The organism is Parahaliea mediterranea (genome assembly GCF_017255185.1).
Classification (GTDB): Bacteria; Pseudomonadota; Gammaproteobacteria; order Pseudomonadales; family Halieaceae; genus JAFKCZ01.
Window position 1 is genome coordinate 170577 of sequence record NZ_JAFKCZ010000001.1, and the last position, 57671, is coordinate 228247.

A 57671-nucleotide genomic window follows, 5' to 3' on the forward strand; every position below is an offset into this window, starting at 1 on the left:
ATGCCTTCAGCGAGATCATGCGCTGGTCGCCCACCTCGAAGATGGGCTTTGCACGCTACGCGCCGCAGGACATGGAGTTGCTGGGCCAGCAGCTGCGCAAAGGGCAAATGGTGCTGCTGATGCCGCACCTCAAGGACCGCGACCCGGATTACTACCCCGAGCCCGAGCGCTTCGACGTCCAGCGCACATTCGACCCGGACGTGCTGTTCGGCTACGGCCCGCGCTACTGCATCGGCGCGGCGATGGCCAAGCGTCAGCTCTACCTGACCATGGTGGAGTTGTTCAAGCGCTTCCCCGACCTGCGGCTGGACGGCGAGCCCGAGAAAGACAATTCCGACCACAATGCGGTGGTGTTCAAGTCCCTGCGCGTGCGCACGGGCAAAGGTGCCTGAGAGGGGGCGAGCATGAACAAACGCTACGACAAACCGATACCCTACGGCTGGTACGCGCTGGAATACAGCCATGCGCTGGCGCCCGGCGATGTGCGCCCGTTGAGCTACTTCGGCCGTGAACTGGTGTTGTTTCGCACCGAGGCGGGCCAGCCGGCGCTGCTGAACGCCTACTGCCCGCACCTGGGGGCGCACCTGGGGCATGGCGGCCTGGTCAAGGGCGAGTCGATCAGCTGTCCCTTTCACGCCTGGGAGTTCAACGGCGAGGGCCGCTGTACCGCGGTCCCCTATGCCAAGCGCATGCCGCCCCGGGTGGACGGGCAACAGGCCATCGGCAGTTACCCGGTGGTGGAGCGCAACCAGATGATCTGGGCCTGGTACCACCCCAGGGGCTTGGCGCCGAGTTTCGAGATCGATGAAATTCCAGAGCTGGTGTCGACGGAGTGGTCGCCACTGGAGACCTTTGACTGGACGATCAACACCATCGCGCAGGAGACCGGTGAAAACGCCGCCGATCTCGCCCACTTCATCACCGTACACGGCAATCCGGCCATGCCCGAGGGGGATGTGCGCTGGGAGGGGCCGCGCCGGATCACCGAGTTTGATTCCGAGACCCATGTGATCGACGGGGAGGGCAAGGTCGATTTGAGCGGGGAGCAGCACGAGCCGATTCACCTGGTGTCGTCCAGCGTGGGCCCCGGCTTCACCTTCCAGCGCTTTTCGCGCACCTTCGACGTGGTGATGATGGGGACTGTCACGCCCATCGACGAGCAGCGTATTCACCTGCGTTTCAATTTTTCCGTGCCGCGGGCGCAAAGCGAGATCAACGCCATGTACACCGACGGCGTGGTACAGGAGATCGTTCGCCAGGTCGAGCAGGATATCCCGATCTGGGAGAACAAGGTGTACGTGGAGAGCCCGGTGCTGTGCGACGGCGACGGGCCGATTGCCAAATACCGCAAGTGGTTTGGCCAGTTCTACGCCGGGGAGGCGGCCTAGCCTTCCACCGTTTTCGAGCATCCAAATAGCAATAAGGAGAACAAGATGGATCTAGAGCAGCAATTGCACTCCACCCCGGGCGACCACGGCAACTGGCCGATGTTGAAGCTGCGCTACCGGGCCGCCGAGGGGGATGTCGCGGCGGTTTTGCCGCCGGGTTTCGAGCCGGGCGCGGCGCCGGAGGTGACCCTTACGGTCTACAACGTACCGGTGAATGGCGAGCCGGAGCACGGCCTGCTCACGACGGTGCGCTGTGCCCACCGGGGGCGCGAGGGCGAATTTGCCCTGGGCTACGCCATCGACAAGGAAGCCGAAATCTTCATCAGCCAGGAAAAGTTCGGCCAGCCGAAATACCCCGCCGAGATCAAGTACTACCGGCTGGGCGACGAGTTGGGCGCCCGGGTGACCCACCAGAACTACACCTTCCTCGAATACTACGGCAGGGTTTCCGACGTGCTGGACCCGGGACCGGATTTCGATGAGTACGAGTTCTGGGTGAAGTATTCGCGCCGCGCGTCCTATACCGAAACCGGCTTCGACTTCCCGCCCCACGTGGTCAACGTGGTGAGCAACTACGGCACCGCCCAGAAGCTCAAGGTGGACGGCGAGCTGATCCTGCGCGACAGCCCCTGGGACCCGATCGCCGCGCGCCTGCCCCGGCAGTCGGAGGTCGAGGCCTGGCTGTGGACGCCGGTGTTCCGCGGGCGCGAGGTCGCCCTGGGCGAGCCCCTGGACGCCCAGGCCTACGAGCCCTGGGCCTCGACCATCGGCAACTCCCGCTGGCGCGGCAGTCATGGTGGCCCTGCCCGCTAGACGGGCCAACGGTTTACCGTACGGAAGCCGTATAAGCAAGAACATATAAATCGATCCTATTGGAGTGGGACATGATTGCTCGAGTCAAGACATTGGCCGGGCCGCTGCTGCGCGTAAGTCTTGCCGCCGGCCTGCTGGTTGAAACTGTATTGCCGCAATGGGCGCTGGCCCAGGGGGCGGTGCTGGAAGAGGTGGTGGTCACCGCCCGCAAGCGGGAGGAGGCGATCCAGGATGTGCCGGTGTCCATCACCGCACTGACGGACAGCCAGCTGCGGGACGCCGGTATCACCAGTATCAAGAACCTGGGTTACCAGGTGCCCGGCCTGCAAATCGACCAGGCCAGCACCGCGCAGATCTGGATTCGGGGCATCGGCCAGCGCGATGACGGAGCCCGGGTCGACGGGCCGGTGGGCGTGTATTTCGACGGCCTGTACCTGCCGCGCAAGGACGGCCAGCTGCTGGACCTGGTGGACGTGCAGAGCGTGCAGGTTTTGCGGGGGCCGCAGGGCACCCTGTTTGGCAAAAACACCACCGGTGGCGCCCTGCTGGTTACCAGCCAGCCGCCCACCGAGGTGCTGGAGGGCTTTGTCGAGACGCGGCTGGGTAATTATGGGCGCAGCGACGCCCGCGCCGCGCTCAACGTGCCCCTGCTCGATGGCGATCTGCTGAGTCGCCTCACCGTGGGGTCGCAGCGCCGCGACGGCTATTTGACCAATGTCGTGACCGGGCAGGAGGCGGCCTCGGAGGATCGCCAGTCCGCGCTGTTGCAGTTGCGCTGGGCCGGCAGTGAGCGCTGGAGCGCCGATGCGCTGGCCTACTACGGCGAGACCCGCGAAGTGCAGCCGGCCACCAACTGCGGGCCGATGGCCAACAGCAGCTACAACGGGGAAGACTCGCTATTTGGCAACCGCATCAACGCCGGCGACACGGTGGGTGTGGATGCCTTCAACGACGACGACACGCCGGTGATGCCCGGCTTTGTCGGCCAGAGTCCGGTCGGAATGGCGGCCTGCATGGAGTCGTATGAACTGATCGACGACCGCAAGTTCGCCTCGGAGGTACCCAAGCTGGCCTTCAACGTGGACAACCTGCTGCTGGGATTGACCCTCGAATGGATGCTCAATGACCAGCTAACCCTGAAGAGCATCACCGGCTACGGTGACCAGAAGGTGTTTGGCCAGCCGGGCAACCCGGACAACGACGCCACCCGCCGGCCCCTGTCCGGCCGCTACCGCGCGTCACCCAGCGAGCGGCAGCACTGGTCGCAGGAGCTGCAGCTGGTGGGCTCGGCCTGGGACGAGCGCCTGAACTATACCCTGGGCCTGTTTGCGATGAACGAGGATATCGACGATGGCACCGACACCAATGCCGGCCTGGTCACCGGCAGTTTCATACCGGGTGTCAATGTCATGGTCATCAACAGCCCCACGGCCGAGGACCAGACCTACCAGCTGGAAAATACCACCTACGCGGCGTTCTTCCAGGGCAGTTACAGCATCACCAACAACCTGGAGCTGACCGCGGGGCTGCGCTGGACCAGCGAGAAGCGCGAGCAGCGCGTGGACGTGGAGCTGCTGGACGAGGCGGCATTCCGCGAACGCGCGTTTGCGGCCCTGGAGGGGATGCCCGGCGTGCTGCTGCCGATCGAGTCCCAGGGGGTCGCGCTGGTGGATCCCGCGGTGATTTTCCAGCAGGACATGTTCACCGCGATCAACGCGCAGTTCGGCGCCAATCCGGCCAACGGCCTGCCGCACTACGCCTTGCTGCCGGCCACGCGCTACGACGCGCAAAACACCTGGGAAGAGCTGACACCCATGCTCAGCCTGGCCTATCACCTGCCGGACAGCCTGCTGGGTGACGGGCCGCTGACCCGGGGCATGGTCTATGCGACCTATTCCGAGGGCTTTAAGTCGGGGACCTTCGAGCCGGTGGGCAGCGACGGCCTGGCGACCGTCGACCCGGAGCTGGTGGACAGCGTTGAGTTCGGTTTCAAGCTGGATATGTTCGATGCCACCATGCGCCTGAACGGCGCCCTGTTCAGCACGGATTTCGACGGCATGCAGTTGCGGCAGGTGCAGGCCGACTCGGCCGGTTTGCCCCGCGTGGTGCTGCGCAATGCATCGAGTACCCGCATCCAGGGGGTGGAGCTGGAATGGAGCTGGGCGCCGCTTGATGGGCTGCTGCTGTCGGCGGGAGGCAGCCTGAACGACTACGACTACCTGGAGTTCGACGAGTACCAGTTCAGCACGCGCGCGCTGCTCAGCCAGCAGCCCCTGCCCCTGGTGGATCGCAGCAGTGAGCCCTTTGCCGAGGTCCCGGCGCTCAGCTACAACCTGTCGGTGCAGTACCGCTTCGACACCGAATGGGGATCGCTAACGCCCCGCATTGACTACAGTTATGTCGACGACGTTTTCATGGGGCTCGACGCGGGCGCTGGCCAGAATCGCGACCAGTCGACTTTCGACGATTACGGCCTGGTCAATGCCCGGCTCGGCTGGGTAAGCCGCAATGGGGCCATTGAGGCCGCCGCCTACGTCACCAACCTGACCGACGAGCTGTACTTTTTTGGTGCCGCCGCGGTGGCCGACAGCAGCGGCCTGTTCCAGATTACCGCGGGGCCGCCGCGGATGTACGGTTTCGAGTTGCGCTATAACTACTAGCGTCGCGGTACCCGCTCACCTTCATCAACAGGGAGTCATCAAGTGGAAGATTTCAATAACAAAGTGGTGGTTATCACCGGCGGCGCCAGCGGCATCGGCAAGGCACTGGCGCGTTCCTTCCTCAAGCAGGGGGCCCGGGTGGTGATCGCCGATGTGGAAGTGGGGGCGCTGGAAGCCGCGCGCGAGGACCTGGCCAGCGATGGCGGCACGGTGCGCGCGGTGGTCACCGACGTCTCCAAGCCCGAGTCGGTGAACGCCCTGGCGGACGCGGTGTTCGATGAGTTCGGCGGCTGCCATGTGCTGTGTAACAACGCCGGGGTCAGCGTGACCAACGCCAATGTCTGGGATACCACGCCCAACGACTGGCTGTGGGTACACGGCGTCAACGTGCGCGGCGTGGCCCACGGTATTCAGGCCTTTGTACCGCGCATGCTGGCCGCGGGCGAGGAGGGCGTTGTGATGAACACCAGCTCCGGCGACGGCGGCATATCCCCCCTGGCCGATCAGTCGGTGTACGCCTCGAGCAAGGCCGGCGTGTCGATCATGACCGAGTGCCTCCAGGCCCAGCTCGCGGGGCAGGGCTCGCGCCTGAGCGCCTGTATTTTTTACCCGTCAGGCGGCATCCTGCCCACCGGCATCTGGACCACCCGGCGCAACCGTCCCGCGGAGCTGGCGCGGGAGAAGCCGGTGCCCGAGGGCGGCGAAATGACCTTCGATGAGTTCATGGCCGGGATGAAGGAGATCGGTGTCGATCTGCCGGTCCAGGATCTGGACGAGCTGGCTGACTTTGCCCTCGACGGCCTGCGCAAGCGCGACTTTGTGATCATGATCGGCCGCGAGGACATGGAGGCGACGCTGGTGGAGCGGGCGCGCAAGCTGGCCAGGGGTGAGTGCCCGATTGCCCACGGTTTGCACGGTTAGTCGGAGCGCTTGGTGTGGGTGAGCGCGACGGCTCCGCGGATCAGTCGCCGCGCACCATGCTTTGCAGCAGGAAATCGCGCAATTCATTGTAGCGCGTGCTGCTGTCGTAGTCGGCCTGGTGGATGGCGTTGAGGATGACCGAATTCACCATGCCGACGGTCATCTCCGCGCAAAAGTCGGCGCAGAGCCCGGGGCGGATTTCCGGCTGATGTTCCCGGAACAGGCGCAGGAAGTAGTCGTTCATGAGTGACAGCAGGGTGCCGCCACTGCTCAGGCTGTGGCCGATGCTGGTGATGGAGTAGCGGGCGAACTCCATCTCGACCTCCGAGCTATCGCGCAGGTGATCGCGCATGCTGTTCAGTACATGACCGAGACGCGCCGCCAGGCCCTGGTGAGCGGCCATGGCCTCGTCGATGCTGCCTTCGATCAGCTCCACCAGGCGGGCGACGCAGATGTCGAACAGCAGCTCGTCCTTGGTGCCGTAGTAGTTGTAGAAAGTCTTGCGCGAGATGTCCACCGCTTCGCAGATGGCGTCGATGGTAACCTCTTCAGTGCCCTTTGCGGCGATCAGCTCCTGCGTCTCGGCTTTGATTTTGTCGCGCAGTTCACGCTTCTTGCGTTCTCGGCGCGAGAGGCTGGGCGCAATCGCATTCAAAACTGGGCTCGCTTTGCTGTCATGGGTAGCACTTTACATGATATGCCGCGGGGCGGCTATTCGCGCCCACTAGGCTGGTTCCCGGGCCGCTTCCTCCAGCATCTCGCGCGCGTGGGCCAGGGTTTGCTCGGTCAGTTTCACGCCGCCGAGCATGCGCGCCACTTCCCGGGTGCGGTCATCGCCGCCCAGTTGCGACAGCGTGGTGTGGGCGGACTTCTTGTCGCTGACCTTGGTGACTTGCAGGTGTTGCTGGCCCTGGGCCGCGACCTGGGGCAGGTGGGTCACGCACAGCACCTGGGTGTTCGCCGCCAGCTTGCGCAGCAGGCGCCCCACCACCTCCGCCACGGCGCCGCCGATGCCCACATCCACCTCGTCGAAGACCATGCAGGGCAGGGCGCTGCCGTGCGCCGTTACCACCTGGATCGCCAGGCTGATGCGCGACAGTTCGCCGCCCGAGGCAATCTTGGCCAGCGCTTGTGGCGCGCCGCCGGGGTTGGTGCTGATCAGCAGCTCGACGTCCTCCCGCCCCTGGGGGTGGGGATTGGCGCTGTCCCGCCGTGGCAGGGCGACCTCGAAGCGGCAGTGCTCCATGGCCAGGGTGGCGAGCACGGCGCTGGCCTCTTTTTCCAGCTTGCGCGCGGCCTTCGCGCGCTGTTTGGATAGTTTCTGCGCGCCTCTTTCGTAGTGCGCAAAGAGCTCGTCGAGGCTGGCTTGCAAGGCCTCGATGCGTTGGTCGCCGCCGGCGAGCCCCTGGGCCTCCTCCAGCAGCTCGGCGTGGGTTTGCGCCAGCGCCTCCGGCTTGACCCGGTGCTTGCGGGCAATGTCGTAGATCGCCTCCAGGCGCTGTTCCACGTCCCGCAGTCGCTCGGGATTGATGTCCACCCCGTCGATATGCTGCTGAATCTCCTGGCGCGCCTCCTGCAGCTGGATGGCGGCGGACTCCAGCAGCTCGCGGGCACTGTTGGCGGCGCGGGTGCTGTGGGTGTCGTCTTCCATTAATTGCAGCGCGCGGCGGCTGCCGCTTTCGTGTTCCTCGCACAATTCCAGCGCCTGGTGGGCGCTGCGCAGGATATCCTCGGCGTTGGCCAGCTGCTTGAGCTCGGCTTCCAGGGCCTCCAGCTCGCCCTCGCCCAGGGCCAGTTGGTCCAGCTCCTCCAGCTGGTAGTTGAGCAGCTGGGCGCGGGCGGTCTGCTCGTCCCGCGCGCTGGCCAGCAGTTCCAGTTCCCGCTGCTGGCGCAGCCAGTCGGAAGCGGTTTGCTCCAGGGAGCGGGCCAGGTCGCGGTGGCCGGCAAAAGCGTCCAGCAGCTGCCGCTGCACGCCCCGTCGCAGCAGCGACTGGTGGGCGTGCTGGCTGTGGATGTCGATCAACAGACCGCCCAGCTCGGCGCAGTCCTGCACCGTGCAGGCGCTGCCGTTGATGTAGGCCCGGCTGCGGCCCTCGGTGGTCACCACCCTGCGCAGCAGGCACTCGTCGCCCTGTAGCAGGTCGCGGGACTTGAGCCACTCGCTGGCCACGGTATTGCCGGCGAGATCGAAGCAGGCGGTGATCTCCGCCCGCCCCGCCCCGTGGCGCACCGCCTTGGGGTCGGCGCGGTCACCCAGGCACAGGCCCAGGGCGTCCAGCATGATCGATTTGCCGGCGCCGGTTTCACCGGTGATTACCGTCATGCCGGCGCCGAATTCCATCTCCAGCGATTCGACGATGGTGTAGTTCTGGATGTTGATGTGGGTGAGCATAGGCGTGCGCGTTGGGGTTTTTCCCATTTATACCGCAGTTGCCCCGGCGGCGGAAACCGCCGCGCGCAGGTGTGTCTATTTTTTTGGCGGGTGGGGCGTTTTGTATTTTACGGGCGGTGTGATACAAAACGCCCAAAAGGACTCATATCAGTGGCAATGGCAACACCCGAACTTTCCGAGCGTGCGCGAGCGGTCCTCAAGGCCCTGGTGGAGCGGCATATCCGCGACGGACAGCCGGTCGGCTCCCGCAGCCTGCTGGAGGAGGCCGGGTTGCCGGTCAGCGCCGCCACCATTCGCAACGTTATGTCGGACCTGGAGGAGCGGGGTTTCCTGCACTCTCCGCACACCTCCGCCGGCCGCGTGCCCACGGCCCTTGGCTACCGCCTGTTTGTTGACCAGCTGCTGCAGGTGCAGCCGCTGGAGTCCGAGGCGGTGCGGGTGCTGCGGGCCGAGCTCAACCCTGATCGGTCCGCCGGCGAGCTGGTGCAGTCCACCTCCAACCTGCTGTCCGCCATTACCGCCCACGCCGGCTTGATCACCGTGCCGCGGGCGGAGTCTAGCCAGTTGCGCCAGGTGGAGTTCTTGCCGCTGTCCGGCGATCGCGTGCTGGTGATCCTGGTGGTCAACGAGCGCGAGGTCCAGAACCGCATCATTCACACCCAGCGGCCGTTTTCCGAGAGCGAGCTGCGCCAGGCGGCGCAGCTGGTCAACCAGCGCTTCGCGGGCCAGCCCCTGGTGTCGGTGCAGGAGCAGATACTGCGTGAAATGGAGGAGGCCCGCAGCCGCATCGACAACTACCTGCAGGCCACCCTGGATCTCGCCTCCCGGGCCCTGGACCAGGACGAGAACGAGGAGGATTACCTGGTGGCGGGAGAGTCCCGGCTGCTGGACAACGCTTCCGCCGAGGAGCTCAGCCGGCTGCGCGAGCTGTTCGACGCCTTCGAGCAGAAAAAAGACGTGCTGCACCTGTTGGAGCGCTGCGCCAGGGCCCAGGGGGTGCAGATTTTCATCGGCGAGGAGGCCGGTTACGAGGCCTTCGGAGACTACAGCGTGGTCACCGCGCCCTACACCGACGGCGCCCGTACCCTGGGGGTGCTGGGGGTGATCGGCCCCACCCGGATGGCCTACGAGCGGGTCATCCCCATCGTGGATGTCACCGCGCGGATGTTGAGCGCGGCGCTGTCTCACTAGCGGTCCCGCCCCGCGGCGGGTCGCTCGTCACGGCAAATCCGCCGGCGCTCTTGAATTCCCCGCCACTGGCCCCACATCCGCTGAATGAGAAGGTACGCAGGGGCATCTGCGCTCCCGCCTATTTGTCGTAAAAAGCCAGGAATGGAGTGAGATCGTGGCCGATCAAGACCAGAAAAAGCCAGATATTGACCCCGCCCCCGAGACCGGGGAGCAGGCAGGCGCCGCCGCGGAGCAGGTGGCGGGCGCCGCCACTGAACAGCCGGCAGCGGCCAACGGCGACAGCGCCCCCGAGGGTGTCGAGGCCGAGGTGGACCAATACGCCCAGCTCGAAGAAGAGCTGGCGCAGATGAAGGATATGGCGCTGCGCGCCCAGGCGGATGCCCAGAACATCAAGCGCCGGGCGGAAATGGACGTCGAAAAAGCGCGCAAGTTCGCCCTGGAGTCCTTCACCCGCGAGCTGTTGCCGGTGGTGGATAACCTGGAGCGCGCGCTGGAAGCGGCCGAGGGCGGCGACGAGCAGGCCAAGCCGATCGTCGAGGGCGTGGAACTCACCCTCAAGAGCCTGATGGACGCCTTGAAGAAGTTCAACATCGAGCCGGTGGACCCCCAGGGCGAGCCCTTCGACCCCCAGCTGCACCAGGCCATGAGCATGGTCGAGAACCCCGAGGTGGAGCCCAACACGGTGATCGCCGTGATGCAAAAGGGCTACACCCTGAACGACAGGCTGGTGCGCCCGGCCATGGTCATGGTCAGCAAGGCGGCCAACTAAAAGGGGTCAGATCCCTTTTTGGTGGCAAACAAAGGGCTCTGACCCCTTTTTGGCCTTGAAAAGCTGTGATCCGGGCCAATATACAGAGCAACGCATAGAACATGGCCGGCGCTGCCGGTCATAAGAAGGAGGCAATACAATGGGAAAGATTATCGGTATCGACCTGGGTACCACCAACTCCTGTGTCGCGGTGTTGGACGGCACCCAGTCGAAAGTGATTGAAAACTCCGAGGGTGATCGCACGACCCCCTCCATCGTCGCCTATACCGAGGACGGCGAGATTCTGGTGGGTCAGAGCGCCAAGCGTCAGGCTGTCACCAACCCGAGCAACACCCTGTTCGCGGTCAAGCGCCTGATCGGTCGCAAGTTCAAGGACGATGTGGTGCAAAAAGACATCAGCATGGTCCCCTACAAGATCATCGAGGCCGAGAACGGCGATGCCTGGGTCCAGGTGAAGGACAACAAGATGGCGCCGCCCCAGGTGTCAGCCGAAGTCCTGCGCAAAATGAAGAAAACCGCCGAGGAGTACCTGGGCGAGAAGGTCGATGCCGCGGTGATCACCGTGCCGGCCTACTTCAACGATTCCCAGCGCCAGGCCACCAAGGACGCCGGCAAGATCGCCGGCCTGGAAGTGAAGCGCATCATCAACGAGCCCACCGCGGCGGCGCTGGCCTATGGCATGGACAAGTCCAAGGGCGACCGCACCGTGGCGGTCTACGACCTGGGCGGCGGTACCTTCGACATCTCCATCATCGAGATTGCCGAAGTGGACGGCGAGCACCAGTTCGAGGTGCTGTCCACCAATGGTGACACCTTCCTCGGTGGCGAGGACTTTGACCTGCGCCTGATCGAGTACCTGGCGGCTGAGTTCAAGAAGGAAAGCGGCATCGACCTGCACAACGATCCGCTGGCCCTGCAGCGCCTGAAAGAGGCGGCCGAAAAGGCCAAGATCGAGCTGTCCAGCTCCCAGCAGACCGAGGTCAACCTGCCCTACATCACCGCGGACGCCTCCGGGCCCAAGCACCTGGTGGTCAAGCTGTCCCGCTCCAAGCTGGAGTCCCTGGTGGAAGAGCTGGTCAAGCGCTCCATGGAGCCGGTGAAGGTTGCCCTGAAGGACGCCGACCTCAGCCCCAGCGAGATCGACGAGGTGATCCTGGTGGGCGGCCAGACCCGCATGCCGCTGGTGCAGAAGGTGGTGACCGACTACTTCGGCAAGGACCCGCGCAAGGACGTGAACCCGGACGAAGCCGTGGCCATGGGCGCCGCCATCCAGGGCGCTGTGCTGGGCGGTGACGTCAAGGACGTGCTGCTGCTGGACGTGACTCCGCTGACCCTGGGTATCGAGACCATGGGCGGCGTGGCCACCCCGGTGATCGAGAAGAACACCACGATTCCGACCAAGAAGTCGCAGACCTTCTCGACCGCGGAAGACAACCAGACCGCGGTGACCATCCACGTGGTGCAGGGCGAGCGCAAGCAGGCGAGCCAGAACAAGTCGCTGGGCCGTTTCGACCTGGCGGACATCCCGCCGGCGCCGCGCGGCATGCCGCAGATCGAGGTGACCTTCGACCTGGACGCCAACGGTATCCTGCACGTGTACGCCAAGGACAAGGCCACCAACAAGGAGCAGTCGATCCGCATCACTGCCTCCGGCGGTCTGTCCGAGGAGGATATCGAGAAGATGGTGGCGGACGCCGAGGCCAACGCCGAGGCGGACAAGAAGTTCGAGGAGCTGATCACCGCCCGCAACACCTGCGAGGGCCTGATTCACGCCGCGAAGAAGACCATCGAGGAAGCCGGCGAACACGCCACGGGCGAAGAGAAGGCGGCTATTGAAGCCGCGGTTTCCGAGGCCGAGGAGGCGATCAAGGGCGACGACAAGGACGCCATCGACGCCGCCGCCAACAAGCTCACCGAAGCCACGGGTCCGGTCGCCCAGAAGATGTACCAGGCCCAGGCCGCCGCCGGTGAAGGCGCGGCTGGCGCGGGCGAGGCCGGCGGTGAATCGGCTTCCAAGTCCGCCGACGACGACGTGGTTGACGCCGAGTTCGAGGAAGTCAACGACGACAAGAAGTAAGCACGTAGTTGGTGCTCGCCCGCCGCCCTCCCGGCATTGCCGGGGGGGCGTCGAGGCGGAATCGAGAAGCGATTTAACGCGGGACACAAGGGCCCGCGTAGTTGTTTGTAAAAGGGATTAACCAGGGCCACGGCCGTCTATGTCAAAACGCGATTATTACGAGGTGCTCGGGGTAGAGCGCGGCACCGACGAAAAAGAGATCAAGAAGGCCTACCGCCGGGTGGCGATGAAGTACCACCCGGACCGCAACCCAGACGATCCGGACGCGGACCACAAGTTCAAGGAGGCCACCGAGGCCTACGATGTGCTGATGGACCGCGAGAAGCGGGCGGCCTACGACCAGTTCGGCCACGCCGGTGTCGATCCCAGCATGGGCGGTGGTGCCGGCGGTTTCGGTGGCGGCGGCTTCAGCGATATTTTCGGCGACGTCTTCGGCGATATCTTCGGCGGCGGCGGCCGGGGCCGGGGTGGCCCCCAGCGCGGCTCCGACCTGCGCTACACGCTGGACGTCTCCCTGGAGGACGCGGTGCGCGGAACCACTGTGGAAATCCGCGTGCCCACCCTGGCGAATTGCGAGGAGTGTGACGGCTCGGGCGCCCGCAAGGGCAGCTCGCCCACGACTTGCGGCACCTGCGGTGGCATGGGCCAGGTGCGCATGCAGCAGGGCCTGTTCGCGGTGCAGCAGACCTGCCCCACCTGCCGTGGCCGTGGCAAGACCATTACCGATCCCTGCCGCAAGTGCCACGGCCAGGGCCGCGTCGAACAGAGCAAGACCCTGTCGGTGAAAGTGCCCCCGGGTGTCGACACCGGCGATCGCATCCGCCTGTCCGGCGAAGGCGAGGCGGGGCCCGAGGGCGGACCGCCCGGGGATCTGTTCGTGCAGATCTCGGTGCGCCAGCACCCCATTTTCGAGCGCGACGGCAAGCACCTCTACTGTGAGGTGCCCATTACCTTTGTCGACGCCGCGCTGGGCGGCGAGTTGGAGGTGCCCACCCTGGACGGCCGGGTCAAATTGAAGATCCCGGCGGAGACCCAGACCGGCAAGCTGTTCCGGCTGCGCGGCAAGGGTGTCAAACCGGTGCGCGGCGGCAGCGTGGGCGATTTGCTGTGCCGCGCCGTGGTGGAAACCCCGGTCAACCTCAGCAAGAAGCAAAAGGAACTGCTGCGGGAGTTCCAGGAGAGCCTGGGCCAGGGCGGCAACGCACAGTCGCCGCGCCAGACCAGCTGGTTCGAGGGCGTGAAGAACTTTTTTGAAGATATGAAGCCATGACAGTACGCGTAGGAATTACCGGTGCCGCCGGCCGCATGGGCCGGACCCTGGTGGAGGCGGTGGCCGCCGCCGAGGGTTTACAGCTTGCCGCGGCCCTGGAGCGGCCCGACAGCAGCCTGGTGGGGGCCGACGCCGGCGAACTGGCCGGGCAGGGCAAGAACGGCATCGCCGTGGCGGGAGATCTCGCCGATGTGGTTGGCGATATCGATGTGTTGATCGATTTCAGCGTGCCCGACGCCACCCTTGCCAACGTGGCCCTGTGCGCCGAGCACGGCGTGGCGGTGGTGATTGGCACCACCGGATTCACCCCGAAACAGCAGGCGCGGATCGATGCCGCTGCGTCGCGGGTGGGGGTGTGCAAGGCCTCCAATTTCAGCACCGGCGTCAACCTGTGTTTCAAACTGCTGGATATGGCCGCGCGGGTGCTGGGTGACGATGTCGACGTGGAGATCGTCGAGGCCCACCACCGCCACAAGATCGACGCCCCCTCGGGTACCGCCCTGAGCATGGGCGGCGTGGTGGCCAACGCCCTCGGCCGCGACCTCGCCGAAGTGGCGGTCTACGGCCGCGAGGGGCAGACCGGCGCCCGGGACCGGGATACCATCGGCTTCGCCACCGTGCGCGCCGGCGATATCGTGGGTGACCACACAGTGCTGTTCGCCGCCGAGGGCGAGCGGATCGAGATTACCCACAAGGCTTCCAGCCGGATGTCCTTCGCTCGCGGCGCGGTGCGCGCGGCGCGCTGGCTGGCCGGCCGCGATGCGGGCCTGTACGACATGCAGGATGTGCTCGGTTTTAAAGAGATGGCTGGGGAGGAGCGCCAATGAACGCTGCCACGGACTACATTGTCGATATCGACGAAAGCAATGCCGCCCAGCTACTGATCGAGGAATCCCACCAACGCCCGGTGGTGGTCGATTTCTGGGCCGACTGGTGCGAGCCCTGCAAGGTGCTGATGCCGGTACTGGAGAAGATCGCCCACGATTACCAGGGCGCCTTCCTGCTGGCCAAGGTCAACGCCGACCAGCAGCAGATGATTACCCAGCAGTTTGGCGTGCGCAGCCTGCCCACGGTAATGGTGATCCAGGGCGGCCAGCCGGTAGACGGCTTCGCCGGCGCCCAGTCGGAAGCGCAGGTGCGCGAGCTGCTGCAGAAATACCTGCCCAAGCCCTGGGACGGCCTGCTGCAGCTGGCCCAGGAGGCCATGGCCCGCGGCGATTTCGCCGCCGCATTGACCCCCCTGCGCCAGGCCTGGGAGGAATCCGGCCACCAGCACGAGATCACCCTGGCCTACGCCCAGGCCCTGATCGAGGCCATGCGCCTGGACGAGGCCGAGCAGGTGCTGGGCACCGTGCGCATGGCGGACCAGGACGCAACCTGGGAGCAGCTCACCGCGCAACTCAAGCTCAAGCGCGAGGCCGCCAAGTCTCCGGAAATCGAGGCCCTGGAAGCGCAACTGGAGCAGGACCCGGACAATCACGACATCCGCGCCCAGCTCGCCGTGGCCTACTCCGACGCGGGTTACGCCAAGGACGCGCTGGAGAACCTCTTCTCCATTCTGCGCACCGACCTCAACCACGCTGATGGCGCCACCAAAAAAGCTTTATTGGACGCCATTACCAGCCTAGGCAAGGGCGACCCCCTGGCCGCCGAGTACCAGCGCAAGCTTTACAGCCTGTTGTATTGATCGAGGGCCTGGCCGAATGAATTCGGCCCTACACGCGAGGCAATCACTCCCCCTGTAGGGCCGAATTCATTCGGCCAACCCCCGGCACGTTCGCCCAGCCCCCGTCACATTCGACCCTCCGCCATGCCGCTTTACCCCGAGCGGGCTGTCATCTCCAGCTTGTCTCGCGCCCCCAATCCGGCTATCGTACATGCCCGCTCAATAAAAAACATACCGAAAGGTCAAATCCAGCACCCAGGAGGTTTTCATGGATACCCGTTTCGCCCCCGAGGACATCGCCTTTCGCGACGAAGTCCGGGCTTTTTTCGACAAGGCCTATGACGAGGAATTGCAGGCCCGCCTCGCCAACCTGGATACCTTCAAGGACGCGGTGATCGACTGGCAGAAGCGCCTGTACGAGCAGGGCTGGGTGGCGCCCAATTGGCCGAAGGAATACGGCGGGCCGGGCTGGAACCACACCCAGAAGTTCATCTTCGACAGCGAGCGCGCCGCGCGCGGCATTCGCGATGTGATCCCCTTCGGCCTGCAGATGGTGGCCCCGGTCATCTATACCTTCGGCAACGACGAGCAGAAGGCGCGCTTCCTGCCGCGCATCCTGAGCAGCGACGACTGGTGGTGCCAGGGCTACTCCGAGACGGGCGCGGGCTCCGACCTGGCCTCCCTCAAAACCAAGGCCGAGCTGGACGGCGACGAATACGTGGTCAATGGCGCCAAGATCTGGACCAGCTATGCCCAGTATGCCGACTGGATTTTCTGCCTGGTGCGCACCAACAGCGAGGGCCGGAAGCAGGAGGGCATCAGCTTCCTGCTGATTGACATGCACTCACCGGGCATCAAGGTCAACCCCATCGTCTCGATCGATAACCACCACAGCCTGAACGAGGTGGAATTCAACGATGTGCGGGTGCCGGTGGCCAACCGCATCGGCGAGCAGGACAAGGGCTGGACCTACGCCAAGGCCCTGCTGGCCCACGAACGCACCACCATCGCCGGCGTGGCCGATAGCAAGCGCAACTTCAACGAGGTGCGCGAACTGGCGGCGGCGGAGGTCAACGGCGGCAAGCGCCTGATTGACGACCCGCTGTTCCGCAAGCGCCTGTCGGATATCGAGATCGAGCTGATGGCGCTGGAGTTCACCGAACTGCGGGTGCTGGCCACGGTGGCGGCGGGGGGCGCGCCGGGCGCGGAGTCTTCCCTGCTCAAGATCAAGGGCACCGAGATGCAGCAGGCGGTGCAGGAGCTGCGCATGGACCTGGCGGCCTACTACCAGGGCGTGCTGCCCACCGACCTGTCGCCGGAGCAGCTCGGCCACGCCTTCGGCAGCGCCGCGCGCCAGTCCTACATGTACGGTCGCGCCGCCACCATCTACGGTGGCTCCAACGAGGTGCAGAAGAACATCATCGCCAAGGCCGTGCTCGGCCTGTAATCGCGTAACCGGAGATCCAGTCCATGAATTTCGATTTCACTGAAGAACAGACCATGCTCCGGGACAGCGTGGCGCGCTATGTCCAGGACAGCTACGATTTTGAAACCCGGCGTAAAATCGCCGATTCCGACGCCGGGATCAGCCGCGAGCACTGGCGGACCTTCGCCGAGCTCGGCTGGTTGTCGGTGCCCTTCGCCGAGGAGTTCGGCGGTTTCGGCGGCAACCATGTCGACACCATGGTGGTGATGGAGGAGCTGGGCAAGGGCCTGGTGCTCGAACCCTATCTTGCCTCCGTGCTGCTCTTTGGCGGCCTGCTGCAGCGCAGCGACAACGGCCCCTTGCAGGGCGAGTACATTCCCCGCGTCATCGAGGGTAGCTGCTTGGGGGCTTTCGCCTACCTGGAGCGCCAGAGCCGCTTCGAGCTCACCGATATCAAAACGCGCGCCGAATCGGCGGGCGATGCCTACACCCTCAACGGCGAAAAGGTCGCGGTGTTCAACGGCGCCAACGCCGACACCCTGATCGTGTCCGCGCGGACTGCCGGCGGGCAGTCCGATCGCGAGGGCATCAGCTTGTTCCTGTTGCCGGCGGATGCCGCGGGGGTCACGGTGACCCCCTACGGGATGATGGATGGCCAGCGAGTGGCCAACATCGTGTTGGAGAATGTCAGCGTGCCCGCGGGCAACCGGCTCGGTGCCGAGGGTGACGGCATGGCCCTGATGGAACCGGTGGTGCGGGACGCGATCCTGGCCCTGTGCGCCGAGGCGCTCGGCATTATGGCGCAGCTCAACGCCAAGACCCTGGAATACACCAAGACGCGCAAGCAGTTCGGGGTGGCGATCGGCAGCTTCCAGGCCCTGCAGCACCGCATGGTCGATACCTTCATGGCCTACGAGCAGACCAAATCCCTGTTGTATCGCGCGGTGTGCGAGGTGGAGGAGGGCGCCGATACCGCGGCGAGCACGGTCCACGCCCTCAAGGTCCAGGTGGACAAGGCGGGACGGCAGGTTTTCGGCGAGGCAATCCAGCTTCACGGGGGCATGGGGCTCACCGACGAGCTGGATATCGGGCACTTCGCTAAGCGCCTGATGATGATCAATACCACCTTTGGCAATGCCGACCATCACCAGGCGGCCTTTAACGCAGCGCGCTATGGTTAATGAACGTTCCGCGCCCGGTTTGTTTTGCGCTGCGGCCGGGCGTGGCGTAAGTTAGGAAGCATACCGCCAACCATTCAATTCCGCGGCCGCCCCCTCCGGGGAGGTGGCGTCACCTGGAGACCTACTATGAAACTCGGCTTTTTGCTCGGCTACTCCGGCAAGCAGATTCACATCCCACTGGACCTCATCCGGCAGGCGGAATCCATGGGCTTCGATTCGGTATGGACCGCCGAGGCCTACGGCAATGACGCGGTGACGGCGGCCTCCTGGGTGTTGGCCCAGACCGAGAAGATCCGCGTGGGCACCGCGATCATGCAGATGCCGGCGCGGACGCCGGCGATGTGCGCGATGACCGCGATGTCCCTCGACCAGCTGTCCGGCGGCCGTTTTATCGTGGGCCTGGGCGCTTCCGGGCCGCAGGTGGTGGAGGGCTGGCACGGCGTGCCCTACGGCAAGCCGGTGACCCGCACCAAGGAGTACATCCAGATACTGCGCAAGATCTTCGCCCGCGAGGGGCCGGTGTCGTTCGACGGCGACATGTACCAGCTGCCCAACACGGGTCCTGGCACCACTGGCCTCGGCAAGCCGCTGAAGTCCATCCTGGAGGGCAACCCCGACATTCCCATCTACACCGCGTCGATCACCCCCGCGGGCCTGCGCTGCGCCGGCGAGGTCGCCGACGGCGTGTTCCCGGTGTGGATGGACCCGAACAAGTTCGATGTCCTGGGCGAGCATATCGAGAAGGGATTCGCCAAGGCGGGCAACGGTAAGAGCCTGAAAGACTTTGATATCGCCCCCTTCGTGTCGGTGGCGATGAACGACGATCTCGACGCCGCCTATGACTCCCTGCGCCCCTGGCTGGCGCTGTATATCGGTGGCATGGGCGCCAGGGACAAGAACTTCTACAACGATTACGCCACGCGTCTGGGTTACGGCGACGCGGCAAAACAGATCCAGGAGCTTTACCTGTCCGGCAAGAAAGCCGAAGCGGAAGCCCAGGTGCCCAAGGAGCTGCTGGATGACGTGGCGCTGGTGGGTCCCAGGGAGCGCATCATTGAACGCCTCGCCCCGTGGAAGGAGGCCGGCAAGCGCGGTGAGGTGGGCACCATGCTGTTGGGCGTGCACGACCCCGAGGTACTGGAGCTGTTCGCCCGGGAGCTGCTCTGATGCAGCTGGCGGGCAAGGTTGCCGTGGTCACCGGCGGTGCCAATGGCATCGGCAAGGCCCTGTGCGAGCGTTTTCATGCCGAAGGCGCCGCCAAGGTAGTGGTCGTTGACCTCGAGGAGGACAACGCCCGGCGGGTCGCGGAGGCCATCGACGGCGACGCCTACGGTGTGGATGTGCGCGACGAAGCGCAGGTCGCGGCGATGGTGAAAGACGTCGAGCAGCGCCTCGGCCGCATCGACCTGTTTTGCAGCAATGCCGGCATCATCGCCGGGGACGGCGAGCCCTGGTGGGCCACCTCCGCCCCCAACAGCACCTGGCAGGCGATGTGGGACATTCATGTGATGTCCCATGTCTACGCGGCGCGGGCTTGCCTGCCGGCCATGATCGAATGCGGCGAAGGCTATTTCCTCAATACCGCCTCCGCCGCCGGCCTGTTGAACCAGGTTGGCGACGCGGCCTATTCCACCACCAAGCACGCCGCCATCGGCTTTGCCGAGGCGCTGGCCATTACCCATGGCGATGATGGCATCAAGGTATCGGTGCTGTGTCCCCAGGCGGTGGCCACGCGCATGATCGGCGATAATAAAGACGGTGGCACAGCGGGCGTGGACGGCGTGATCAGCGCCGAGGACGTGGCCCAGGCGGTGATCGAGGGGCTCGACACGGAACAATTCCTGATTTTGCCGCACCGCGAGGTGGCCGACTACCGGGCCAACAAGGCGGAGAGTTACGATCGCTGGTTGGGCGGTATGCGTAAGCTGCGCCGTAAATACGGCAACCCCAAGCTGTCATGAACAAGGGAGACGCCACCGCGAGTTGGGGAGTGGAAAAGCAGGAACGCTTTGCCCGCTGCATCCTCAACGGCTTTGAATCCTATTTCGCCGAGTTCCAGAACATTACCCTCGCTGCGCGCACGCGCTTCGAAAATGCCGACTGGCAGGGCATGCACCGCGCCTCCATCGAGCGCATCGACCTGTACAAGTCGAAAACCACCGCGGTGCTCGACGTGGTGCAGTTGATTGCCGGTGACCAGCTGCGCGATTTCGAGTTCTGGACCGAGACCAAGGCGGTCTATGCCGAACTGATTCGCGGCCACGACAATTTCGAGATGGCCGAGACCTTCTTCAACTCGGTGTACTGCGCGGTGTTCAAGCACCTCAAGATACGCGATGAGCACGCTTTTGTGTTCTCCCCCCAGGGCGATATGCCGCCATCTGATTTCACCCGCGTGGTGCGGCGCTACCCGCTTGAGGGTTCGCTGCCGTCGGTTTTGCAGCGCCTGTTTGACGATTACGCCTTCAGCTTGCCCTACGAGGATATCCAGCGCGATATCGGTCACATCGTCGAGGCCATGAACAACTACCTGCCCGGGCGCTTCGACCTGTCGCGCGACGAGGTGGAGTTCCAGATCCTCGAGCACTACTTCTTCCGCAACAAGGGTGCATATATCGTCGGCCGGATAGTCTCCGGATCCGATTCGATGCCCATTGTATTTCCCATCCAGCAGAGCGAGACGGGAGAAGTCTTCGTGGACACGGTGCTGTTTGGCGCCGACAAGTGCAGTGTGCTGTTCAGTTTTACCCGCTCCTACTTCATGGTGGATGCAAGTATCCCCTCCCAGTATGTGTTGTTCCTGCAGCAACTCATGCCCGCCAAGCCCATCTCGGAGATCTACAGCGCGATGGGTTACAACAAGCACGGCAAAACCTACTACTACCGCTGCGCGCATCGGCACATGACGCGCACCACGGACAAGTTCATCATCGCCCCGGGGATCAAGGGCATGGTGATGAGCGTATTTACCATGCCGTCCTATGAGTTCGTGTTCAAGATCATCAAGGACCGCTTCACTCCGCCCAAGGAGATGACCCACGAGCAGGTGAAGGAGAAGTACCGCCTGGTGAAGCGCTGGGACCGGGCGGGGCGTATGGCCGATACCCAGGAGTTCACCAACCTGGCCTTTGCCCGGGAGCGCTTCTCCGAGGAGTTGATGGAGGAACTGCACAAGGTGGCGCCATCGGTGATCGAGGAACACGGCAAGGCCTTGATCATCAAGCACGTCTATGTGGAGCGGCGCATGACGCCGCTCAACCTCTACTTGCAGGACGCCGATGAAGAGCAGGTGGCGGCGGTAATGGATGAGTACGGCAACGCCATCAAGCAGCTCGCCGCGGCGAATATTTTCCCGGGCGACATGCTGTTGAAGAATTTTGGCGTCACCCGCCACGGTCGGGTGGTGTTTTACGACTACGACGAGATCCAGCCCCTGACCGACTGCAACTTTCGCCGGATCCCAGAGCCCCGTACCGAGGCCGAGGAAATGGCCAGCAAACCCTGGTACACGGTGGGGCCCAACGACATTTTTCCCGAGGAATTCCGCCTGTTCTTCTCGGGCAATCAGCGCGCGAGAAAGGTGTTTGACGCCATGCACAGCGATATCTACGAAGCGGAGTTCTGGCAGGGACTGCAATCGCGCATTCGCGATGGCCATATCGAGGACTTCTTCCCCTATCGCCGGAAACTGCGGTTCCCGCGCGAGCCCCGGTCAATGCGGGAGGTGGGTTGATGGCCACGTTATACCTGATCCGTCACGGCCAGGCGTCCTTCGGCGCCGAGGACTATGACAAACTGTCGGAACTTGGCTGTCGGCAGGCAAGCGCGGTGGGCCGCTACCTTGCCGCCCACGGCATTTACCTGGACGCCGCCTACAGTGGCAACTTGTTGCGCCAGCGGGAGACGACTGAGCTCGCCCTCGCGTCGCAGCCGCAAGCCGTGCCCCATCAAATCGACTCGCGATTCAACGAGGTGCGCAACGACGAGCAAATAGAGCACCTCGTGCCGCGGATTGTCGAAAGCAACCCCGCAATCCGCGCGTTGATGGAAAAGGGCTTGAGCCAGAGCAAGGACTACCAGAAAGTCATCGAGGCTGTGTTCAATTACTGGGTTTCGCCGCAGTGCGACGCGGCGGGCATCCAGAGCTGGGAGGATTACGCCGGCGGGGTTCGCGATGCGCTCGGGGACCTGGTGCGCGAGCAGGGCTCGGGCAAGACGGTGGCGGTGTTCACCTCTGGCGGCACCATTGCCACGGCAGTGTCGCAGGTACTCGGGCTCGGCGGCGAGCACGCCTACAAGTTCTACGAGCCGGTATTCAACTGCTCCATTACCCAGCTGTTTTACAGTGGCGACAAAATTTCCCTGTCCTACTTCAACGACCGCTCCTTCCTGCAGCTGATGGGGCGCGAGACTGACGAGAACCTGGTCACCTACCGTTGATGGACATTATGCTGGTGCGTCACGGGGAAGCGTCCGCCGAGTGGGGGCAGCACGAAGACCCCGGTCTCAGCGCCCTGGGGCGGCAGCAGGCCGCGGAAGCCGCCGAGGCCCTGCGGGTGACGGTGAATCCCGATTGGGGCTTGTACAGCAGTCCCCAGGCCCGGGCGATGGAAACCGCGGAGCCGCTCGCCCGCTCGCTTGGCGTAGCGGCGCGAATCGAGGAGGCATTCCGCGAAATTCCCGCGCCAGTGCCGTTGGCCGGCCGCAAGGCGTGGCTGCGCCAGTTCATGCGGGAATCGTGGCGGACTCAACCCGATTCCCTGTGGCAGTGGCGTGAAGGTATCCTCGGGCGCTTGCGCGAACTGGGCGCCCCCGCAGTGGTTTATACCCACTTCCTGGTCATCAATACCGTGGTGGTTGCCGCCGAGGAGCGGGACGATACCCTGTGTTTCTGGCCGGATAACGGCTCCATTACGCACCTGCGCCTGGAAGGGGGACGCCTGTCCGTGGTGACGCTTGGCCGGGCAATGAAAACCGTGGTGAACTGAGCCCGTCACACCGTCACACCGTCACACCGTCACACCGTCACACCGTCACACCGTCACACCGTCACACCGTCGCATCGTCGCATCGTCGCATCGTCGCACCACCGCACCACCGCACCACCGCTCCGTGGCGCCTGGAATGTAGGGTCGAATTCATTCGACCAATACCACCCAAAACCACTAAAAAACCGCCCCGCAAACCCCCTGCCTCCTCAACGCGGTGTACGCATCAGCGACTCCTGCGCGGTGGACGCCACCAACTCGCCCTCCCGAGTGAAGAAGGTGCCGCGACTCAGGCCGCGGCTGCCGTGGGCCGTAGGGCTGTCCATGCTGTAGAGAAGGTGGTCGTCCGTCCGCGCCGGTCGGTGGAACCAGATGGCGTGATCGAGGCTGGCGACTTGCATCCCCGGGGTATGGTCGCTGTAGGGGTGGGGCAGCATGGCAGTAGCCAGCAGCGCGAAATCGGACATGTAGGCCAGTAGTATCTGATGCCGCACCGGGTCGTCGCCCACTTCTCCCCTGGCGCGGAACCAGCAGTGATGCACGGGTTCCTGGGGCTCCGGGGCGTCGTAGTTACGGCGTTTTACCGGCCAGCGGTCCAGGGGGTTTAGCAAGAATGCGTTGGGCTCCTCGTCCGGTCGTTCCGCACTGCGCCGGCCCCAGTACTGTGCATCCGATTCAAGTTCTTCCGGTGGTGTGACCGCGGGGGGCGTCAGCTGGTGCTCCAACCCGTCTTCCAGCGTATGAAAGGATATCGCGGCATTGAAAATCGCGGCGCCGTCCTGCTTGGCGACGACGCGGCGGGTGGTAAAACTGCGTCCGTCCCGTATCGGGTCCACTTCGTAGACAATCCGTTTGTCTGGGTTTCCGGGCCTCAGGAAGTATGCGTGCATCGAGTGGGCGGGGCGGCTGGCTTCCACGGTTTGACTAGCCGCGTACAGGGCCTGCGCCAGAACCTGGCCTCCAAACACACGCTGTGGAAAACGCGGACTGTCGCCGATAAACAGGTATTTATCTATTCGCTCGACTTCGAGAAGCTCAATCAGTTCGGCCAGGCGGTCGGTCACAAGGTTACTCCGTCGCTGTTGTGCACCACCGGGATTACTCGCGCGGTAGTACACCGTTGTAGAAGATATCAAAGTAGTCGTTGGCGGCGCTCTCCAGGTCGTCGACGCGGCGCCAGAGGCCGATGTCCATGGATGCGTTGATGGCGCCGGCAATCAGGTTCTGCGCAATCACAGTGTCGATCTGCCGTACGCTACCGTCATCAATCCCCTCGCGGATAAAATCCCCGAAGCGGGCGTTGGAGGCTTCGGTGCGCTTGAGGATTTCCCGGCGTCTGTCTATCGGGAGTGCGGTGATGGTGTTGTAGCGGATCAGCGGGCCTTCGTCCGAATTCTGTACGCGGAAAATGCCGCGACAGACCTGGGCGACTTTTTCCAGGCCGCTGCCGTCGATCTTCTTCGCCTCGGCGTGAATGCGGGCGGTGGCGTCCTGTGAATAGGTGTAGCAGTTGTACAGCAGGTCTTCCTTGTTCTTGATGTGGTAGTAGAACGCGCCCTTGGAGACGTTGAGGTGCTCGGCAATCTCGTCCAGTGAGGTGCCGTTGAACCCCTGCTTGTTGAAGAACCAGGTGCCAGCCTTGTAGAAGGCCTGCTGCTTCAGGCGGTTTTGTTCCTCCCGGTCGAAGCCCTGCACGAAACTGGCGGGCGCGCGCGGAATGCCGCCCCGGGTCGGAGTGTACTGCCCCCTGCCCGCATACAGGCCGTGGGAGAGTATGTCGGCGGCGCTATTGGCGGCGTCCATCACCTTGTCCCGCGGTATGCTGTGGAGCCAGGAAAACGTCCAGTCCACCGAGCCGATGATGGCGCGGGTCGCGGAAGTTGTGTCGAGCTTGCGAAACTTGCCCTCGGCAATGCCATCGCGCAGGTATTGTCGCAATCGCTTGAACATGGTGATATAGACCGCCTCGACCTCTTTGCGGTGTGGCTCTTTGAGAGAGGCGATTTCGAGCAGGGCGGCGATGTATGGGCCTCGCCCTTCCTGGGCGGCCAGCCAGTTTTCAAAATGTCGGAGGAAAAAAGCCCGGGCGCGCAGGAGGGGGTCGTCGGTCTGGGCTTCTATCTCATCCATCTGCCGCAAATGGTGTTGCAAGGCAGCCATGTAGCATTGGTAGATCAGCTCTTCCTTGGTTTTGACATAGTAGTAGAGGCTGGTCTTGGTGAGCCCCAGAGTAGCCGCGATGTCTTGTAGAGTCGTGGCGCGAGAACCCTTGGAATTGAAGAGCTTGGCTGCCTGGGAGAGGATGGCGGCCCGCTTGGCGTCGTGCTGCGCGGAGCGATTGAAGGGCGAAGATGTCGGTTTGTCGTTACTCATGCCAACCCCCGCCCCGGTCTTGGCGGAGGGGCGAGCATACTCGTTCGTCTAAAATTCAAACTTTAAGTATTTTTTTTGGTACTGTCCAGTCCCGCGCATGCGCTATGGCGGAAACAATTCACCGTGTGATCATTCACCATACCGGTCGCCTGCATATGGGCGTAGATGATGGTCGAGCCGACGAAGGTGAAGCCGCGAGCCTTCATGTCCTTGCTGATTTTGTCGGAAAGCGGGGTGGTGGCGGGCACCTTGGACAGGGATTTCCAGCGGTTCTGGATTGGCCGGCCATCGACGAAACCCCAGATATAGTCGCTAAACGAGCCGTACTCCTCGCGGACGGCCAGGAATGCGCGGGCATTGGTGCGCGCGCCGAAGACCTTGAGACGGTTGCGGACAATGCCAGGGTCCTGCAGCCGTTTTTCCAACTGCTTGTCGGTAAAGCGCGCCACGCGCTCCGGATCGAATCCAGCGAACTGCTTCCGGTAACCTTCGCGCTTGCGCAGCACGGTTATCCAAGACAAGCCGGCTTGCGCTCCCTCGAGAATCAGGAATTCGAACAGGGTGGTGTCATCATAGACCGGCACGCCCCATTCCTCATCGTGATACTGTACGTAGAGCGGGTCCTCGCCACACCAGCCGCAGCGTTGTTCCATGGTTATTCTCCGGTGATTTCTGCCGCAGTATGTGTGCGGCGATGGCGGGTGTCCAGCAGTGACTGGCAGCCTCCGTCACGCTGTGGGAAAATCGCAGGCTTTTCGGGGCTCGAACAACATGACCGATACAATCAAGTACTCCAGTGATGGCCGCATTGGGCGTTTGCTGCTCAACAACCCGGGCCGCCATAATTCCCTGGGCGAGGAGCAGCTATCGGCGATGCAGCAGCATCTGCGAATGCTTACTCGTACAAGCGGGCCCCGTGTACTGGTCATTACAGGGGCAGGTGATCGTACGTTTTGCTCCGGGGCCTCGTTACAGGAGATGAACAGCGGCAAGATTAGTGGTGAATTGTTCCAGGATACCACCGATCTGATAGCGGCCTTGCCCATCCCCACCATCGCCGCGTTGAATGGCAATGTGTTCGGCGGCGGCGTGGAATTGGCGTTGAGTTGCGATTTTCGTATTGGCCTGGAAGGTACGCGCATGCGGGTGCCCGCGGCGGCTATTGGCCTGTGTTATCCGACGAGTGGTATCGAACGTTTCGTGCAGCGCCTAGGCGTGTCCGCTGCCAAACGCCTGCTCATGGCGGCCGAGGAAATCAGCGGTCGTGACATGGTTGATATCGGTTTCCTTGATTACCTGAGCGACCGGGAAGGTTTTCAAGCCGCTGTGGAAAACATCGCCAACAACCTGTCGGATCTCGCCCCTCTTGCCGTTTGTGCGATGAAGGAGATCATTCAGGGAGCCTCGGCCGGCGCACTGGATCCGGAGCGTGTCCGTGTACTTGCTCAACGCTGCCTGGAATCCGAAGATCTACAGGAAGGTTTCGCGGCGCAGCGCGAGAAGAGAAAACCCGACTTTAGCGGGCGCTAGACAATCCCGCACTCCGTGCCAGCGGGCCGTGGCACCCCCTTGATCTATCGATACTCAGCCAAGGCAAGTTCAGGGCGGAGAGCCAGTCCAGGGCTTCCTGTTCTGCCCGAAAACGGGCGACCGTGGCGGCGGCACATGCTTCCAGGGCTTGGGGGGCGGCTACAGCCACCGACAGCGGACCCGGTATGGGGTAGCCATCTGCTGGGCTGAAAGCCTGGCCGAAGTGCTCGCCATTGATCATTAGTCGACGCTCGAAGTTTCCGCGCTGGGAATAACACGCATTGTTTAGCTTCATGCGGTGAATGGCCGTGCGCGAGCCGTGCGGATAGCGAATGCCCACCAGCCAGTTGGCGCCGTCGGGCTGGCGACCGATGGTGCCGACATCCCTGTCCAGGTCGATGAGCGCGGAAGTTACCCCTTCTCTGAGCAGCAGTCTTCTCAAACTGTCGACCACATATGGACAGATGCAGCTGTCGAGATTGAGCATCAACTCACTGGTGTCGCTGCGAAGTGAGTTGCCGTCGTGCCGAACATGGTGCCAACCAGTCATGGTCAGTGCGGTTTGGATTGCCTGGTCCGTCGGGGGCAAAGGGGCTGTTGACCGCCAAAGCTTGTCTACACAGACGATACTTGGATCGAACACATTATTGGTTTTTTCCCGTATGGCGGAGATGTATTCCAGCAGTTGGCGAACCTCGCCATCAATCGCTGCGCTGGTTGACGGACTCAGTGAATGGTTAAAGGCGTGAACCAGGCTGCCTTGCCTATGTGCCCCGAGACGGCCCTCAATGCGTCGTAGTTCACCAATGGCAAGCTCTAGCAGCGCAGGACCGCGCCCGTTGAGATCGCCGACGACAATATGGCAAGCCCTTCCGAGAGCGTGAAACCTTTTTTCGACCAACCTGTTCAACTGCGTACTCGGATGGCGGTATCAGGGTGATGGAAGCCCTGCTGACGGTAATCTGACCTGTACCTCGGTGCCTTGTCGGACGTTGACAGATATCGCCCCACCAAGAACGGCGACTGTTTCAGCCACCGTGGCAATACCGGCAGAGCGCGGTGACTGGAAATCGACTCCCTCGGGTAGTCCGAGCCCGTTGTCGGAAACGGAGAGAAACAGAAAATCACTGTCATCGGAGGGATCGCCTTTCCGCTTGACTTCTATCCTAATAAAGCAGGAATGTGAGCCTGGGTCAAAAGCATGGTCTACGGCGTTGCTGAAAAGCTCGTAGAGTACAATGGAAAGTGGCAAAGCAAACTCAGCGCTAAACAGTTCATCACATACGTCATTGATAACCGTAATGCGCGAATTGCCCTGCAGATCCCTGGCGGAAACCAGCTCGCCAGCAAGTATGTCGGTGAACTTATGCAAATCAGCTAGTAGAGTGTCGTGCTTGTAGAACAATGACTTTTCCAGGCAGGCCAGCGCGACAAGCCGTCGTTCCTGATTGGCGGCGTAAGTTGCGTTGACCGAAGACGGGAGGTGCTCTGCATGCCTTGCAAAGCATTCATTGACCAGTGTCAGCTTGTCCAGGTTAAAGCGGTGTATGCTTTCCACGAGCCGAGACTGATGATCCAGTTGCTCTTGTACATCGTCCATGGCCCTGTCCGCGGTTTCCTGCATCTCCTGGGCCAGTTGAATGGCTCGACGCCGAATAACCGCATTGTCATAAGTTTTCTTCGCGTGCCAGGCGATAAGTATCGCGGAAACTGCGTACAGGCAATACGCCCACCAGCTATTCCATGGGGCGGGATTGACTTTGAGCGATGTTGAGATCCCATCTCGATTCCAAACACCCGCCGAACTCGCTCCCTGAACAAGAAACTGATAGCTACCGGCTGGTAGGTTAGTGTACGTCGCGGTATTGCGATTTCCAACATCGATCCAATCGGGATCGAATCCTTCTAGTTTGTAACGGTATTGATTGTTGGCGGTATCTAGATAGTCGAGAATGCTGAATTCGAAGGTTATGTAGTAGTCTAGGTAGTCCAGTTCAAGAGACTGTAGATATTTAATCGGCTTTGAAAGAGTAGCGCTCGAGCCGGCGATTGTTACGTCGGTTAGAACAAGAGGAGGTGGATTGGTATTAACTACAATATTTGAAGGATTGAATCGGTTGTAGCCGTTGCTGCCGCCGAAATATATACGACCCGACGTATCTTTATATGAAGCTCCATACTCGAACTCCATACTCTGAAGTCCGTGTGTTTTTCTAAAATAACGAATTTCTTCTAGCTCCCTCACCCAGGCCAGGCCAGAATTTGTCGCCAGCCAAACACCTCCTTCTCGATCTGATTGAATCGCATATATAGGTGTATCGGCGAATTCATTAAATCCATATGGGGTGATTTGAGCTGTACTAACATTACGTTTTTTCGAAGCGGGTGAAAAAAGCAACCCATTTCTTAACGTTCCGAACCAAATGTTTCCATCGTTATCTTCAGTAGCGCACAAAATGATAGATTTTTCCAGGTTCTGATGCTGCGCGTTACGAAATGAGGCCGAAAGAAAAGTTTCAGATTCAAGATCAAAAATCTGAAGTCCTCCTTCTGTCCCAACCCAAACTCTTCCTGCGCTGTCTTGAAAAAGTAAAATTACTCTATCGTTGGCGATAGACATACTATCGGCAGTTGTAAGGTAACTACTAATAGAGTTATTTTGACGGATTATGTTCAAGCCTCCACCGTAGGTTCCGACAAGAAGTTCTCCAGAGCTTAAGCGTAGCAAAGCACTAATACTGTTTGCTGATAACTTTGGAAAAGTTGTTGCTGAATAATTTGTTGTTGAACGGGTTGATAGATCAACATTTAGTAGTCCTCTATTCCTGCTACCAAGCCAAATCGAATTCTCCTCAACGAGAAGTGTCATTAAGCGATCGGTTTCTAGTTCAAGGTCGGGGTAGAGGTCTCGAAATTCCACGTGAGTATTGTTTGTTTCGGAAAAGCTAAACAAGCCGTTGTAAGTTGCTACCCAAAGGCCGATCTCTTTGGATCCACCTATTGCCGTAATAGAGTGCATTTTAGAATTATCTTTTATGTCATACAGATCAAAAAGTGGCTCAGTTAAAACATTTACGCCATTGTAAGTTCCTATCCAGCTAGGTCCTTCGGCAAGGCTAAATATTGAGGTTACTTCATCATTGGTTAATTCTGAATTTTCCATGTAGAAATGTAGTTGCGTACTTCTGTTATAAACTATGTATAGACCTTGGTCCGTGGCAATTCGATATTCACCTTTAGATGCAACATAATCGATACTATGTATCGTTGAGCGACTTGAGTCAGAGGAGCTTTGGCTTATTAGCGGGTATTTGGAGCAGGTCTCGTTATTCGTATCAGCAGAGTATAAGCCTGACCCTCTTGTCCCAATTAAAAATACCGAATCATTCTCGGTGAATATCTCTTCAACCGGGATATTCTTAAAGCTACATGTTTTATGTGTCTTTACTTTTGAGTATGCGGCTTTCTTCTTCTCGTATGAAGCGAACCGTCCATCTTCGGATGCAATATGAATCTGCCCGCTTGGGCTTTCTACGATATCTGAAATTCTCGCCGAGCCGACGGAATTGAGTAAAAGTTCTTCATTATTTCCCTGTCGAATAATAGAGACGGACCCATCTTCGTGGCCGATCCAGATAGTACCTGAACTATCAACCAGGAGGCTTGATATGCTGGCTTTTTGTTTCGATAGGTGGTGAGCGATGTATCTGGGATGAGTGGAGAACCTGTTTAAAGTTTCGTCAAAGATAAGTAGTCCGGAGTCTCTTGCCGCGGCGAGTATGGTTCCATTTGGTGACTCTACTAGTTCAATAGCATTCAGTTGGTGAGTTGTGCCAGAAGAGTCTACCCAGTCGACAAACTGAACTAAATGATGCCCGTCATACTTATGAATTCCATTGAATGTTGCAAGCCATAGAAGTCCTGATTTGGTTTGTACAACGCTGAGGATAGACTTCTGGGTTAGCTTTTGAGTAACACTTGAATTTGATAGTAGGTACTTGATTCGATCATGGGTGGTTGTTGAGCTACCAAAGCATGTAGGGGCTAGCAATACTATTACGTATAGGAACGTTATAATAACCAGGTTCTTCTGACTTAATTTATATCTAGGTGATGATAACAATGAGATTTTCAGGCAGCGATTCACGGCCAATGCATGTTGTTTTTTGATTAAAGTAGCTTTTTTTGAGACGTCCATGTCAAGCTGGGTTTTAACTAACTTTTTTTAGTGAAAATTCTGCGCAGAATTCTTCGACAAACACTTTGTACTCATCTTCTAGCTCAACAATTAAGGACTTGTAAGGAGCGTTTTCTCTGCTTCTTCCTTTTCTTTCGATATCAGCAGCGATAGACCTTACGCGTTCAGCGCCAATGTTTGCACTCATTGACTTGATTGCGTGTGCAGTTTTGTAGATTGCCTCGAGATCGTTGGTGCCGTCATGAATATATAGTTCATCTACTTTTTCATTCATTTGAGAAATAAAGCCGTCGAAAATGGCAGGTAAGATTTGATTTCCGGTTTGCCTTTCGACTTCTCTGATGTTCTCGATAGCGGACAAAAGAATTACTCCACGAACAAGAGACTGTCCGGTATTTGATTTGATTGATGTGCTTGTCGGAAAACTTTGACTAAGCATTGGAGTGTTTTGCAGAGAAGTACCTAAAAACTGGTGGAATACTTTGTTTAGGTCCTCCGTCGTGAACGGCTTAGTAACGAACAAATCCATGCCTGCATCTTCTGCAGCAAACTCTTCGTCTTTGCTTGATCCGGCAGTCAAGGCAACAATTGGCGTTCTTGGGAGATTTTTTTTGCTTTCGTGATCTCTAATTGACCTAGCTGCTTCATAACCGTCCATAATTGGCATCTGACAGTCCATAAATACCAAGTCTGGAAGGTTTTCAATGTATGAGCGTACGGCTTCTTTTCCATTGTTGGCTAAGGAAACCTCATGGCCAAACATCTGAATCATCTCTTTTGCAATACGTTGGTTTGTTTCTACATCCTCTGCAACTAGAATTCTAATAGATTTAGTAGGGCTGTTTTTAATGGCAGGTTGAATCTTGAGCGGTTGAGTGTCTATGGAGGAGGCTAGGGTTAATGCTTCGTGAATAGAGTCGCTGGAAATTGGTGCTCCCACTATAGGAAATCTTGAAAATTCATCTGCTACTGATGTTTGATCTATTGGCGTGATTAATACGGCATTCTTAATATCATTTAAAGCGTGGGAACATTGCTGTGTTGATTGAAGGCTTGAAAAATCTACAACTAATATTTCAAACTGAGATGCGTCATTAATAAACTTATCAAAAGAGCTGTAGCTTTCGACATTTAATCCAAGTCTAACTAAGTGTGTGGCGATCATTTCTGATCTGTATATATCTTTGCAGTAGATAGAGGAATTTTTCCCGGCCATATCTGGCTGCTTGATATGATTCTTTTTGATACCAAATGGAATTGTCAAATTAATGGCTGTACCTTTTTCAGGTTCTGAAGTGACTGCAATGGTTCCGCCCATGAGTTCGACGTAGTGACGAGAGATTGATAGCCCCAATCCTGTGCCGCCATATTCTCTTGTTGTGCTTGCGTCTGCTTGAATAAATGGATCAAAAATCTTTGAAATAGTCTCTGAGTCCATTCCAATTCCGGTATCTTCTACAACAATAGAGGTCGTACCTATTTTACGGTTTTTGTTATTTATTCTTGTTGATACTCGAACATTTATATGTCCGTTATGAGTGAATTTAATTGCATTGTTAAGCAGATTTATGACTATTTGGCGAAGCTTTGTAGGATCTCCATAGCTGAGTTCTGGTGTTAAATTGTCAATGATATTGTTTAACGACAGACCTTTTTTCCTGGCTGGTTCAGCCTGTAGATAACAAGTTTCCTCTATTAGCTTTGGCAAGCAGAATTCGGTTACATCTAGTTCTACCTTGGCCGCCTCAACTTTTGAGTAGTCTAGAATTTCATTTATAAGCTTTAGTAGCGATTCGCCGCTACGATGTGCGGCTTCAGCAAACATTTTCTGTTGATCGGTTAATTTAGTATGTAATAGTAGATCGGTCATGCCTATCATGCCATGCATGGGCGTCCGTATTTCATGACTCATCGTTGCAAGAAATTTTGATTTTGCTTGATTAGCTTCCTCGGCAGTTTTTCTTGCTTTTTCTAGATCAACTGTTCTTTCTGAAACTTTTCTTTCAAGTTCTTCTTGCCGTTGCTTTGCCTGTAGAGAAGCTCGCTTTTGTCGTGACACTAGTAAAAATATCGCTACACTAATAAGGCCCAAATAAATGAAGTACGCGGGAAGGCTCCTCCAGGGTGGCGGATTGACTACAATCGGTAGTGAGGCGCCATTCCAGTTCCATGTGCCGTCAGGGGAGGCGGCAGCTAAACGCAATCTATAATTTCCTGACGGTAATGTGGTAAATGTTGCGACTCTAGAGGAGTCCGAAATTACCCAATCTGGATTGATACCTTCTAACTTATAGGCATATTGAATCAGATCCGGGTTGGAATAGTCTGCGGCAAAAAATTCAATAGATACCATTTTGTCCTGATAGCCAAGTGTGAGCTCAGAAATATTGCTATATGATTCTCCGAGTTCGCGCCTGATATTCATTACCCTAATATCGGAAATGCTAACTTGAGGTGGTGGCTTGGCAGTGGGTAAAGTCTTTGTGTCTATTTGGTTGTAACCATGATTCCCTCCAAAATATATTTGGCCTCCTTTCGATTTAAAGGACGCCCCCATGTTAAATTCGGTATCCTGAAGGCCATCTCTTACACCATAGTGCTTAATATTTTCAGTTATTGGATTGAGTTTTGTTACGCCGCTATTGTGCGAAAGCCATAAATTTCCGTGTGTGCCAGATTGAATCCCGTATATATGTGAACTTGGAAGCGAAACGTTTTCAGCATAGTGCTCAAATTTTTCAATACCTCGTGCTCTATCCTCTAGTTGCCAGCGATTTAGTCCTCCGCCATTAGTTCCTAGCCATAAATCTTGGTTTTCATCTTCAAAGAAAGCCCAAACCATATCGTTCGAAATTCCATCTGAATCTCCCCTCTTGGAGAATATTCTTGTAAATCTCTTGGCGCCTGGTTCAAGTTTGTTTAGGCCACTTTCGGTGCCAACCCATATGATTCCTAGAGAGTCTTCAAATAGCGCGATGACACGATTGCTACTTATGCTATTTGCATCGAGTGGGTTGTGTGTCAGGTTGGTGAAGCTTCCAGAGTTTTCATCGAGAATGCTAAGCCCTCCACCAAAAGTGCCAGCGTATAGCTTTCCATCAGATGCGCGCACAATAGAAGTTATGCCATTTGCTGCAATGGAGTTCTTCTTTATCGGAGAATGCCTGAATACGGTAACTTCATTTGTGTCTAAATCAATTCTATTCAGGCCGCCATTAAATGTCCCAACCCAGAGAATAGAGTCTTCACCAAGAAGGCTCATTACGATTGAGCTAGAAATTCCTGGATATGTATATTCGTTAATCCATTCGAATGTTTGGTGGCCGCTCCTCAGGCGGTTAAGCCCTTCATCCGTGCCTACCCAGAAGCTGCCATCACCTGTTTCGGCAAATGCATTAACTGAGTCGCTTGCCAAATTGTTGTTCGCAGAGTCGAATTTTGGGAAAAGGGCGATTGCTCCCGATGCGAGCCCATTGTATGTGCCTATCCAGTATTGACCATCACGTGATTGAAAGACGCTATAGATTCGATTGTCGGGTAATTGCGAGTTGCTTATTGAATAACGAGAAAATGTCTCTGTTATTGGATCAAAAAGATTAAGCCCTTCCTGGGTTCCTACCCATATATTCTTGGCGTTATCCTGGAAGACGTCGTAAGTTTTATTCGAGGAAAGAGAGTTCAGATCGGTGCCTGTATGTTTATAGTTGTTGACTTCAAGTGTGCTTGAATCGATCACACTCAGACCTGACTCAAGGGAAGATGCCCAAATATAGCCGTTGTCATCTGCAAGTAGTTTCAAGAAAGTGTTTGATACAGGGGATTTTTCGGAGTTTTTGGCGCTTTTGATAACCTTGATACTATGATTGCCGGGTAAAACTCTCAGTATGCCAGATGCTGTGGTGGCTACCCAGATAGCGCCATCCGAAGACTCAGCGAAGCTTCGAACCTCTCCTAGAGCAGGGATATCGTTTCCGTTTGGAAAAAAGTGTTTAAATTGGTTGAGCTTTGGGTCGTAAGAGCTGAATGCGTTTTCGTAACCTAGCCAGATACGACCAGATTTGTCCGCAAATACTGTGTATATGTTATTTGAAAAAACAGATGTATTTGAGCCGTCACTAGTTAAGGCAGAAAATGTATTTTTTACTGGATGATACTGATTGAGTCCACCGCCTATAGTAGAAACCCATATGCGTCCGTTTATATCTTCTGTTATATGTGTGACGTTATCGGAACTTAGTGTGTGGGGATTGGCAGCAGAGTATCTGTAATTTTCAAGCTCGTGGCCATTGTATCGGTTTAATCCTTCTTGGGATACAAACCACATTGCTCCTGTTGAGTCCTGAAAAGACTGACTTACACTTTGCTGAGTTAAATCAGATGAGAAAGCTGCTTTTCTGAAATTTATACTCGGTGGTAAATTTTGGGCACTAGCGCTCCCAGGGGCGGAAAGCAGCCCGAATACACCTATTAGTAAAATTATAAGTACATACTGCCGCATGTAGTTAGCCCAAGCTCGATAGATTTTTCGAGTCTAAATGATTGTGGGCTTTCAGACTATAAGGGAGGGTAAGGGGGGGGAGGGTGGCCCAGAATGTAGACCCCTGGGCCGCTATGCACGAATGCTACCTGACTAGGTATGACGCGGTCTTACCGAATGCTCCATTTGTAACCTGCTTGTTCAGGTTGGGAGCGAATACTCCATTTGTAGCCAGCCTGTTCAGAAAAGCTTCGGATACTCCACTTATAACCGGCTTGTTCGGCGAACGAGCGGATGCTCCATTTGTATCCGGCTTGTTCGGCGGTGGACCGGATACTCCACTTGTAGCCAGCTTGTTCGGGGAAGGAGCGGATGCTCCATTTGTATCCGGCTTGTTCAGCGGTGGACCGGATACTCCACTTGTAGCCAGCTTGTTCGGGGAAGGAGCGGATGCTCCATTTGTATCCGGCTTGTTCAGCGGTGGACCGGATACTCCACTTGTAGCCAGCTTGTTCAGGGAAGGAGCGGATGCTCCATTTGTATCCGGCTTGTTCAGCAGCGGATCGGATGCTCCATTTATATCCGGCTTGCTCAGCCGTAGACCGGATGCTCCACTTGTAGCCAGCTTGTTCAGGGAAGGAGCGGATGCTCCATTTGTATCCAGCTTGCTCGGCTACATTTTTTGTACTCCACTGATAAGGAGTGGCGCCGGCGTACTCTGCGCTGCTAGGTTTCTCAATCGAGTCAGCGCCCCATTTGTAGCTCTTGTTTCGGTCTGTGGTGGCTGACCAGTGGGCGCTAGAAGCGGAGTTTTGCTCTGCCGCATTCCACTTGTAGCTATTCCGAGCGGCATAAGTGACTTCTGAAGCAAGCGAGTGGCTAACTTTGTGCACTTGGGTGGCGGCATCTTGAATCTCAGCTTCCTGAGCAGAGTTTGCACTCATTGCGACCATGGGGGCAGCTGCAAGAGAGATAAAGGCTACCGAACGTCCCAGTGTACTTTTGATAGATTTCATTTTTCCGCCCACCTTAAATAACCACTAAAAATTTCTGTCACTATCACCTGTGACCTATATCCCGAAACTGAGAATGCCCCTGCGATGCAGATCACACCTTTGTTTCCGAGTGCTTGCAAACTTTATACGTTTCGGGCTCGGGGGGAGGAAGGGTTGTATATACCCATTTTGGGTTAGCGCCCCCGGAGTGGGGGTGGGGAGTGTGGCGCCGAGGGGGGAGGTGTGGCGCAAGCTCCTGATTTAACAGCTAAAAGTATTAGCCTTTCAAGGGGGGTTGTATATGCCCCGAATGGGGTGTCTGGGGCTGGCCGGGCTTGGGTTACTGCCGGTCCGGAGCCTTGCCGGGATGGGCGGGCCGCTGGCGCGCAAGCCGGTCAATGGCTGACTTTTCCTCGAGGTAGTGCTGGGTCCAGTCGATCGGCGAGGCCTCTTCGGGGGAGGGGCCGTTTTTGCGTTCGATGTGGGCTTTTACCCCCCATCGCCGATCGTCACTGGGTCCCTTGGCGGAGGGTTTGCCTGCGTAGAGTTCCGATAGCCCGGGCAGGGTGGCGCTGCCGTCTTCGGTGATGATGGCGGGGCCTTCGTAATGCTGGATGTTGTCGATTTCCTGCGCCAGGTCCATATCGACGTTGCCACAGCCCCGTTTGCCGAGCGTGACTGCCCGTGTGGCGCTTGCGTAGCCGTTACCCTGCTGGAATGGGCTGTAGGCCAGGCGGCCGTCGCGATTGATGGCAAACTCTGCGCTGGAGATGAGCTTGCATTTAACATCGTCTGGGGTCAGGTCCGGTTCCAGTTGCAGCAGCAGGGATGCGATGCCACTCACCAGGGCGCTGGCCTGGGAGGTGCCTGTCATCACAAATTCGCCGTTGTTTAGCAGATAATCGGGGTGCTCCTGGGTAAGTGTCGACCCCGGGCGGGTAATGCCGGAGATATGGCCGCCCGGTGCGACAATATCGGGCTTGATGTGACCGCTCGGCGTGGGGCCGCGGGACGAAAAATCCGGAACGTAGTCGTCATTGCGGTCGTTGGGGGTCCAGGAATCGGTGACTGCGCCGACGGTGATGATATACGGCAGGTTACCGGGAGAGCCCACCGTCATGGCGTCGGGGCCCTCATTGCCGGCGGCGGCAACCACAACGATGCCCGCTTGCCAGGCGCGCATCAGGGCCTGGTTGATTGGGTCCAGCCAATACGGCCAGCGCGGGCGGGCGGCGAAGGAAAGGTTGAGTACCCGGATGCCGAGTCTTTCCCGGTTATCCACAACCCACTGGATGCCGCGCACAATATCGAGAAAGTCCCCCTTCCCTGTTTTGTTGAAGGCCTTAACCGCCACGATGTCGACGTCAGGGGCTATGCCCATGAAGCTGTTTTCCGGTGCGCCTTTCCGGGTCACCGCCCCGCTGTTGGCGAGTACGCTGGTCATGTGCGTGCCGTGCCCGCTCTCGTCAAATACCTCGGAGTCGGCAATATCCGCTATGGCGTCGTAACGTCCCGCAATGCGCTGTCGGCCCCGGGTGTCCCTGGTGAGGTTCTCGTGTTCCCAGAGCCCGGAGTCCAGTACCGCAACGGCGACTCCCCGGCCGGTAACGCCGTGCTGGTGCAGTTCGGCGGCGCCGGAGACCGTGGGATAGTAGGTGTCGCTGCCGTATTCGGCGTATCCAGGGATGAGTTCGGTGACACAGCCGCCAGTGAATTCAGCCTCTAAATCGATTTCATGTTGCTCAATGGATGGCGGTGAGCCTTTGAAATGGCTGAATTGAAACGTAAGTAAATGCTCACTATTGATGCGTGCCTCAATCCCTTGCGGCACCGTCAATTCGACTTTGTCGGGGCCTGGCGGAAGGCTTTGCCCCGGCATGAGGTCAGTGCCATCGAGGGTGGCTTTGCGCAACTCGCCGAGCCGCCCGGGCCAATGCATGCGCAGTGTTTCCAGGGCCACTGTGTCACTGCCTTTGTTGTACAGGCGCCAGTGGAGTGCGTCCTTGTCGAAGTCCAGTTCAAGCGCTCCGCCTACATTGCAGGCCTCCTGTACCGGCGGTGGAGGGGTCAGGGAGAGATCGTCAATGTGCCGGCTGACCAGGGGGGAGTCGACAATGGCCTCGAGCTGCTGCCGGCTGACCAGGGCGCCCACCGCGTTGATGATATGCAGGTTGTGGGTGACGGTCCCCCCCTTGAGTTCAACCAGGGTAGAGAGCTGGCTGCTGGATTCTCCCTGGAGCATCACTCGTAAGGGGGCTTCGTCCGCCTGGCCGGTGAGCGGGGATAACGCCAGCACTGCCAATAGCGCAAGGGCAAGGTTGTGTTTGAGCATTCCCGAAGCTATTCCGCCACCGCCACGCTATTCAGCAGTGACTTGTAATCCTGTCTGAGCAGGGCGGGAACGTCCTCCGGGTAGGCCGGACGTGAAAAGTAGTAGCCCTGCAGCAGTTCGCAACGTTTTTCCAGGAGGTAGCGCAGCTGCTCCTCGGTCTCGATTCCCTCGGCGATCACGCGCAGGTTGAGGGTGCTCGATAGCGCGAGGATCGCATCGACGATGGCGGCGCCGTCGGGACTGTCGAGATCGGCGACAAAACTCTGGTCGATTTTCAGGGTATCGATGGGGAAGCGTTTCAGGTAGCTGAGGGAGGAATAGCCGGTGCCGAAGTCGTCCACCGCCAGTGCCAGCCCGATATCCTTGAGCTGCCGCAGTTTTTCGATATTGGTTTCCGCATCGGTCATGATGGCGCTTTCGGTAAGCTCCAGTTCTATGCGATGGGGGGGCATGCCGGCCCGCTGCAGGATGTCCGCCATGCGCTGTGCCAGCCCGCTCTGGCTGAACTGAATGGGCGAGATATTCACGCTGACGCGAAAATCAGGCAGCCCCTGGGCCTGCCAGCGCATACAGTCCCGCGCGACCTCGGCCAGCACCCATTCGCCGAGCTCAATGATCAGCCCCGTGCGCTCCGCAACCGGTATGAATTCGTTGGGCGGCACCATGCCCCGCTCCGGATGTTTCCAGCGCACCAGGGCCTCCATGCTCACCACGGTGCAGGTGTCGGTGGATATCTGGGGCTGGTAGCGCAGTTCCAGCTCGTGGTTTTCCATGGCGTGGCGCAGCTCTTCCTCCATCTTGAGCTGTTCCACTGCCTTGGCGTTCATTTCTTCGTTGTAAAAGCGATAACAGGCGCGCCCCTCGGCCTTCGCCACATACATGGCGGTGTCGGCATTGCGCACCAGGCTGTCCGGATCGGTGCCGTCCTGGGGGTATAGGGCAATGCCGATGCTGGGGGTCACCACCGGGTTGTGGGATTGCAGGGCAATCGGTGCGGACAGGCTGCGCAGGATACGGCGCGCCACTGTTTCCACATGCGAGGTATCGGGAATGTCCGAGAGCACTACGGTAAATTCGTCGCCGCCAAGGCGGGCGATTTCCGTCCCGTATTCGTTCTGGTTCTCCGCGTTCCTGTCGGAGAAATAGTTGATCGCGTCGTCTTCGCGCAGCTCCATGCTCAGGCGCTTGGCAATTTCCACCAGCAGGCGGTCGCCGCGGCCGTGACCGATGGAGTCGTTGATGCGTTTGAAATGATCCAGGTCGATAAACAGCAGCGCGGCATGGGAGTTGTGCCGTTGGCAGCGCTTGAGGATGCGATTCAGCTGTTCGTTGAAGCTGCGACGATTGGGCAGGCTGGTAAGCGGGTCGTAGTAGGCCAGGTAGCGAAGCCGGTCCTCCTGCCGCTTGAGGGCGTTAAAGGCGTTGCTGGCGCGCAACATGTACTGCACGTCGCGCCCCAGCAGGGACCAGTTCACCGGCTTTGTCTTGTACTGCGTGGCACCCGCCTCGAAGCCCTGGTCGATGGACTGCCGGTCGTCGGAGCCGGTTACGATCATGATGGGGATCGATTCGCCCTGCGGCATCTGGCGAATGCGCTTGCAGACCTCCAGGCCGCTCATCCCCGGCATTTCCACGTCGAGGAATACCAGGTCCGGCCGCTCGCGCACGAACATGTCGATGGTTTCGGGCCCGTTGCTGGCCTCCACCACCGTCATGTTCTCTGCCTCGAGGCACTGCCGGGTCAGCAGGCGCACGTTGGCGTCGTCGTCACTGACCAGGATCTTTGCGCGGAGCCTGGGCTGGATGTTGGCTGACATGTTTGTTCGCTGACCGGCTGCGATTGACGCTAGGCTAACACCAGCCGCGCCCGGAGCCTAGGGTATTGGGTGTTAATGAGGCCCAGTTCACGAGGGGATGCGCTCGCTGCGTTTGAATCGTTGCTCCTGGACAAAGCGCGGCAGCTGCTGCAGGGGAATGGCCGGACTGTAGTAGAACCCCTGTACCTCATGGCACAGTTGTTGGCGCAGGAACTCCACCTGCTCGAAAGTTTCGGCGCCTTCGGCGATAACCTTCATCGATAGCCGGCGTGCCATTTCGATGATCATCGTGCACACCGCCACCTGCTGCGGGTTATGCGGTAGTTCGCGTACGAAGGCCGCATCCACCTTGAGCGCGGCAATGGGCAGCTCGGTGAGGTGGGACAGCTGGGAAAAGCCCGTGCCGAAATCGTCCAGCGAGAACGAAATACCGAGCAGGCGCAGCTCGTCCATCCGTGCCTTGATGGCGCCGGGGCTTTTGAGAATGGTACTTTCGGTGAGTTCCAGCTCCAGGCGCCCCGCGTCCGCACCGGTGCGCTCGAGAATGTCCTTGATCACTCCGAGGAAGCGTTCGTCCTGGATCTGCGAAAACGAGACGTTCACCGCCACGTCGACATTGCCCAGCCCCTGTTCCTCCAGCCAATTGATGGCAAAGCAGGCGTGCTGGATCACTTGGTAGCCGATGGTTTTCATCAGCCCCATATCCTCGCACTCGGCGAGGAATTCCCCCGGGCAAAGCAGACCGCGTTCGGGGTGGTTCCAGCGCAACAGGGCTTCGAGGCCGGCCAGTTGACCCGTGGCCAGGTCTACCCGGGGCTGGTAGTGCAATTCGAACTGGTTCTTGCGCGCCGCGGTGCGCAGCTCCGCGGCCAGACTATTGCCGCCCGCGGCGTCAAACTGGATTTGGCCGCAGTAGCGGATGAACTTGCTGCCAGCCACCGATTTGGCCTGCAACATGGCGCCGCGGGCGGCCTCGACGATGTCGGAAAACTCCAGCCCGTCCTCGGGGAACAGGGCGGCGCCGATACTGACGTCCACCGAAACCTGATGCTCATTGAGAATGACCGGTGTCGCCAGGGACTTGAGCATTTTTCCGGCGATTATCTCCACGTCCGCGGCGGAGCTCACATCCTCCAGCACCACGGCGAATTCGTCCCCGCCAAGCCGCGCCAGGCTGTCGGTGTTGCGCAGCTTATTGGATAGCCGGCGCGAGAGGGTCTTGATCAGCAGGTCGCCGTTGTTTTCGCCGTAGTGGTCGTTGATATTGGAGAAGCGGTCGATGTTGACGTAGAGCAGGGCGGTGTTGAAGCTGTAGCGCCGCGAGCGCTCCATCGCGCGCTCCAGGTGGGCGCGAAAGCCGAGGCGGTTCAGGGCGCCGGTCAGGCTGTCGCGATTGGACAGCTGCTCGATCTGCATCCGCGCCTGCTTCAGCTGGATGCTGTAATCCAGTACCCGGTGCACCAGCGCGTCCTGCAGCTGTCCCCGCGCCAGATAGTCTTGGGCGCCGTAGTCCCGCAGGCGGTTGGCCATGTCGCCGCTCGGCTCTTCCAGCAGCATAATGATGGGGGTGGAGACATGATGTTTCTGGGCCAGGCGCAGCAGGTACTCGGTTTCCGGCCCCTCGGCCATGATCACCGCGTCGATGTTGGGGTCCAGCAGGGCCTCGAGCGGGCGCTCCATGGAGTCGGCGCTGGCAAGTGAGAAGCGGGAGGGCTGGGCGCGCTCCAGGCAGGCCGACAGAACCAGGTGATCCGCCCGGTTCTCGGATATGATCAGAACGGTGTGCTGTTCCACTGGTGCCCCTGCATCGTCCTCTCCCGCAGCGATTTGTTACTGTTGTCCCGCCTGGGAGTCCCGGATGGCTTGCCCGCTAATTCTATATATAACATGAAGTTATACGCGGGTTCTTAGCGAAATTCTAGTGAATGTTTGTTAAATAGTGCCGTGGCCGAGAGTGCTGGCAGGGAACAGTTGCCCGTTGGGATTGATTGATTGGTGCCTGAGGATACTAAAAGGCGGGTGGCGCCGAAGGCCGGAATAGCGCCGGTTTTCGCCGCCATTGCCCGGCGTGGAACACCGGGCAATGGCGCGGCGGGCGCCGTTCGCCCGGTGGGCGATGCCGGTCCGGGAGGCGAAGCCGTGTGAGCTTGCGCGGCTACCGACCGGTCAGCTGGCGACTGCGTTTCAGGTAGTCCAGGCCGTTGTGGCGCACGCGATCGCCCTGGAGTTGCTCCGACCCGAGGTGGACCTCCTCCAGTGTCGCGGCAATGTCGTCCAGTTCCTGGTCCAGGCGCTGGAGGGCGTTTTCCAGGGTGTAGCTGAGTTGGTGGATCTTGCCCATGTCCGCGTCGCTCAATGCGTCTTTGGCGAGCAGTGTCGCCAGGTATTCATTGTAGGCCTCGAGGTTGCTCAGGGCCTCCGTCACCGTGGCCGAAGGCGCCCCCTGGTAGTGGTCGAAGCGCTGTTCGTCGGCGCCGGCACCGGCGGCGAAAAAAAGAAGGGGGGCGGAAATTGCCAGGGCGGCCGCGGTTGCTTTCATGGGATACCTTGAAATGTAAATGGGAATCATTGCTGGTTGCGGCAAGGTAAGCGATTCGCCGTCGCTTTACAAGTCTTCGGCTATTGTGCGGCCTGGGCGCTGTGGGGCGGAGGTCGGTTATCGGACGCTGCGCTTGGCCCGCTAGCGGCAGCGGGTGCAGCGAAATACCGGGATGTCGCGGTCGGTGCGGGCCTGGTACTCGTCGAAATCGGGGTACAGCGAGAGCAGGTGAGGCCACAGTTCGGCTTTTTCTTCGGCGCTGACCTGGCGCGCCTCGTATGCGTGTTCCTGGCCGTCCACCATAATGTGTACCCGGGGGTGGGCTTTCACATTGTAATACCAGGCGGGATTGCGCGGCATGCCGCCCTGCGAGGCGACCATCAGCTTGTCGTCCCCGTGGGGCAGGTGGATCAGGGCAATGCGTCGCGGCTTGCCCGATTTCGCTCCCGTGGTGGTGACCACGCACACGGGGTAGCCGCCGGGGAAGGTGTTCATGATGCGGCCCTTGCTGGCGCGGAACCCGGCCACCTGAATACGTGTGGCCCATTTCAGGAAGAAGCGTACCACGGGGACTTGCCGGTCTGTTATGGGGCGCACGTCTTCGCGCCGCGTGTTCACGTAATCGTATTGTTTCACTGCCAAAGCCCTTGTTATTGCTGTTGTTGTCCCCACTTTACTGTACAAGAGGCAAATTTCCAGCCCGCCAAACTGTGGTAAACTGGGCAGGCCCAACTGTATGAACCCTCCGCAGTACATCCTATGAGTCTAGCTTCCGAAAAACTGGAATCGATCCGCCAGCAGGTGCAACATCATCTGGACCGCGCCGAGCGCAGCCAGCTCTCCCCCGACCAGGAGGAGGCGCTGAAGGCGCGCATCAAACAGCGCCTGGCCGCGGAAAACGCGGTGATCGTGGCGCATTACTACACGTCGCCGGCCATCCAGGCGCTGGCCGAGGAGACCGGTGGCTGCGTGTCCGACTCGCTGGAAATGGCGCGCTTTGGCCACGATCACCCGGCCCGCACCCTGGTGGTTGCCGGCGTGAAGTTCATGGGCGAGACCGCCAAGATTCTCACCCCCGACAAGCGGGTGTTGATGCCCACCCTGGAGGCCACCTGTTCCCTGGACCTGGGCTGCCCCGCGGATGAGTTCGCCGCGTTTTGCGACGCCCACCCGGATCGCACCGTGGTGGTGTACGCCAATACCTCCGCGGCGGTGAAGGCGCGCGCTGACTGGGTGGTGACTTCCAGTATCGCGCTGGATGTGGCGGAGCACCTGGCCGCCCGTGGCGAGAAAATTATCTGGGCGCCGGACAAGCACCTGGGCGACTACGTGCGCAGGGAAACCGGCGCCGACATCCTGATGTGGGATGGCGCCTGTATCGTGCACGAGGAGTTCAAGGCCCGCGGGATCGCCGACCTGAAGCAGGTCTACCCGGACGCGGCGGTACTGGTGCACCCGGAGTCCCCCGCTCCGGTATTGGAGCTGGCCGACCGGGTGGGTTCCACCACCCAGATCATTCGCGCCGCCCAGGAGATGGACAACGAGCGTTTCATCGTCGCCACCGACCAGGGTATTTTCTACAAGCTGCAGCAGCAGGCGCCGGACAAGGAATTCCTGATTGCGCCCACCGCGGGCAAGGGGGCTACCTGTCGCAGTTGCGCCAACTGCCCGTGGATGGCGATGAACGAGCTGGAGGCGTTGGCCGGGGTGTTCGACCGGGACGACAACGAAGTTTTCGTCGACGCGGCCCTGGGCGAGCGGGCCATGGTGCCCCTGCGGCGCATGCTGGATTTTGCCGCGCAGCTCAAGGTTGCGGTCAAGGGCAAGGCCTGAGGCCGTTCGCTTTTTGGTGGGGGCGCCGTCGCCTTTGGTCGAATGAATTCGACCCTACATGGGTGAGACCGCACCTTGTGCGGCGGAGGGGAGGCCCCTTTTTTAGGGCCGTTTATTTCGTCCGCGCCGTGGCCGGGTGACGCCGTGCATCGGTCGAATGAATTCGACCCTACGCGGGCGGGCGCGCTCCCTGTAGGGCGCAATTTATTGCGCCGCTTCCTATCGTCGCCCCTCATTGCAGCGCTTTGCGGTTGAATCCGTCCCGGCAGGCCGGTTGCAACCGGCCCGACGGGTGGCTTTGATCGCTACAGGTCCATCTGCTCGCGCAGCTTGGCGATATCCTGCAACCGCTGGTTGATTTTCGCCGTGGTGGGATAGTCGCTGCGGGTCAGTTTCAGGGCGTAGTTCAACTGTTTTTCCGCCTGGTCCAGCACGCCGTTGAGGATGAAGTACTCGGCCCGGGACTGGTGCAGGCCGACAATGTTGCCCGACAGCCCCTGCACTTCAGCCAGCAGGTACCACAGAGAGGGGTCATTGGGCCTGCGCTTGCTCTGTTCCACCAGCACTTCCTCCGCCACGTGGGCCTGCTGGTCGCGCATCAGCGCCTTGGCGTAGGTCATGGTCAGCGGGTGGTTGCCGGGCGAGCGCTTCAGTCGTTTGGCCAGCTTTTCCGCGGCCTGGTCCGCCTGATTGCGGGCCATATCGATCTCGGCATCGGCAATCAGGTATTCCAGCCGCGAAGGGTCGTCGGACCAGATGGTGTCCAGTTCCAGGCTGGCCTCGTCGGCCCGGCCCGCCGCGGTCAGGGCCAGCACCAGGCCGTAGCGCGAGGCTTCGGGGGAGCGGGTCGTGCCGTCGAGTTCGCTGCGGAACTTCTGTACCGCCTCCTCTGGCGTGTCGGCCAGCTGATTCACTACCCGGGCGCGCATCAACTGGTATTCCAAATTGACCGCCGGCGGCCGTTCAGGGTATTGGCGGGCCCGGTTGCGGGTGTCGGCGATCCGGTTTTCCGACAGCGGGTGCGTGCGCAGGAATTCCGGTATCCGGTTGCCGCTGGTATAGCGGGTGGCCTGTAGCATGCGCTCGAACATGGCGGGTGCCGCGCGTGGGTCCATGCCCGCGTCGACCAGGGTCTGCATGCCCACCCGGTCCGCCTCCGCCTCGTTGCTGCGACTGTAGCGCAGCGCGGAGTCCTGGGCCGCGGCCTGTGCCGCCGACAGCGCCGCCATGCCGGCGTCGCCGCCCGCCGTGGCCATGAGTACGAAGCCCGCGAGCATGGCCGCCAGGTTCAGCGGCGTCTGGGCCTTCTGGAATTCCACCCGGCGGGAAAAGTGCCGCTGGCTGAGGTGGGCGATCTCGTGGGCCAATACGGTGGCCAGTTCGTCCTCGGTCTGGGCGTAGAGCAGCAGGCCGTTGTGTACCCCGATGACCCCGCCGGGCACGGCGAAGGCATTGATCGTGGGGTTGTCCACCACCACCAGGTCCACCCGGCGGTCCTGCAGCTGGCTGTGCGTGACCAGGCGATAGATCAGGTTCTCGAGGTAGTCGAACAGCAGCGGGTCATCGACGGTGGGCACCTGGCTGCGGAAGATGCGCAGCCAGGTGCGCCCCAGCTGGTGCTCGTATTCCGCCGAGAACAGGCTGGTGCTGGCCTCGCCCAGGTTGGGCAGTTTCAGGTCCTCGGTGCGCTGTGCCGACGCCGGACCCGACGCCAGCGCGAGTGCCAGGGCAAGGCTCAGCGGGCGCAGGGCGGATTGTAGGGAATAACGCTTGGGCACAGGGAGATCACATCAAAGGGCTGCGGGGTCGCCTCTATTGTACGTCATGGGCCACACCTCGCGGAATTTGGCTTCTCACCAGCTCGAATCTGGGCTTTCATCAGCTAAGAGTGGCCCGCGGCGGAAAAGTTCAGACTCTGTTGGGCGGGCAGGAGTGAATGGATATACTGGGCGCCGCATTAATTGATGGTAGTGCCCTTGATGACCGAGCCCGCAGTACAGGAAGTGGACGCCACAGGCCTGCAATGTCCCATGCCGCTGTTAATGGCAAAGCGGGCCCTCAACGGCCTGGCCAGTGGCGAGCAGTTGCGCGTGATCGCCACTGATCGCGGTTCGGTGCGTGACTTCCAGGTCTTCGCCGAGCAGTCCGGCCACCGGCTGCTGGCCTCCGGGGAGCAGGATGGGGTCTACATCCACCTGCTGCAGAAGGCCTGATCGCCATGCTGGAAATATTCAACAAGTGGTACCAGCGCTACCTGTTCGAGGAAGAATCGATCCTGCTGCTGGTGCTGCTCACCGTCAGCGTGGTGTTGCTGATGACCATCGGCGACATCCTGGCGCCGGTACTCGCCGCCATTGTCCTGGCCTACCTGATGCAGGGGGTGGCCATCCAGTTGCAGCGCCACGGCCTGCCGCAGTGGGTGGGGGTGAGTGTCGCCTTCCTGGTATTTGTCGGCGCCTTTTTCGGCTTCATCTTTGGCCTGCTGCCGCTGGCCTGGCGCCAGTTGCTGGCCCTGGCGGCGGAGATGCCGCGCATGCTGGAACAGGGCCGCGACCTGCTCGGCGTGCTGCCCGCGCGCTATCCCGAGTTCGTCGGCGAAAAGCAGTTGAACCAGGTGATGTCCATGGCCCAGACCGAGCTGGCTGAGTTTGGCCAGACCCTGGTCACCCGCTCCCTGGCGACTATTCCCAGCATCCTTACCGTGCTGGTGTACGTCATTCTGATTCCCATACTGGTGTTTTTCTTTCTCAAGGACCGGCAGCAGATCCTCGCCTGGTGCGGCAGTTTCCTGCCCCGGGAGCGCCCCCTGTTGCGGCGTATCTGGGGTGAAATGAACATGCAGGTGGCCAACTACGCCCGCGGCAAGGTGCTGGAAATCCTGATCGTCGGCGCCACCAGCTACGTGTGCTTCGTGTGGATGGGGCTCAATTACGCCGCGCTGCTCGCCCTGTTGGTGGGCCTGTCGGTGATTATTCCCTATATCGGCGCGGCCCTGGTGACCCTGCCGGTGGTGATCGTCGCCTATTTTCAATGGGGCTTTACCAGTGAATTTTATTACCTGGTGCTGGTCTACTTCATCATCCAGGCCCTGGACGGCAACGTACTGGTGCCTCTGCTTTTTTCCGAAGCCGTGAACCTGCACCCGGTGGCCATCATCCTCGCGGTGCTGTTCTTTGGTGGTATCTGGGGGCTGTGGGGCGTGTTCTTTGCCATTCCCCTGGCGACCCTGATCAAGGCAATTATCAACGCCTGGCCGACCCGGACGGAAGAGCCGGGCCAATCCCTACAAACAACGGAGTAAGCGATGCCGGTGATACACCCGCTGCGGGGTGGCAGAACCCTGTTGACCCTTTTCCTGGCCCTCGTGCTGGCGGCCTGCGCCGCAAGTCCCGCGCGCGAAACTGGCCCGCTAGACGTCAGTCCGGTCCAGAGCCCCAACGACGATCACGCCTACCGCCTGCTGGTGCTCGACAACGCCATGCAGGTGCTGCTGGTCTCCGACCCCGACGCGCCCAAGGCGGCGGCGGCGCTTGACGTGATGGTCGGCAGCGGCGACAACCCCGAGGGGCGCGGCGGCCTGGCCCATTTCCTGGAGCACATGCTGTTCCTGGGAACCGACAAGTATCCCGATCCCGCGGAGTACGAAGCGTTCATTACCGAGCACGGCGGCACGCGCAACGCCTACACCAGCTTCGAGCACACCAATTATTTCTTCGACGTCAATGCGTCATTCCTGCCCGGCGCCCTGGATCGCTTTGCCCAGTTCTTTATCGCGCCGCGCTTCGATGCCGAATATGTCGAGCGCGAGAAGAATGCGGTACAGGCGGAGTACCAGATGGGGCTGAAAAGCGACCCGCGCCGCGGCCTGGACGTGCTGCAATCGGTGATGAACCCCGAGCACCCCTTCAGCCAGTTCGCGGTGGGTAGTCTGGATACCCTGGCGGACAAGCCGGACTCCGCCATTCGCGACGACCTGCTCAGGTTTTACGACCGCCACTATTCGGCCAACGCCATGCGCCTGGTGGTGCTGGGCAAGGAGTCCCTCGACGAGCTGGAATCGCTGGTGAGGCCGCTGTTCTCGCAGGTACCCAACCGCGGCTACGAGCCGGAGGACATCGAGGCTCCCCTGTTTGCCGCCGGTGACCTGCCGATGCTGGTAAAAGTAAAGCCCCAGGCCACCCTGCGCCAGCTGGAGCTGTCCTTCCCGGTGGCGGACTACCGCGAGGACTATCGCGTTCAGCCGCTGTCGTATCTCGGCAACCTGGTGGGACACGAGGGCGAGGGCAGCGTACTGTCCCAGCTCAAGGCCGAGGGTTTGGCCGAGAGTCTGTCCGCGGGTTCGGGGCTGGCCTGGCGCGGCGGCAGCCTGTTCAGTATCAACATCGCGCTCACCGAAAAGGGCGTGGCCCAGTACGAGCGCGTGTTGCAGCTGTTGTTCGCCTACCTGGACATGCTGCGCGAGGAAGGGCCCCAGCAATGGCTGTACCAGGAGCAATCGCAGCTGGCGGCGTTGCGCTTCCGCTTCAAGGAGGAGCCCGAGCCGATAAACTACGTGAGTGGCCTGGCCAGCGGCATGCACTACTACCAGCCCCAAGACGTGCTGCAGGGGCCCTACTTGATGAGCGATTACCAGCCCGCCGAATTGCGGGAATTGCTGTCGGCGGTAGTGCCCGGCAACGCTTTGGTGACACTGACCGATGGCAGCGTGCAGACCGATCGGGTCAGTGAACACTACCAGGTGCCCTATGCGCGGCGGGTCGCCGGCGGGCCGGCGCTGCAACGCTGGACCGGCGCCGGTGACGAGCCGGAATTGCACCTGCCCGCGCCCAACGAGTTCATCGCCGAGGATGTGTCGCTGGTGCCACTGGAAGAGGCGGTGCCGGCGGCGCCGCAGCGGGTGTTGCAGTCCGGCAGGCAGGCGGTGTGGTTCCTGCAGGACGGCGAATTCCGCCTGCCCAAGGGGGCAACCTACATCAATTTCCGGTCGCCGACGGTGGGCCAGAGTGCGGAACAAACCGCCGCTGCGGTGCTGTACACGGCGCTGCTCAAGGATGCGGTGAACGAGTTCGCCTATCCCGCCCTGTTGGCGGGATTGAGCTTTGATCTTTATAAGCACGCCCAGGGCATCAGCCTGCGCATCAGTGGCTACAACGACAAGCAGGGCCTGTTGCTTGAACGCCTGCTGGAAGCGGTGCGGCGGCCGGATTTCGACCCGGGGCGATACGCCAATATCCGCGCGGACATGATTCGCGGGCTGCGCAACGTGGTGGCCAAGCGTCCCTCCAGCCAGGTGATCGACGACCTGCGCGAGGCCTTGCTGTACGGGGAGTGGGGCGAGCAGGCCCTGATCGAGGCCCTGGAGGGCATGAGCCTGGCGGATGTCGAGGCCTACGCCGGGGATTTCTGGCGCGGGGCCACCGCGGAAACCATGATCTACGGCAACTACACGCCGGCGGCGGTTGAGGGCGTCAGCGAGCAGGTGGGCCGCCTGCTGGCCAATGGGGCGACGCCCCCGCTACCGCCGCTGCGGGTGCTGGCGCTGGCGCCGGGCGAGTCGCTGCAGTACGCCGTGGACGTGCCCCACGACGACTCGGTCATCGCCTGGTACCTGCAGGGCGCGGGGGATACCTGGCACGATCGCGCCGCCACCGCGCTCAGCGTGCAGGTGATCAAGTCGGGCTTTTTCCAGCAGCTGCGCACCGAGCAGCAGCTGGGTTACGTGGTGGCCGCCATTCCCTGGTCCCAGCTGGATGTGCCGGGGATGGTCCTGCTGATCCAGTCACCCAGCGCCTCCGCCCCCGATGTCGCGGCGGCCATCGACCGCTTTATGGACAGCGTGCCGGCGGCGACGGACGCACAGCAGTTTGCACGCCACAAGGGGGCGCTGATCAGCGAGATTACCAAGCCGGACAAAAATCTTTGGGAGCGCGCCGAGTTCTACTGGCAGTCCATTGCCAAGAAACAGTACGACTTCGACGGCCGCGACCGCCTGGCGGAAGCGGTGCGCGCCCTCGACCTGGAGGATTGGCGGAGCTATTACCAGCGCGTGTTCCGGCAGCAGCCCCATTCCCTGCAGGTGGTGGCCCCGGGCCGCTGGCAGCGCCTGCCGGAAGGCGCGGGCACGGTGCTGCGCGACGCGGGCGCCATCAAGGCCGGGCACGCGACCTACAGTATCGATTGAGTGCGCATGTTAGCGCTGTAAATTTACTACATCGAAAGCCCGCCCAGTCCAGCTGGGCGGGCTTTTTTATGGGCTATTTCGGGGTATTTATAGTTCCCATATAGAACTCTTATTCCAATCCGCCGGTGGTTGCTGTAATATTTTTACATCTCTGGTGTAAAAAACGGGCCGGTGGCCGGCATTGTTGCCGTCGGCGGCCTATACTGCAGGAAACGCCATGCAATATTAGTCCCATTTTGGGACTTATGTGGCGGCCACACGCGCAATGACTTCAGGAGCGACATCGGTATGACGGAAGACAAGGATCCCATCGAAACCCGGGAATGGCTGGAGGCGCTCGATTCTGTCCTGAAGTTCAGCGGCCCCGAGCGGGCCAGCTGGCTGCTGAGCGAGTTGGCCAAACACGCCACCGAAACCGGTGTACGGCTGCCCACCGCGATTACCACGCCGTTTCGCAATACCATCTCCCCCGCCGATGAAAAGCTCATGCCCGGGGACCTGTTCATGGAGCGGCGCATCCGCTCGCTGGTGCGCTGGAACGCCCTGGCCATGGTCATGCGCGCCAACGACAACGACGAGGGCCTGGGTGGGCATATTTCCAGCTTCTCCTCCAGCGCCACGCTCTACGATGTCGGCTTCAACTATTTCTTTCGCGGCACCGAGGGCGGCCACCCCGGCGACCTGGTGTTCTACCAGGGCCACAGCGCGCCGGGCATGTACGCCCGCTCCTACCTCGAGGGGCGCCTGAGCGAGGAGCAGCTGGATAATTTCCGCCGCGAGGTGGATGGCAATGGCCTGTCCTCCTACCCCCACCCCTGGCTGATGCCCGACTACTGGCAGTTTCCCACGGTATCCATGGGGCTAGGGCCGATACAGGCCATTTACCAGGCTCACGTGATGAAGTACCAGCAGAGCCGGGGCCTGCTGGATCACGGCGATCGCAACGTGTGGTGCTTTATGGGCGACGGCGAATGCGACGAGCCCGAATCCCTCGGTGCCATCTCCATGGCCGGCCGCGAGAAGCTGGGCAACCTGATTTTCGTGGTGAACTGCAACCTGCAGCGCCTGGACGGACCGGTGCGCGGCAACGGCAAGATCATCCAGGAACTGGAGGGCGTGTTCCGCGGCGCCGGCTGGGATGTACTCAAGGTGATCTGGGGCCGCAAGTGGGACCCCTTGCTGGAACGGGACGAAACCGGCTTGTTGCAGCAGCGCATGGACGAGGTCTGCGACGGCGAGTTGCAGAACTACAAGTACAATGGCGGTGCCTACACCCGCGAGCATTTCTTCGGCAAGTACCCCGAAACGCTGAAGCTGGTGGAGGACCTGTCCGACGACGACATCATGTACCTCAACCGCGGCGGGCACGACCCCTACAAGGTGTACGCCGCCTACGCCAACGCGGTGGCCCAGCACGAGCGCCCCACGGTGATCCTGGCGATGACCGTGAAAGGCTACGGCACCGGCGAGGCCGGGGAGGCCAACAACGAAACCCACTCCCTGAAAAAGCTGGACATGGACAGCCTGAAGGCCTTCCGCGACCGCTTCGGTATCCCCATTTCCGACACCGAGCTCAAGGACGTGCCCTACTACCGCCCGGCGCCGGACAGCCCCGAAATGCGCTACATGAAACAGAGCCGGGAAGAGCTGGGCGGTTCGATACCCGCCCGGCGCAGCCAGCCGGAACTGCTGACCACGCCGCAGCTGTCGGCCTTCGACAACCAGCTCAAGGGTTCGGGCAAGCGCGAGATCTCCACCACCATGGCCTTTGTGCGCCTGCTGTCGAGCCTGGTGAAAGACAAGGAAATCGGCGAGCGCGTGGTGCCCATCGTGCCCGACGAGGCGCGCACCTTCGGCATGGAGGGGATGTTCCGCCAGCTCGGCATTTACTCCTCGGTGGGGCAGCGCTATACACCCCAGGACGCCGGCCAGATCATGTTCTATAAAGAGGACCAGAAGGGCCAGATCCTGGAGGAGGGTATCAACGAGGCGGGCGCGTTCTCGGCCTGGCTGGCGGCGGCCACCTCCTACAGCACCAGCAACTACCCCATGGTGCCGTTCTATATTTTCTACTCGATGTTCGGCTTCCAGCGCATCGGCGATTTGGCCTGGGCCGCGGGCGATTCCCAGGCGCGGGGCTTTTTGATCGGCGCCACCGCCGGGCGCACCACGCTCAACGGCGAGGGCCTGCAGCACCAGGACGGCCACAGCCACCTGCTGGCCAGCACCATCCCCAACTGCGTCAGCTACGACCCCGCCTACGCCTACGAACTGGCGGTGATCATCCAGGACGGCCTGCGGCGCATGTACCAGGAGGGCGAAAACAAGTTCTATTACATCACCACGATGAACGAGAACTACAACCAGCCGGAAATGCCCCAGGGGGTCGAGGAGGGCATCGTCAAGGGCATGTACCTGCTCAAGCGCGGGCCGAAGAAGAAGGGGCCGCGGGTGCAGCTGATGGGCGCCGGCACCATCCTGCGCGAGGTGGAGGCCGCGGCCCAGATCCTGGAGCAGGAGTACAAGGTCATGGCCGATATCTGGAGCCTGACCAGCGTCAACGAATTGCAGCGGGAGGGCAAGGCCGCCCTGCGCTGGAACATGCTGCACCCGGAAGACACGCCGCGGGTGCCCTATGTGACCCAGCAGCTGGAGGGGCAGCAGGGCCCCGCCGTGGTGGCGACGGATTACATGAAGTCCTACGTCGACCAGTTGCGGCAGTTTGTGCCCGGGCGCTACACCACTCTGGGCACCGATGGTTTCGGGCGCTCGGATACCCGCGACAAGCTGCGCAAGTTCTTCGAGGTGAGCCGGGAATACGTGGTGGTGGCCGCGCTCAAGGCCCTGGCCGACGACGGTGAGCTGGAGGCCTCGGTCGTGTCCGAAGCCATGCGCACCCTGGGCGTTTCCCCCGACAAGGTGGATCCGCTGTCCGTCTAGCCGATGGCAAGCAACCCGCAATTCCAGGTTTAAAAGGATACCGCACGTGGCGAAACAACAAGTGACAGTACCGGATATCGGGGGCGCCGAGGGCGCCGAGGTCATCGAGCTGCTGGTGGCCGTTGGCGACTCGGTGGAGGTGGAGCAGGGGCTGATTGTGCTCGAGTCCGACAAGGCCTCCATGGAAATCCCCTCGTCCCACGCCGGCAAAGTGGTGGAACTGCTGGTCGCCGAGGGCGACGAGCTGGCCGAGGGATCGCCCATCTTGGTGCTCGAGGTCGAAAGCGAGAGTGGCGGCGACAGCGGTGATTCGGGCGACGAAGCCGACAAAGCCGACGAGGCGGGGGCGGCGCAAGTGGCGCCCGCGCAGGCCGGTGCTAAGGCCGATGACAGTGCCAGTGACAATGCCAGCGATGGCGGGGCCGTCGGGGGCGGGGAGGCCCCCGCCGAAGCCGTCGCGCAGGCGCGTGAAACCGTGGTGCCGGTGCCGGATATCGGCAGCGACGACGCGGTCGACCTGATCGAGATCAGCGTGGCGGTGGGGGACAGCGTCGCCGAGGGCGACTCGCTGGTGGTGCTGGAGTCGGACAAGGCGTCGATGGAAGTGCCCTCGCCGGAGGCCGGGGAGGTGGTTGAGATCCTGGTCAAGGAAGGTGGCAGCGTCCGCCAGGGCGACGACCTTTTGCGTCTCAAGGTCGCCGGTTCCGCACAGGTGGAAAAACCGGCGAAAAAACCGGAGCCAGACCCGCAGCCTGCCGAGGCCGGGGGCGGGCCCCGCAAGCCCGCGGTCCCGGACAGGGCCTCCGCGGCGGGTGCGTCGCCCGCGGCGGGCGCCGCCAGTAACGGCGGCGCGGTGTACGCCGGCCCGGCGGTGCGCAAGCTGGCCCGGGAGCTGGGTGTCGAGCTGGAGAATGTCAGTGGCTCCGGCCCCCGGGGGCGCATTCTCAAGGAGGATGTGCAGGCCTTCGTCAAGGACGCCCTGACCGGCAAGTCCGGCGCGGCGGCCGGCGCCGGTATCCCGCCGATCCCCGAGGTGGACTTCGCCGCCTTCGGCGAGGTGGAGGTGGTGCCGCGCAGCAAGCTCGATAAGCTCACCGCCCGCAACATGCAGCGCAACTGGCTGAATGCGCCTCACGTGACCCAGTTCGACGAGGCGGATATCACCGAGATGGAAGCCTTCCGCAAAGCCATGAAGGGCGAGGCGGAAAAGCGCGGCACCAAACTGACGCCGTTGCCCTTCCTGCTCAAGGCCTGTGCCGTGGCGCTGCGGGACAACCCCAAGTTCAACGCCTCGCTGTCCGTCGACGGCGAGGAGCTGGTGTACAAGAAGTACATCCACATCGGCATGGCGGTGGATACCCCGGCGGGCCTGGTGGTGCCGGTGATCCGCGACGTCGACCGCAAAACCCTGTGGCAACTGGCGGAAGAGGTGTTGGACATGGCCGCGCGGGCCCGCGACCGCAAGCTCAAGCCGGCGGAGATGCAGGGCGGCTGCTTCTCCATTTCCAGCCTGGGCGGTATCGGCGGCACCGGCTTCACGCCCATCGTGAACGCGCCGGAAGTGGGCATCCTGGGGGTGTCGCGCGCGGAGACCAAGCCGCGGTGGGATGGCGCGGCCTTCCAGCCCCGCACCATGCTGCCCCTGTCGCTGTCCTACGATCACCGGGTGATCAATGGCGGCGACGCCGGCCGCTTCTGCACCCAGCTGGTGGGGCTGTTGGGGGATATCCGCAAGCTGCTGCTGTGAGGGCCCGGTCCCTTAGGGGCATTCTCGGCGCCGCGGGAGATTGAGTTCAAACCCGCACCGGGCTGGATGCGCTAACCCTGTTGGGCACAATGCATGGCGTCGCGGTCGAATATATTCGACCCCACCCCGGGGAGAGGGCGTGCTCCCTGTAGGGTCGAATTCATTCGACCTTACAATGCCCCGGCGGGACTCTCTGCAAGGCGCAAAGCCGCGGTCGAATAAATTCGACCCCCACACGGGGAGAGGGCGTGCTCCCTGTAGGGTCGAATTCATTCGACCTTACAATGCCCCGGCGGAACTCTCTGCAAGGCGAACAGCCGCCCCGCAGGGCATTTCACACTTGGCATGAATAGTGCTGCTGCAATACTGTGTGTAATGGAATCGGCGGCAATCGGGTGGCGAGGGTGGCCAACTACGGCGGTGAAAGGGGCCCGGACTGGCAACAGGCCTTTCTGCGGGAGCACCAGCTCGGTGCGGCCTATCTCGAGGCCGCACAACAATGGTTCGCCCCCCTGGCGGCCCGTCTTGCCGCGCACCAAAAAAGCGCGGCCCGACCGGTGCTCTATGGGCTGAACGGCAGCCAGGGGTCGGGCAAGACCACCCTGGTCGACTATCTCCGCCAGTCTCTCGAGCGGGATCACGGCTTGCGCTGCGCCGCCCTGTCCCTGGACGACTTCTACCTGACCCGCGCGGCGCGCCGGACCCTGGCCGACACCGTGCACCCCCTTTTCGCCACCCGGGGAGTACCCGGCACCCACGACAACGCATTGATGCTGCGCACGCTGCGGCGGGCGCTATCGCCGGAAGCCGGCGAGCTGGCCATTCCGCGCTTCGACAAGGCCAGGGACGACCGCTGTCCGCAAGCCGACTGGGAGCGGGTGGAGTTGCCGCTGGATGTGGTGCTGCTCGAGGGCTGGTGTCTCGGCGTGGAGGCCCAGCCGGCGGAGAGCCTGGCGCGGCCGGAGAATGCGCTGGAGCGCGACGAGGACGCCGCGGGTATCTGGCGCAAGCACGTCAATGCGGTACTGGCCAGGGATTTTCCGCCCGTCTACCGTCTGGTGGACCAGTGGATCATGCTCAAGGCGCCGTCTTTTGACTGCGTGCTGCGCTGGCGCCGGGAGCAGGAGGACAAGCTGCGCCAGCGGCTCGGCCCGGGAGCGCTGGAGAAGACCATGGATGCCGCCGCCGTGGCGCGCTTCGTCCAGTACTACCAGCGCCTGACCGAGGTCGCGCTGGCCACGCTGCCCTCTCGCGTGGACTATCTCTATGTCCTCGACGAGCAGCGGCAGGTGCTGCGGGAGGGTCATTGATGCCCGGCGACGATCGACAGCGGCTGGTGTTTACGGATCTGGACGGCACCTTGCTGGACCACCACAGTTACAGCTACGCGGACGCGATGCCGAGGCTGCGCGCCCTGGACCGCATGGCGATACCGGTGATCCCGGCCACCAGCAAGACCCGGGCGGAGGTCGAGCAGTTGCGCCGGGAGCTGGGCAATCGCCATCCCTTCATCGTGGAAAACGGCGCGGCGGTGTTTATCCCCGAGGACTATTTTGCCAGCCGGCCCGACGGCACCCGGGTCAGCGGCGGCTACTGGATACGTGAACTGGCACCCCCGCGGGCCCGCTGGCTGGAGCTGTTGTCCGCCCTGGAGGGGGACTACGGTGGCGAATTCCAGCACTTCTTTCGCCTGGGCACGCCGGGGATCATGCAGCTCACCGGCCTGCCGGAGGCCCGCGCGCGCCAGGCCAACGAGCGCGAATACAGCGAGCCGGTGCACTGGCTGGGCCGCGAATCGCGCAAGCAGCGCTTCGTCGCGGCCCTGGAGGCCGCCGGCGCCACGGTGCTGAGGGGCGGGCGCTTCCTGTCGGTGAGCGGCGACAGCGACAAGGGCCGGGCCCTGCAATGGCTGCGTGCGTGCTACCGGGAGCGCGAGCCGGGCTTGCCGGTGGATGACCTGGCGGCGG

Annotated in this window: 42 protein-coding genes (2 of these 42 cut by a window edge); 27 read left to right on the forward strand and 15 right to left on the reverse strand. The window is 60.8% G+C overall.

Features of this window, described 5'->3' with window-relative positions; translation table 11 throughout:
• The 5 genes from JYP50_RS00760 to JYP50_RS00780 all read left to right on the forward strand — a co-directional run.
• Positions 1 to 392, forward strand: partial view of a cytochrome P450 gene (locus tag JYP50_RS00760; protein ID WP_206558542.1) — the 3' portion only. 856 nt of this gene lie to the left of the window's left edge; 392 of the gene's 1248 nt are visible here — the last part of the coding sequence; its start codon lies beyond the left edge, outside the window; it ends in the stop codon at positions 390 to 392.
• A gap of 12 nt (positions 393 to 404) precedes the next feature.
• Positions 405 to 1388 (forward strand): Rieske 2Fe-2S domain-containing protein, encoded by a 984-nt coding sequence (locus tag JYP50_RS00765; RefSeq protein ID WP_206558543.1) that lies wholly within the window; start codon positions 405 to 407, stop codon positions 1386 to 1388.
• A gap of 45 nt (positions 1389 to 1433) precedes the next feature.
• Positions 1434 to 2201: an acetoacetate decarboxylase family protein gene (locus JYP50_RS00770; RefSeq protein ID WP_206558544.1), complete on the forward strand. Its 768-nt coding sequence runs from the start codon at positions 1434 to 1436 to the stop codon at positions 2199 to 2201.
• Between the two features lie 71 nt (positions 2202 to 2272).
• A complete protein-coding gene (locus tag JYP50_RS00775; protein ID WP_206558545.1) occupies positions 2273 to 4861 on the forward strand; it encodes a TonB-dependent receptor in 2589 nt (862 codons plus the stop codon).
• A 42-nt stretch (positions 4862 to 4903) separates the two neighbouring features.
• Complete coding sequence (locus JYP50_RS00780) at positions 4904 to 5782, forward strand: SDR family NAD(P)-dependent oxidoreductase (RefSeq protein ID WP_206558546.1); 879 nt, start codon at positions 4904 to 4906, stop codon at positions 5780 to 5782.
• Positions 5783 to 5822: 40 nt separating this feature from the next.
• On the opposite strand, the gene JYP50_RS00785 is transcribed toward JYP50_RS00780, so the two are convergent.
• Both JYP50_RS00785 and recN read right to left on the reverse strand, forming a co-directional pair.
• Entirely contained in the window at positions 5823 to 6437 is a 615-nt protein-coding gene (locus tag JYP50_RS00785) for a TetR/AcrR family transcriptional regulator (RefSeq protein ID WP_206558547.1), read from the reverse strand.
• A 69-nt stretch (positions 6438 to 6506) separates the two neighbouring features.
• Positions 6507 to 8174 (reverse strand): DNA repair protein RecN, encoded by a 1668-nt coding sequence (recN, locus tag JYP50_RS00790; protein ID WP_206558548.1) that lies wholly within the window; start codon positions 8172 to 8174, stop codon positions 6507 to 6509.
• A 156-nt stretch (positions 8175 to 8330) separates the two neighbouring features.
• On the opposite strand from recN, the gene hrcA reads away from it, so the two are divergent.
• The 13 genes from hrcA to JYP50_RS00855 all read left to right on the forward strand — a co-directional run bounded on the left by hrcA (position 8331) and on the right by JYP50_RS00855 (position 22742).
• Positions 8331 to 9365 (forward strand): heat-inducible transcriptional repressor HrcA, encoded by a 1035-nt coding sequence (hrcA, locus tag JYP50_RS00795; protein ID WP_206558549.1) that lies wholly within the window; start codon positions 8331 to 8333, stop codon positions 9363 to 9365.
• A 154-nt stretch (positions 9366 to 9519) separates the two neighbouring features.
• On the forward strand, positions 9520 to 10134 hold the full coding sequence (gene grpE, locus JYP50_RS00800; RefSeq protein WP_431311282.1) for a nucleotide exchange factor GrpE: 615 nt from the start codon (positions 9520 to 9522) through the stop codon (positions 10132 to 10134).
• Positions 10135 to 10273: 139 nt separating this feature from the next.
• Complete coding sequence (gene dnaK, locus JYP50_RS00805) at positions 10274 to 12211, forward strand: molecular chaperone DnaK (protein WP_206558550.1); 1938 nt, start codon at positions 10274 to 10276, stop codon at positions 12209 to 12211.
• A 139-nt stretch (positions 12212 to 12350) separates the two neighbouring features.
• Complete coding sequence (dnaJ, locus tag JYP50_RS00810) at positions 12351 to 13481, forward strand: molecular chaperone DnaJ (protein ID WP_206558551.1); 1131 nt, start codon at positions 12351 to 12353, stop codon at positions 13479 to 13481.
• A complete protein-coding gene (dapB, locus tag JYP50_RS00815; protein ID WP_206558552.1) occupies positions 13478 to 14308 on the forward strand; it encodes a 4-hydroxy-tetrahydrodipicolinate reductase in 831 nt (276 codons plus the stop codon). The genes dnaJ and dapB overlap by 4 nt, the downstream gene beginning before the upstream one ends.
• On the forward strand, positions 14305 to 15168 hold the full coding sequence (trxA, locus tag JYP50_RS00820; protein WP_206558553.1) for a thioredoxin: 864 nt from the start codon (positions 14305 to 14307) through the stop codon (positions 15166 to 15168). The genes dapB and trxA overlap by 4 nt, the downstream gene beginning before the upstream one ends.
• A gap of 247 nt (positions 15169 to 15415) precedes the next feature.
• Entirely contained in the window at positions 15416 to 16594 is a 1179-nt protein-coding gene (locus tag JYP50_RS00825; protein WP_206558554.1) for an acyl-CoA dehydrogenase family protein, read from the forward strand.
• A 23-nt stretch (positions 16595 to 16617) separates the two neighbouring features.
• The gene (locus JYP50_RS00830; RefSeq protein WP_206558555.1) at positions 16618 to 17754 is read left to right on the forward strand and encodes an acyl-CoA dehydrogenase family protein; all 1137 of its coding nucleotides are present in this window, start codon (positions 16618 to 16620) and stop codon (positions 17752 to 17754) included.
• A gap of 126 nt (positions 17755 to 17880) precedes the next feature.
• The gene (locus JYP50_RS00835) at positions 17881 to 18921 is read left to right on the forward strand and encodes an LLM class F420-dependent oxidoreductase (protein ID WP_206558556.1); all 1041 of its coding nucleotides are present in this window, start codon (positions 17881 to 17883) and stop codon (positions 18919 to 18921) included.
• Positions 18921 to 19715 carry an SDR family oxidoreductase gene (locus JYP50_RS00840; protein ID WP_206558557.1) on the forward strand — a complete coding sequence of 265 codons (795 nt, stop codon included), beginning with the start codon at positions 18921 to 18923 and terminating at the stop codon, positions 19713 to 19715. Before JYP50_RS00835 ends, JYP50_RS00840 begins: the two co-directional genes overlap by 1 nt.
• Positions 19712 to 21487 carry a bifunctional isocitrate dehydrogenase kinase/phosphatase gene (gene aceK / locus JYP50_RS00845; RefSeq protein ID WP_241262683.1) on the forward strand — a complete coding sequence of 592 codons (1776 nt, stop codon included), beginning with the start codon at positions 19712 to 19714 and terminating at the stop codon, positions 21485 to 21487. Before JYP50_RS00840 ends, aceK begins: the two co-directional genes overlap by 4 nt.
• A complete protein-coding gene (locus tag JYP50_RS00850) occupies positions 21487 to 22194 on the forward strand; it encodes a histidine phosphatase family protein (protein ID WP_206558558.1) in 708 nt (235 codons plus the stop codon). The genes aceK and JYP50_RS00850 overlap by 1 nt, the downstream gene beginning before the upstream one ends.
• A complete protein-coding gene (locus JYP50_RS00855; RefSeq protein WP_206558559.1) occupies positions 22194 to 22742 on the forward strand; it encodes a histidine phosphatase family protein in 549 nt (182 codons plus the stop codon). The genes JYP50_RS00850 and JYP50_RS00855 overlap by 1 nt, the downstream gene beginning before the upstream one ends.
• Before the next feature lie 209 nt (positions 22743 to 22951).
• On the opposite strand, the gene JYP50_RS00860 is transcribed toward JYP50_RS00855, so the two are convergent.
• The 3 genes from JYP50_RS00860 to JYP50_RS00870 all read right to left on the reverse strand — a co-directional run bounded on the left by JYP50_RS00860 (position 22952) and on the right by JYP50_RS00870 (position 25768).
• Entirely contained in the window at positions 22952 to 23806 is an 855-nt protein-coding gene (locus tag JYP50_RS00860) for an acyl-CoA thioesterase domain-containing protein (protein ID WP_206558560.1), read from the reverse strand.
• Between the two features lie 34 nt (positions 23807 to 23840).
• Positions 23841 to 25115 carry a TetR/AcrR family transcriptional regulator gene (locus JYP50_RS00865; RefSeq protein ID WP_206558561.1) on the reverse strand — a complete coding sequence of 425 codons (1275 nt, stop codon included), beginning with the start codon at positions 25113 to 25115 and terminating at the stop codon, positions 23841 to 23843.
• Positions 25116 to 25177: 62 nt separating this feature from the next.
• Positions 25178 to 25768: a DNA-3-methyladenine glycosylase I gene (locus JYP50_RS00870; protein ID WP_206558562.1), complete on the reverse strand. Its 591-nt coding sequence runs from the start codon at positions 25766 to 25768 to the stop codon at positions 25178 to 25180.
• A 118-nt stretch (positions 25769 to 25886) separates the two neighbouring features.
• Between JYP50_RS00870 and JYP50_RS00875 the strand changes: the two genes are divergently transcribed.
• A complete protein-coding gene (locus JYP50_RS00875; protein WP_206558563.1) occupies positions 25887 to 26645 on the forward strand; it encodes an enoyl-CoA hydratase/isomerase family protein in 759 nt (252 codons plus the stop codon).
• On the opposite strand, the gene JYP50_RS00880 is transcribed toward JYP50_RS00875, so the two are convergent.
• The 9 genes from JYP50_RS00880 to JYP50_RS21935 all read right to left on the reverse strand — a co-directional run bounded on the left by JYP50_RS00880 (position 26632) and on the right by JYP50_RS21935 (position 43639).
• The gene (locus JYP50_RS00880; protein ID WP_206558564.1) at positions 26632 to 27555 is read right to left on the reverse strand and encodes an FAD:protein FMN transferase; all 924 of its coding nucleotides are present in this window, start codon (positions 27553 to 27555) and stop codon (positions 26632 to 26634) included. The genes JYP50_RS00875 and JYP50_RS00880 overlap by 14 nt on opposite strands.
• A gap of 21 nt (positions 27556 to 27576) precedes the next feature.
• Positions 27577 to 30843 (reverse strand): two-component regulator propeller domain-containing protein, encoded by a 3267-nt coding sequence (locus tag JYP50_RS00885; protein WP_206558565.1) that lies wholly within the window; start codon positions 30841 to 30843, stop codon positions 27577 to 27579.
• Positions 30844 to 30856: 13 nt separating this feature from the next.
• Positions 30857 to 35167, reverse strand: a complete 4311-nt coding sequence (locus JYP50_RS00890) for a two-component regulator propeller domain-containing protein (RefSeq protein WP_206558566.1) — start codon at positions 35165 to 35167, stop codon at positions 30857 to 30859.
• A gap of 323 nt (positions 35168 to 35490) precedes the next feature.
• Entirely contained in the window at positions 35491 to 36336 is an 846-nt protein-coding gene (locus JYP50_RS00895) for a hypothetical protein (RefSeq protein WP_206558567.1), read from the reverse strand.
• A gap of 319 nt (positions 36337 to 36655) precedes the next feature.
• Complete coding sequence (locus tag JYP50_RS00900; RefSeq protein WP_206558568.1) at positions 36656 to 38647, reverse strand: S8 family peptidase; 1992 nt, start codon at positions 38645 to 38647, stop codon at positions 36656 to 36658.
• Positions 38648 to 38655: 8 nt separating this feature from the next.
• Positions 38656 to 40464 carry a two-component system response regulator gene (locus JYP50_RS00905; protein WP_206558569.1) on the reverse strand — a complete coding sequence of 603 codons (1809 nt, stop codon included), beginning with the start codon at positions 40462 to 40464 and terminating at the stop codon, positions 38656 to 38658.
• Positions 40465 to 40551: 87 nt separating this feature from the next.
• A complete protein-coding gene (locus tag JYP50_RS00910) occupies positions 40552 to 42258 on the reverse strand; it encodes an EAL domain-containing protein (RefSeq protein WP_206558570.1) in 1707 nt (568 codons plus the stop codon).
• Positions 42259 to 42619: 361 nt separating this feature from the next.
• Positions 42620 to 43003, reverse strand: coding sequence for a DUF6746 family protein (locus tag JYP50_RS00915; RefSeq protein ID WP_206558571.1), 384 nt, complete (start codon positions 43001 to 43003; stop codon positions 42620 to 42622).
• A 141-nt stretch (positions 43004 to 43144) separates the two neighbouring features.
• A complete protein-coding gene (locus JYP50_RS21935) occupies positions 43145 to 43639 on the reverse strand; it encodes a nitroreductase family deazaflavin-dependent oxidoreductase (RefSeq protein ID WP_206558572.1) in 495 nt (164 codons plus the stop codon).
• A 123-nt stretch (positions 43640 to 43762) separates the two neighbouring features.
• Here JYP50_RS21935 and nadA point away from each other — a divergent pair, with 123 nt between their 5' ends.
• Positions 43763 to 44836 (forward strand): quinolinate synthase NadA, encoded by a 1074-nt coding sequence (gene nadA / locus JYP50_RS00925; RefSeq protein WP_206558573.1) that lies wholly within the window; start codon positions 43763 to 43765, stop codon positions 44834 to 44836.
• A 305-nt stretch (positions 44837 to 45141) separates the two neighbouring features.
• Here the strand turns inward: nadA and JYP50_RS00930 are convergent, their stop codons facing one another.
• Positions 45142 to 46584 (reverse strand): M48 family metalloprotease, encoded by a 1443-nt coding sequence (locus JYP50_RS00930; protein WP_241262722.1) that lies wholly within the window; start codon positions 46582 to 46584, stop codon positions 45142 to 45144.
• A 231-nt stretch (positions 46585 to 46815) separates the two neighbouring features.
• Between JYP50_RS00930 and JYP50_RS00935 the strand changes: the two genes are divergently transcribed.
• From JYP50_RS00935 to JYP50_RS00965, 7 genes are all read left to right on the forward strand, one after another.
• Positions 46816 to 47049, forward strand: a complete 234-nt coding sequence (locus JYP50_RS00935; RefSeq protein WP_206558575.1) for a sulfurtransferase TusA family protein — start codon at positions 46816 to 46818, stop codon at positions 47047 to 47049.
• Between the two features lie 5 nt (positions 47050 to 47054).
• Positions 47055 to 48137, forward strand: coding sequence for an AI-2E family transporter (locus JYP50_RS00940; RefSeq protein WP_206558576.1), 1083 nt, complete (start codon positions 47055 to 47057; stop codon positions 48135 to 48137).
• Positions 48138 to 48140: 3 nt separating this feature from the next.
• Entirely contained in the window at positions 48141 to 51017 is a 2877-nt protein-coding gene (locus JYP50_RS00945; protein WP_206558577.1) for an insulinase family protein, read from the forward strand.
• A 288-nt stretch (positions 51018 to 51305) separates the two neighbouring features.
• Entirely contained in the window at positions 51306 to 53957 is a 2652-nt protein-coding gene (gene aceE / locus JYP50_RS00950; protein WP_206558578.1) for a pyruvate dehydrogenase (acetyl-transferring), homodimeric type, read from the forward strand.
• A 46-nt stretch (positions 53958 to 54003) separates the two neighbouring features.
• Positions 54004 to 55704, forward strand: coding sequence for a dihydrolipoyllysine-residue acetyltransferase (gene aceF / locus JYP50_RS00955; RefSeq protein ID WP_206558579.1), 1701 nt, complete (start codon positions 54004 to 54006; stop codon positions 55702 to 55704).
• A gap of 404 nt (positions 55705 to 56108) precedes the next feature.
• Positions 56109 to 57014 (forward strand): zeta toxin family protein, encoded by a 906-nt coding sequence (locus tag JYP50_RS00960; RefSeq protein WP_206558580.1) that lies wholly within the window; start codon positions 56109 to 56111, stop codon positions 57012 to 57014.
• Positions 57014 to 57671, forward strand: the 5' portion of a protein-coding gene (locus JYP50_RS00965) for an HAD-IIB family hydrolase (protein WP_206558581.1). 182 nt of this gene lie beyond the right edge of the window; the window shows 658 of its 840 coding nt (coding positions 1-658); the start codon lies at positions 57014 to 57016; the stop codon falls past the right edge of the window. The genes JYP50_RS00960 and JYP50_RS00965 overlap by 1 nt, the downstream gene beginning before the upstream one ends.

Coding starts and splice junctions, on each gene's coding strand:
- JYP50_RS00840 (WP_206558557.1), top strand. CDS start 18,921: ATGCAGCTGGCGGGCAAGGTTGCCGTGGTCACCGGCGGTGCCAATGGC.
- JYP50_RS00915 (WP_206558571.1), bottom strand. CDS start 43,003: ATGAAAGCAACCGCGGCCGCCCTGGCAATTTCCGCCCCCCTTCTTTTT.
- JYP50_RS00905 (WP_206558569.1), bottom strand. CDS start 40,464: ATGTCAGCCAACATCCAGCCCAGGCTCCGCGCAAAGATCCTGGTCAGT.
- JYP50_RS00835 (WP_206558556.1), top strand. CDS start 17,881: ATGAAACTCGGCTTTTTGCTCGGCTACTCCGGCAAGCAGATTCACATC.
- aceE (WP_206558578.1), top strand. CDS start 51,306: ATGACGGAAGACAAGGATCCCATCGAAACCCGGGAATGGCTGGAGGCG.
- dnaK (WP_206558550.1), top strand. CDS start 10,274: ATGGGAAAGATTATCGGTATCGACCTGGGTACCACCAACTCCTGTGTC.
- JYP50_RS00830 (WP_206558555.1), top strand. CDS start 16,618: ATGAATTTCGATTTCACTGAAGAACAGACCATGCTCCGGGACAGCGTG.
- JYP50_RS00890 (WP_206558566.1), bottom strand. CDS start 35,167: ATGTGGTTTGTATCCCAAGAAGGATTAAACCGATACAATGGCCACGAG.
- JYP50_RS00900 (WP_206558568.1), bottom strand. CDS start 38,647: ATGCTCAAACACAACCTTGCCCTTGCGCTATTGGCAGTGCTGGCGTTA.
- JYP50_RS00870 (WP_206558562.1), bottom strand. CDS start 25,768: ATGGAACAACGCTGCGGCTGGTGTGGCGAGGACCCGCTCTACGTACAG.
- trxA (WP_206558553.1), top strand. CDS start 14,305: ATGAACGCTGCCACGGACTACATTGTCGATATCGACGAAAGCAATGCC.
- JYP50_RS00770 (WP_206558544.1), top strand. CDS start 1,434: ATGGATCTAGAGCAGCAATTGCACTCCACCCCGGGCGACCACGGCAAC.
- aceK (WP_241262683.1), top strand. CDS start 19,712: ATGAACAAGGGAGACGCCACCGCGAGTTGGGGAGTGGAAAAGCAGGAA.
- dnaJ (WP_206558551.1), top strand. CDS start 12,351: ATGTCAAAACGCGATTATTACGAGGTGCTCGGGGTAGAGCGCGGCACC.
- JYP50_RS00855 (WP_206558559.1), top strand. CDS start 22,194: ATGGACATTATGCTGGTGCGTCACGGGGAAGCGTCCGCCGAGTGGGGG.
- JYP50_RS00885 (WP_206558565.1), bottom strand. CDS start 30,843: ATGGACGTCTCAAAAAAAGCTACTTTAATCAAAAAACAACATGCATTG.
- nadA (WP_206558573.1), top strand. CDS start 43,763: ATGAGTCTAGCTTCCGAAAAACTGGAATCGATCCGCCAGCAGGTGCAA.
- JYP50_RS00895 (WP_206558567.1), bottom strand. CDS start 36,336: ATGAAATCTATCAAAAGTACACTGGGACGTTCGGTAGCCTTTATCTCT.
- JYP50_RS00850 (WP_206558558.1), top strand. CDS start 21,487: ATGGCCACGTTATACCTGATCCGTCACGGCCAGGCGTCCTTCGGCGCC.
- JYP50_RS00775 (WP_206558545.1), top strand. CDS start 2,273: ATGATTGCTCGAGTCAAGACATTGGCCGGGCCGCTGCTGCGCGTAAGT.
- JYP50_RS00935 (WP_206558575.1), top strand. CDS start 46,816: ATGACCGAGCCCGCAGTACAGGAAGTGGACGCCACAGGCCTGCAATGT.
- recN (WP_206558548.1), bottom strand. CDS start 8,174: ATGCTCACCCACATCAACATCCAGAACTACACCATCGTCGAATCGCTG.
- dapB (WP_206558552.1), top strand. CDS start 13,478: ATGACAGTACGCGTAGGAATTACCGGTGCCGCCGGCCGCATGGGCCGG.
- JYP50_RS00945 (WP_206558577.1), top strand. CDS start 48,141: ATGCCGGTGATACACCCGCTGCGGGGTGGCAGAACCCTGTTGACCCTT.
- JYP50_RS00875 (WP_206558563.1), top strand. CDS start 25,887: ATGACCGATACAATCAAGTACTCCAGTGATGGCCGCATTGGGCGTTTG.
- JYP50_RS00940 (WP_206558576.1), top strand. CDS start 47,055: ATGCTGGAAATATTCAACAAGTGGTACCAGCGCTACCTGTTCGAGGAA.
- JYP50_RS00865 (WP_206558561.1), bottom strand. CDS start 25,115: ATGAGTAACGACAAACCGACATCTTCGCCCTTCAATCGCTCCGCGCAG.
- JYP50_RS00765 (WP_206558543.1), top strand. CDS start 405: ATGAACAAACGCTACGACAAACCGATACCCTACGGCTGGTACGCGCTG.
- hrcA (WP_206558549.1), top strand. CDS start 8,331: ATGGCAACACCCGAACTTTCCGAGCGTGCGCGAGCGGTCCTCAAGGCC.
- JYP50_RS00825 (WP_206558554.1), top strand. CDS start 15,416: ATGGATACCCGTTTCGCCCCCGAGGACATCGCCTTTCGCGACGAAGTC.